The sequence below is a fragment of the Acinetobacter sp. ANC_7511 genome, from assembly GCF_056779975.1.
In genome coordinates this window covers 57672-115342 of record NZ_JBWYIY010000008.1, presented here as the reverse complement: position 1 = coordinate 115342, position 57671 = coordinate 57672, and the positions used below count along the sequence as shown (strand labels likewise).

55 protein-coding genes and 1 riboswitch (2 of these 56 cut by a window edge) are annotated in these 57671 nt (G+C 38.8%); of the genes, 24 read left to right on the top strand and 31 right to left on the bottom strand.

Translation table 11 applies throughout. The features are described 5' to 3' along the window. The 10 genes from AC1M9L_RS07110 to acnD form a co-directional block, all read right to left on the bottom strand. On the bottom strand, positions 1-237 hold the 5' portion of the coding sequence (locus AC1M9L_RS07110) for a zinc ribbon domain-containing protein YjdM (protein WP_035269853.1). Its footprint begins 102 nt before the window's first position; the window shows 237 of its 339 coding nt (coding positions 1-237); its start codon is at positions 235-237; its stop codon lies off the left edge, out of view. A 142-nt stretch (positions 238-379) separates the two neighbouring features. Beyond that, positions 380-760 carry a ribonuclease E inhibitor RraB gene (locus AC1M9L_RS07105; protein WP_035269856.1) on the bottom strand — a complete coding sequence of 127 codons (381 nt, stop codon included), beginning with the start codon at positions 758-760 and terminating at the stop codon, positions 380-382. Positions 761-926: 166 nt separating this feature from the next. Then, positions 927-1592 (bottom strand): RluA family pseudouridine synthase, encoded by a 666-nt coding sequence (locus AC1M9L_RS07100; RefSeq protein WP_481591735.1) that lies wholly within the window; start codon positions 1590-1592, stop codon positions 927-929. Positions 1593-2125: 533 nt separating this feature from the next. Further along, a complete protein-coding gene (locus tag AC1M9L_RS07095; protein ID WP_481591759.1) occupies positions 2126-2380 on the bottom strand; it encodes a hypothetical protein in 255 nt (84 codons plus the stop codon). Positions 2381-2458: 78 nt separating this feature from the next. Beyond that, positions 2459-3190 (bottom strand): hypothetical protein, encoded by a 732-nt coding sequence (locus AC1M9L_RS07090; protein WP_481591734.1) that lies wholly within the window; start codon positions 3188-3190, stop codon positions 2459-2461. A gap of 109 nt (positions 3191-3299) precedes the next feature. Continuing rightward, complete coding sequence (locus tag AC1M9L_RS07085) at positions 3300-3881, bottom strand: DUF4126 domain-containing protein (protein ID WP_481591733.1); 582 nt, start codon at positions 3879-3881, stop codon at positions 3300-3302. A 118-nt stretch (positions 3882-3999) separates the two neighbouring features. Then, positions 4000-4206: a zinc ribbon-containing protein gene (locus AC1M9L_RS07080; protein WP_481591758.1), complete on the bottom strand. Its 207-nt coding sequence runs from the start codon at positions 4204-4206 to the stop codon at positions 4000-4002. Positions 4207-4236: 30 nt separating this feature from the next. Further along, a complete protein-coding gene (locus tag AC1M9L_RS07075) occupies positions 4237-5130 on the bottom strand; it encodes an AbiTii domain-containing protein (protein WP_481591732.1) in 894 nt (297 codons plus the stop codon). 60 nt (positions 5131-5190) lie between these two features. Beyond that, positions 5191-5475 carry a hypothetical protein gene (locus AC1M9L_RS07070; RefSeq protein WP_481591731.1) on the bottom strand — a complete coding sequence of 95 codons (285 nt, stop codon included), beginning with the start codon at positions 5473-5475 and terminating at the stop codon, positions 5191-5193. 67 nt (positions 5476-5542) lie between these two features. Further along, entirely contained in the window at positions 5543-8161 is a 2619-nt protein-coding gene (gene acnD, locus AC1M9L_RS07065; RefSeq protein WP_481591730.1) for a Fe/S-dependent 2-methylisocitrate dehydratase AcnD, read from the bottom strand. 272 nt (positions 8162-8433) lie between these two features. Between acnD and ygfZ the strand changes: the two genes are divergently transcribed. After that, the gene (ygfZ, locus tag AC1M9L_RS07060) at positions 8434-9156 is read left to right on the top strand and encodes a CAF17-like 4Fe-4S cluster assembly/insertion protein YgfZ (RefSeq protein ID WP_481591729.1); all 723 of its coding nucleotides are present in this window, start codon (positions 8434-8436) and stop codon (positions 9154-9156) included. A 148-nt stretch (positions 9157-9304) separates the two neighbouring features. Continuing rightward, the gene (locus tag AC1M9L_RS07055; RefSeq protein WP_481591728.1) at positions 9305-10489 is read left to right on the top strand and encodes a TPM domain-containing protein; all 1185 of its coding nucleotides are present in this window, start codon (positions 9305-9307) and stop codon (positions 10487-10489) included. A gap of 44 nt (positions 10490-10533) precedes the next feature. Here AC1M9L_RS07055 and AC1M9L_RS07050 read toward each other — a convergent pair whose 3' ends face one another. The 3 genes from AC1M9L_RS07050 to AC1M9L_RS07040 all read right to left on the bottom strand — a co-directional run bounded on the left by AC1M9L_RS07050 (position 10534) and on the right by AC1M9L_RS07040 (position 12720). Next, on the bottom strand, positions 10534-11715 hold the full coding sequence (locus AC1M9L_RS07050; RefSeq protein ID WP_481591727.1) for an MFS transporter: 1182 nt from the start codon (positions 11713-11715) through the stop codon (positions 10534-10536). Positions 11716-11742: 27 nt separating this feature from the next. Then, entirely contained in the window at positions 11743-12306 is a 564-nt protein-coding gene (locus AC1M9L_RS07045; RefSeq protein ID WP_481591726.1) for a TetR/AcrR family transcriptional regulator, read from the bottom strand. 168 nt (positions 12307-12474) lie between these two features. After that, on the bottom strand, positions 12475-12720 hold the full coding sequence (locus tag AC1M9L_RS07040) for a hypothetical protein (RefSeq protein WP_092767507.1): 246 nt from the start codon (positions 12718-12720) through the stop codon (positions 12475-12477). Positions 12721-13010: 290 nt separating this feature from the next. Here AC1M9L_RS07040 and AC1M9L_RS07035 point away from each other — a divergent pair, with 290 nt between their 5' ends. After that, positions 13011-13811, top strand: coding sequence for a tetratricopeptide repeat protein (locus AC1M9L_RS07035; RefSeq protein WP_481591725.1), 801 nt, complete (start codon positions 13011-13013; stop codon positions 13809-13811). 108 nt (positions 13812-13919) lie between these two features. Here the strand turns inward: AC1M9L_RS07035 and AC1M9L_RS07030 are convergent, their stop codons facing one another. Both AC1M9L_RS07030 and AC1M9L_RS07025 read right to left on the bottom strand, forming a co-directional pair. Further along, positions 13920-14843, bottom strand: coding sequence for an AEC family transporter (locus AC1M9L_RS07030; RefSeq protein ID WP_481591724.1), 924 nt, complete (start codon positions 14841-14843; stop codon positions 13920-13922). 97 nt (positions 14844-14940) lie between these two features. Then, positions 14941-16059, bottom strand: a complete 1119-nt coding sequence (locus AC1M9L_RS07025) for an NADH:flavin oxidoreductase/NADH oxidase (protein WP_481591723.1) — start codon at positions 16057-16059, stop codon at positions 14941-14943. A gap of 247 nt (positions 16060-16306) precedes the next feature. Here AC1M9L_RS07025 and mutM point away from each other — a divergent pair, with 247 nt between their 5' ends. Continuing rightward, positions 16307-17161, top strand: a complete 855-nt coding sequence (gene mutM / locus AC1M9L_RS07020; protein WP_481591722.1) for a bifunctional DNA-formamidopyrimidine glycosylase/DNA-(apurinic or apyrimidinic site) lyase — start codon at positions 16307-16309, stop codon at positions 17159-17161. Continuing rightward, the gene (locus AC1M9L_RS07015; RefSeq protein WP_180028291.1) at positions 17158-17442 is read left to right on the top strand and encodes a peptidylprolyl isomerase; all 285 of its coding nucleotides are present in this window, start codon (positions 17158-17160) and stop codon (positions 17440-17442) included. The genes mutM and AC1M9L_RS07015 overlap by 4 nt, the downstream gene beginning before the upstream one ends. 172 nt (positions 17443-17614) lie before the next feature. Here the strand turns inward: AC1M9L_RS07015 and mscL are convergent, their stop codons facing one another. After that, positions 17615-18049, bottom strand: coding sequence for a large conductance mechanosensitive channel protein MscL (mscL, locus tag AC1M9L_RS07010; protein ID WP_035270698.1), 435 nt, complete (start codon positions 18047-18049; stop codon positions 17615-17617). A 233-nt stretch (positions 18050-18282) separates the two neighbouring features. Next, positions 18283-20115 (bottom strand): translational GTPase TypA, encoded by a 1833-nt coding sequence (typA, locus tag AC1M9L_RS07005; protein WP_035270590.1) that lies wholly within the window; start codon positions 20113-20115, stop codon positions 18283-18285. A 178-nt stretch (positions 20116-20293) separates the two neighbouring features. Between typA and AC1M9L_RS07000 the strand changes: the two genes are divergently transcribed. The 3 genes from AC1M9L_RS07000 to AC1M9L_RS06990 all read left to right on the top strand — a co-directional run bounded on the left by AC1M9L_RS07000 (position 20294) and on the right by AC1M9L_RS06990 (position 24210). Next, the gene (locus AC1M9L_RS07000; protein ID WP_035270592.1) at positions 20294-21658 is read left to right on the top strand and encodes a uracil-xanthine permease family protein; all 1365 of its coding nucleotides are present in this window, start codon (positions 20294-20296) and stop codon (positions 21656-21658) included. 61 nt (positions 21659-21719) lie between these two features. Then, positions 21720-22745: a methyltransferase gene (locus AC1M9L_RS06995; RefSeq protein ID WP_481591721.1), complete on the top strand. Its 1026-nt coding sequence runs from the start codon at positions 21720-21722 to the stop codon at positions 22743-22745. A 10-nt stretch (positions 22746-22755) separates the two neighbouring features. Next, entirely contained in the window at positions 22756-24210 is a 1455-nt protein-coding gene (locus AC1M9L_RS06990; RefSeq protein ID WP_180028290.1) for an amino acid permease, read from the top strand. Positions 24211-24260: 50 nt separating this feature from the next. On the opposite strand, the gene AC1M9L_RS06985 is transcribed toward AC1M9L_RS06990, so the two are convergent. Then, positions 24261-24719 carry an OmpA family protein gene (locus AC1M9L_RS06985; protein ID WP_481591720.1) on the bottom strand — a complete coding sequence of 153 codons (459 nt, stop codon included), beginning with the start codon at positions 24717-24719 and terminating at the stop codon, positions 24261-24263. Positions 24720-24828: 109 nt separating this feature from the next. Beyond that, the gene (gene omp38, locus AC1M9L_RS06980; protein ID WP_481591719.1) at positions 24829-25884 is read right to left on the bottom strand and encodes an outer membrane protein Omp38; all 1056 of its coding nucleotides are present in this window, start codon (positions 25882-25884) and stop codon (positions 24829-24831) included. Between the two features lie 372 nt (positions 25885-26256). Here omp38 and AC1M9L_RS06975 point away from each other — a divergent pair, with 372 nt between their 5' ends. After that, complete coding sequence (locus AC1M9L_RS06975) at positions 26257-26787, top strand: GspH/FimT family pseudopilin (RefSeq protein ID WP_481591718.1); 531 nt, start codon at positions 26257-26259, stop codon at positions 26785-26787. Between the two features lie 101 nt (positions 26788-26888). Continuing rightward, a complete protein-coding gene (locus AC1M9L_RS06970) occupies positions 26889-28064 on the top strand; it encodes a thiolase family protein (protein WP_481591717.1) in 1176 nt (391 codons plus the stop codon). A gap of 110 nt (positions 28065-28174) precedes the next feature. Here AC1M9L_RS06970 and AC1M9L_RS06965 read toward each other — a convergent pair whose 3' ends face one another. From AC1M9L_RS06965 to AC1M9L_RS06935, 7 genes are all read right to left on the bottom strand, one after another. Further along, on the bottom strand, positions 28175-29161 hold the full coding sequence (locus tag AC1M9L_RS06965; protein WP_481591716.1) for a diaminopimelate dehydrogenase: 987 nt from the start codon (positions 29159-29161) through the stop codon (positions 28175-28177). A 401-nt stretch (positions 29162-29562) separates the two neighbouring features. Continuing rightward, positions 29563-30048 carry a DUF934 domain-containing protein gene (locus AC1M9L_RS06960; protein WP_481591715.1) on the bottom strand — a complete coding sequence of 162 codons (486 nt, stop codon included), beginning with the start codon at positions 30046-30048 and terminating at the stop codon, positions 29563-29565. Then, positions 30041-31684, bottom strand: coding sequence for a nitrite/sulfite reductase (locus tag AC1M9L_RS06955; RefSeq protein WP_481591714.1), 1644 nt, complete (start codon positions 31682-31684; stop codon positions 30041-30043). Before AC1M9L_RS06955 ends, AC1M9L_RS06960 begins: the two co-directional genes overlap by 8 nt. 230 nt (positions 31685-31914) lie before the next feature. Then, the gene (locus AC1M9L_RS06950) at positions 31915-32427 is read right to left on the bottom strand and encodes a DUF1543 domain-containing protein (protein WP_481591713.1); all 513 of its coding nucleotides are present in this window, start codon (positions 32425-32427) and stop codon (positions 31915-31917) included. Further along, entirely contained in the window at positions 32406-32684 is a 279-nt protein-coding gene (locus tag AC1M9L_RS06945; protein WP_481591712.1) for a hypothetical protein, read from the bottom strand. The genes AC1M9L_RS06950 and AC1M9L_RS06945 overlap by 22 nt, the downstream gene beginning before the upstream one ends. A 295-nt stretch (positions 32685-32979) precedes the next feature. Beyond that, the gene (gene trpB, locus AC1M9L_RS06940) at positions 32980-34224 is read right to left on the bottom strand and encodes a tryptophan synthase subunit beta (protein WP_035265544.1); all 1245 of its coding nucleotides are present in this window, start codon (positions 34222-34224) and stop codon (positions 32980-32982) included. After that, positions 34205-34849, bottom strand: coding sequence for a phosphoribosylanthranilate isomerase (locus tag AC1M9L_RS06935; RefSeq protein WP_481591711.1), 645 nt, complete (start codon positions 34847-34849; stop codon positions 34205-34207). Before AC1M9L_RS06935 ends, trpB begins: the two co-directional genes overlap by 20 nt. A 142-nt stretch (positions 34850-34991) precedes the next feature. Continuing rightward, positions 34992-35207: riboswitch (cobalamin riboswitch) on the top strand. 37 nt (positions 35208-35244) lie between these two features. On the opposite strand from AC1M9L_RS06935, the gene AC1M9L_RS06930 reads away from it, so the two are divergent. The 7 genes from AC1M9L_RS06930 to AC1M9L_RS06900 all read left to right on the top strand — a co-directional run bounded on the left by AC1M9L_RS06930 (position 35245) and on the right by AC1M9L_RS06900 (position 42843). Then, complete coding sequence (locus AC1M9L_RS06930; RefSeq protein WP_481591710.1) at positions 35245-37083, top strand: TonB-dependent receptor plug domain-containing protein; 1839 nt, start codon at positions 35245-35247, stop codon at positions 37081-37083. Between the two features lie 96 nt (positions 37084-37179). Beyond that, complete coding sequence (locus AC1M9L_RS06925) at positions 37180-37764, top strand: cob(I)yrinic acid a,c-diamide adenosyltransferase (protein ID WP_481591709.1); 585 nt, start codon at positions 37180-37182, stop codon at positions 37762-37764. A gap of 139 nt (positions 37765-37903) precedes the next feature. Next, positions 37904-38617, top strand: coding sequence for a glycerophosphodiester phosphodiesterase (locus AC1M9L_RS06920; protein ID WP_180028285.1), 714 nt, complete (start codon positions 37904-37906; stop codon positions 38615-38617). A gap of 230 nt (positions 38618-38847) precedes the next feature. Then, entirely contained in the window at positions 38848-40014 is a 1167-nt protein-coding gene (locus AC1M9L_RS06915) for an acyl-CoA desaturase (RefSeq protein ID WP_035265557.1), read from the top strand. A gap of 148 nt (positions 40015-40162) precedes the next feature. Further along, positions 40163-41608: a protein adenylyltransferase SelO gene (locus AC1M9L_RS06910; protein WP_481591708.1), complete on the top strand. Its 1446-nt coding sequence runs from the start codon at positions 40163-40165 to the stop codon at positions 41606-41608. A gap of 69 nt (positions 41609-41677) precedes the next feature. Further along, complete coding sequence (locus AC1M9L_RS06905; protein WP_481591707.1) at positions 41678-42046, top strand: MmcQ/YjbR family DNA-binding protein; 369 nt, start codon at positions 41678-41680, stop codon at positions 42044-42046. Positions 42047-42168: 122 nt separating this feature from the next. After that, positions 42169-42843: a DUF6988 family protein gene (locus AC1M9L_RS06900; RefSeq protein WP_481591706.1), complete on the top strand. Its 675-nt coding sequence runs from the start codon at positions 42169-42171 to the stop codon at positions 42841-42843. A 146-nt stretch (positions 42844-42989) separates the two neighbouring features. On the opposite strand, the gene AC1M9L_RS06895 is transcribed toward AC1M9L_RS06900, so the two are convergent. Both AC1M9L_RS06895 and baeS read right to left on the bottom strand, forming a co-directional pair. Further along, positions 42990-43676, bottom strand: a complete 687-nt coding sequence (locus tag AC1M9L_RS06895) for a response regulator (RefSeq protein ID WP_092767563.1) — start codon at positions 43674-43676, stop codon at positions 42990-42992. Positions 43677-43694: 18 nt separating this feature from the next. Next, a complete protein-coding gene (baeS, locus tag AC1M9L_RS06890; protein ID WP_035265564.1) occupies positions 43695-45356 on the bottom strand; it encodes a sensor histidine kinase efflux regulator BaeS in 1662 nt (553 codons plus the stop codon). A gap of 133 nt (positions 45357-45489) precedes the next feature. Here baeS and AC1M9L_RS06885 point away from each other — a divergent pair, with 133 nt between their 5' ends. The 4 genes from AC1M9L_RS06885 (at position 45490) to AC1M9L_RS06870 (ending at position 50837) form a co-directional block, all read left to right on the top strand. Then, positions 45490-46113, top strand: a complete 624-nt coding sequence (locus AC1M9L_RS06885; protein WP_481591705.1) for a hypothetical protein — start codon at positions 45490-45492, stop codon at positions 46111-46113. Positions 46114-46423: 310 nt separating this feature from the next. Further along, complete coding sequence (locus tag AC1M9L_RS06880; protein ID WP_180028280.1) at positions 46424-48226, top strand: acyl-CoA dehydrogenase C-terminal domain-containing protein; 1803 nt, start codon at positions 46424-46426, stop codon at positions 48224-48226. 170 nt (positions 48227-48396) lie between these two features. Then, positions 48397-50178 carry an acyl-CoA dehydrogenase C-terminal domain-containing protein gene (locus tag AC1M9L_RS06875; RefSeq protein ID WP_092767569.1) on the top strand — a complete coding sequence of 594 codons (1782 nt, stop codon included), beginning with the start codon at positions 48397-48399 and terminating at the stop codon, positions 50176-50178. Between the two features lie 161 nt (positions 50179-50339). Next, positions 50340-50837: a phosphate-starvation-inducible protein PsiE gene (locus tag AC1M9L_RS06870; protein WP_481591704.1), complete on the top strand. Its 498-nt coding sequence runs from the start codon at positions 50340-50342 to the stop codon at positions 50835-50837. A 33-nt stretch (positions 50838-50870) separates the two neighbouring features. Here the strand turns inward: AC1M9L_RS06870 and AC1M9L_RS06865 are convergent, their stop codons facing one another. Then, a complete protein-coding gene (locus tag AC1M9L_RS06865; RefSeq protein ID WP_481591703.1) occupies positions 50871-51338 on the bottom strand; it encodes an RcnB family protein in 468 nt (155 codons plus the stop codon). Positions 51339-51537: 199 nt separating this feature from the next. Between AC1M9L_RS06865 and AC1M9L_RS06860 the strand changes: the two genes are divergently transcribed. Continuing rightward, positions 51538-51984 (top strand): hypothetical protein, encoded by a 447-nt coding sequence (locus tag AC1M9L_RS06860; RefSeq protein ID WP_092767573.1) that lies wholly within the window; start codon positions 51538-51540, stop codon positions 51982-51984. 31 nt (positions 51985-52015) lie between these two features. Here AC1M9L_RS06860 and AC1M9L_RS06855 read toward each other — a convergent pair whose 3' ends face one another. Both AC1M9L_RS06855 and znuD read right to left on the bottom strand, forming a co-directional pair. After that, complete coding sequence (locus tag AC1M9L_RS06855) at positions 52016-53479, bottom strand: phospholipase D family protein (RefSeq protein ID WP_481591702.1); 1464 nt, start codon at positions 53477-53479, stop codon at positions 52016-52018. 87 nt (positions 53480-53566) lie between these two features. Beyond that, entirely contained in the window at positions 53567-55651 is a 2085-nt protein-coding gene (znuD, locus tag AC1M9L_RS06850) for a zinc piracy TonB-dependent receptor ZnuD (RefSeq protein WP_481591701.1), read from the bottom strand. Between the two features lie 180 nt (positions 55652-55831). On the opposite strand from znuD, the gene AC1M9L_RS06845 reads away from it, so the two are divergent. Continuing rightward, positions 55832-56602 carry a DUF4184 family protein gene (locus AC1M9L_RS06845; RefSeq protein ID WP_481591700.1) on the top strand — a complete coding sequence of 257 codons (771 nt, stop codon included), beginning with the start codon at positions 55832-55834 and terminating at the stop codon, positions 56600-56602. A gap of 147 nt (positions 56603-56749) precedes the next feature. Continuing rightward, positions 56750-57671, top strand: partial view of an aspartate--tRNA ligase gene (aspS, locus tag AC1M9L_RS06840; RefSeq protein WP_035265578.1) — the 5' portion only. 863 nt of this gene lie beyond the right edge of the window; only the first 922 of its 1785 coding nucleotides appear in the window; the start codon lies at positions 56750-56752; its stop codon lies beyond the right edge, outside the window.

The following is a 57671-nucleotide window of genomic DNA, read 5'->3' as shown; positions in this document are numbered from 1 at the left end:
ACTTTTTGCTTTAGTACCGACTTTGATTACGGATGATGAACCTTTAATTTTTAAATCTTTGATAACCGTTACGGTATCGCCATCTGCAAGAAGATTGCCATTTGCATCTTTGATCTGAACCACTTCTTCGAGTGTCTCTCCTTCTTTCCATTCATGTGAACATTCTGGGCAGATCAAGAGGTCCCCATCTTCATAAGTATATTCAGAGGAACATTTTGGGCAATTTGGCAAAGACATAAAAAATCCAAAAAAATTAAAAAAATTTTGCTCAATATACCACTTTCATCTAGCGAATAGAAAAAAAACCTTACATTTTATAAGGTTTAAATAAAAAACCTAAGTTCAATCACTTAGGTTCTTTTATTGGCTCTAGCCTTGTTTAGCTTTGAAACTCATCTTCTATATCTTCATCATCATATACATATGCCATACATCCCCATCCATCGTACTCACCGTCATAGTCATTGGCTATTTTGGTAAACCACTCTTCTAAATCCACAATATCTGAGTATTCTGGCTCCATATACACATAAATCGTGATAATCCATTCTGCGGATTCAGACTCTTCATCAATAAATAAACTGATCTTTTGTTCTTCCTGAAGCAAGAACAAGGCACATTTTTCAGCTTTGTCTTTAGAGCTAAAAGCAATTGAGTACTCAATCTCATGCGGCTCGCTTAAATCATCTCCATCCTGGAACATTTGCCACAGTACATCGCCATTATCATCATTAGGAAATTGTTCTAAATCACGGCTCATACATTCATCCTTATTGTGGTTATTGCGTATACAATATCCTAGAGTAGCCTATATTTATTTCATTTTGGAGAAGAATTCATTAGAAATTGTTCTTAAACTTATATGATCGTAATTGTTAAATTTTTGTTAGGCACTCACATTACATATTCTGCTTGAAGCGTTTCATTCAAAATGGAACTTCACTCACAATTTTAATTTCAATACCACTCAACGGTTGTTGAAACTCTAAATAACTTGCATGCAAAGCCATACGCCCTAAATTACTGAGTTTAGGGTTTGGATGATAGAGTTTATCACCTGTGATCGGATGACCTATAGCTTGCATATGTACGCGTAATTGATGAGAACGCCCCGTAATTGGCGTCAACAACACACGACTAACATCTAAATGCGCATCATAAGCGACCAATTCAAACAGTGTTAAGGCTTGTTTTCCCAGTTCAAAATGAACGATTTGTCTCGGTCTGTTTTCCCAATCCGTAATTAAAGGCAAGTCTACTTGTCCCTGTTGTGCAATTTTACCTTGCACCAATGCCACATAATTTTTTCTCATGGTGCGCGCTTGGAACATTTTGCTCACAGCCACTTCAGCATCACGATGTTTTGCAAACATCAAAATTCCAGAGGTTGCCATATCTAAACGATGGGTAATTTTTGCATTTGGATATTGAGCTATCACTCTTAAATACGCACTGTCATGATGCTCAGGCAAGCGTCCTGGCACAGACAATAGTCCTGCTGGTTTATCAATGACCACCAAATCATCATCTTCATAGACGATGTTAAGTGGACCTTGAGGTGGCATATATACAAAATTATCGTCTAAAGGCATGTGAACAAAGCATTTCTTTGGGATGCGGAAAAATAGCAACTGATCAACACAGTGTCAATTTATAAGATGAGCGATTTGAGAATTGAGAATTGAGAATTGAGAATTGAGAATTGAGAATTGAGAATTGAGAATTGAGAATTATAATTTTTTTTAAGAGAATTTTGAGGGTGTCAGGGAAAACATGTTGTTTACTTCAACTATTATAACTTTGTAAGTTATAACCCTATTGCCTATAAACTTCTGATTTATAGCGTCCTAAGCCGAATCAAGACCTTTTGGGTAAGTACTACACGCACGTTGTACACAACTGGTAGCAATCTACTCTTTTCGATCCCGTCACACCCTTGAGAGATATAATAGCGAGACTGCGTCGGGATTAATTTCCTAAGATTAACGAATTTCAGCATCAAATAAAAAAATATTTCATGTCAACTTATAAATATAATATTTTTTCCCAAATAGGCTCATTGATACACTTTTTTTAGCGTTTTTGAGCTAAATATTGCAATTAAAATTCAAGCTGACCTTCCATTTTAGAGAGTTGCTTGAATCCAAGATGCAATGCTCCACCACAACATCATGGCAAACATGCCACACATAAGATTAGCGAGTACTTTCTGTAGTTGAGATAATTCAGATTTGTAAATTTTGAGGTTAATCACATACGCAACGATGCCCAGTACCGCTCCTACTGCGCCACCAATGAGTAACAGTAAAATTGGCCAGCCTGCCATCAAATGAACTTTAACATCTAAAGACGTTTTTTTATTTTCAGCTATGCTGCTCATTTCCATGTGATTCTTCCTCTTGCAATCATTTTTACTTCAAATGTTCATGCAAAGTTCGCACCAACCTTATTAAAAAAACTATTCAAAATTGAGCTCATCAAAGTCCTTGATTTTGGATAGATAGATTGGTGAATAATTCACTTTGGACCAGGTATGCTTAAATTTTTCCTGAAGACCCCGATCCGCCAAATTGATATTTTGTGAATGCTTTTTTTGATGACTGAGAAAATTAATACTTACTCTATAATCAGTATATGGGCCATGATTACTAGAAAGATCATAACCAATCAAACGCATATCCTGCTGCTCTAAACGAAACTTATAACTCCAATAGCCATAACGACCGTGTCCATAATGGATCCCCAGAATATTCTTGCGGATATCAACACTGAGTTCTGGCGGAAAATAAACACCTCCCTCTTCATTTTCCGATGAAAATGCAGTCAGATTCTGCATCAGTTTTTGATATGTGAATTGATTCTGTAATAGCACCAGAATGCCACGTCGGTTACGATCTAGCTTGCCCTGATCAGGATGGTTCACCCACCCTTTGGGATCAATTTTTTTTACAATCAGTACGGCATCCTTTTGACCATCCTGATTCAAATCACCTTCTACAGCATCGAACAGAAAGTATTTATCTGGAATAAAAGCCTTAAATTTTTTTGCCTGCTGTTGAAGTTTGATTTCTTCTGGGCTTAGTGTTTTCTGCTGTGGAGTGTTCGCCCATAACGGTACTGAAGCAATCGAACATGCCATAAGTATCGCGACTGATATACCATGACGCTTTAATATTTTTAGCACAGGCATCAGCTGAGCTCCTTTATGATTTTTATAATGTTTTTAGCCAGTATAATTTTTAGATGAATTGGAATGGTAATCGTGATTCAACATATTTTTATGATGTTCCATTGAGATTTTACAGGGGACTTTCGGCATTCTTTACCATGCGTCTTTTCTGACGAATCCAGCGTACTGCCCAAACCACACCAATTAGTAAAACGATCACCACCAATACGGGTATAAAGAATGACAATACGGAAATCACTAATGCGCTGACCCACTCACCTGTCGATACCACAGGATTTGCTACGCCACCCGTGGTTGCGGTCGATACGCCCCGTGCTGCCACTGTCCCAAGTTGCACTGCTCCTGCTGTTCCACCACCGACGATGATTGCGGCAGCCCAACTTGCAAATTGCGACATTTCACCAGAGCTTACCGCCATGGTCGTCAATGTTCCAGCCACCATCGCGGCAGGTGTTGCAATGGTGTCGAGTAAGTTGTCTACCCATGGGATGTAATAAGCACCTATTTCACACAGTGTGGCAAAGCCGAGTGCAATACAGACCGATGGCATCGCCAACCATTCAAAGCCTTTGATGGGTTCAAAAATGCCCATAATAGCGGCAATACTCATCACCAATAAGGGAACAAATACGCGGAAGCCACATGCAGCACTCAATCCTATACCAAGACATAAACCGAGTATTGTTTCCATAGCAAACCTTTTTATTTATATGTTTTTAATTTTCTTAAGGTAACAAAAAAGCCCTATGGTGTAATAGGGCTTTTGTTTAAAACAGTGGTGTCTGTTTTAGTGTGTTTGCTTGAGCGAATTATTTTTTAAATTGATTGCTTAAGCATTTGGTACACGGTGGTAAACGATCAGTACCAATTTCTAAGTAAGCACGATGCCCACATTGAACGCAAAAATAGAAACCTGTTCCCGGTTTAGAGCCAGCTGTAACCATTTTTGTTCTCCGAATTGTTTTAGAAATGGTGAAATCACTATAACGGAGAATGAATGGCTTTTTATTGTCCATTTCGACAAATGATGATGGCATTTTTGCAAGTTATAAATATCCTGAAAGCATAGGTATGTAAGTTGCTAAAAAAGCTAATACTGTGACATGATTAGATGCAAAAGACATTAGCTCCTTATAATTATCATTATATTTTTCTTTCCCTACAGAATTACCTAAAGATTCAATTCGCTTTTCAAGCTCTGTGACAATTTGATCATCCAGATTAGAACTTTTAACCTTTGTCAAAAGCTCTAAAAATTCTTGAGGGATTTTGTTATAAATATTTTGATTGATCGCACTTTGATGATTACCCGAAGCTAAATTTTGAACATTACCTGCAATGTGAATATTAAAAACTTGAGCAACTTTATCCTGAGGAATTGAATTTGAATTAATTTCTAAATCTCCAGCATCTTTATCTAACATTTCAATCTCTAATACAAAATTTAAAATTTTAGTTTTTATAGTATCTATTATTCCAACTAATGCAGAAGACGAAATGATTTTCCAAGCTTGTATACAATTATACCCTTGGTACATTTGCATACCATATTTTGCGATAATTAGTGGATTCCAAGGTTGAGATAATTCACTTTTACTATTTGCTAAATCTTCTAGTTCTGCTATTGGTCGATTTAAAGTCAAAATTGATAAATTATGTTGCAACTTTTTAGGCAAATTGAATATTGGAATATCCGCATTCCTTAGGCCTGAATTAAATGGCCCAACAAAGTGGCCTTTCGAGTTTAATTTTTCTAAAATTCTATAAGCAGGCAACTCTTCTTCTTTTACATTTGAGTAGCCATTTAACTCATTTTCAATCCAAATTTTGAAATCTTCATTACCTAGTCTATAGGCAAGAATCTTACACTTTCTCAACAAATCTGAAACTTTCACATTTGTATTAACTGCATCATTTTGAATTTCTCGCAACAAAGACATAAACGCCTATCCCACTAATATCTTTAGATACTTAAATCATTAATAAAAAATATGCCTTATCTAAAAGAATTCAACTTTAACTTTTTTAAATTCACGCAGTGCTCTATTTCCATTTTTATCCGTCAAATTAATTAAGTGTTCATCTTTACTTAAAAGCTCATATGCTTCACTCAAAGTATTCACTTCAACTTTATTAACAGCCTTATTTGTTGGGTTAATTGAATAAGAGCTGTTTTTGCGATTCAGAACGTATTTATTATTAGTATTCTTCTTAGCTTCAAATACTTTTCCTTTAGCAAGACCACGCGTTCCAATTGCATATAATCTTTTAACTAATCTAGACATGAATCAAATCCAATATAAAAAGAGCCCATAAAATATGGACTCTTTAAATTTAAAAATCAAATAGTTATTAACTTAAATTCCCTTCTAAGAAATCCTGTGCAAAGCGTTGCAATACCCCACCCGCTTCATACACAGACACTTCTTCTTCGGTATCCAAACGACACGTAACAGGCACTTCAATCGTTTGATTTTTACCTTCCGCCGTTGAGCGCTCAATAACTAAAGTCAAAGTCGAACGAGGTGCAATATTACCAATCACGCTATAAAGTTCAGTACCATCCAAACCTAAAGTTTTACGGTCAGTCCCTGCTTTAAACTCAAGTGGTAATACACCCATACCCACCAAGTTGGTGCGGTGGATACGCTCAAAACCTTCCGCCACAATTGCTTCTACACCTGCAAGGCGTACACCTTTCGCAGCCCAGTCACGACTAGAACCTTGACCGTAGTCTTTACCTGCAACAATGATCAAAGGCTGTTTACGGTTCATGTAGGTTTCAATCGCTTCCCACATACGCATCACTTCGCCTTCAGGCTCAACACGCGCTTTAGAACCTTGCTTGATTGTACCGTCCGAACGTACCACCATTTCATTATACAATTTTGGATTGGCAAAGGTCGCACGTTGTGCCGTTAAATGGTCACCACGGTGCGTTGCGTATGAGTTAAAGTCTTCCTCAGGCACGCCCATTTTATGTAGATATTCACCTGCTGCCGAATCCATCATAATCGCATTCGATGGTGATAAATGGTCTGTGGTGATGTTATCGCCTAAAATCGCAAGCGGACGCATATTGGCTAAAGTACGTGGTGCTGCAAGTGCGCCTTCCCAATATGGCGGACGGCGGATATAAGTACTTTGCGGACGCCAGTCATACAATGGGCTTGCAGCTTGAACTTTCTCACCCAAATCAAACATTGGAATATACACTTTCTTAAATTGCTCAGGTTTAACCGCAACTTTCACCAATGCATCAATTTCTTCATCAGATGGCCAAATGTCTTTGAGGTAAATTGGGTTGCCATCTTTATCATGACCTAAAGCATCCGTTTCAATGTCAAAACGAATTGTACCTGCAATCGCATATGCAACTACGAGCGGAGGCGATGCCAAGAATGCTTGTTTTGCATACGGGTGGATACGACCATCGAAGTTACGGTTACCTGATAAAACAGCCGTTGCGTAGAGGTCACGGTCGATAATTTCTTGCTGGATTTTTGGATCTAGCGCACCTGACATCCCGTTACAAGTCGTACATGCATACGCCACGATACCAAAACCAAGTTTTTCTAAATCACCGAGTACACCTGCTTCTTCTAAATACAATGCTGCGGCTTTAGAACCCGGTGCAAAAGATGATTTCACCCACGGCTTACGCACTAAGCCTAGTTCATTCGCTTTACGAGCAAGCAAGCCAGCTGCAACCGTATTACGTGGGTTAGAGGTATTGGTACATGATGTAATAGCAGCGATGATGATTGCACCATCAGGCATTAAGCCTTCTGCTTCTTGCGCACGAGCAGCGTCTAAATTACCTGCAATACCTTTGGCTTTTAAATCGCTTGTTGATACACGCGCATGTGGGTTTGATGGCCCTGCAATATTACGAGTTACGGTTGATAAATCAAAACGAAGTACACGTGGGTACTCAGCTTTGGTCATATCACTTGCCCAAAGACCAATTTCTTTGGCATAGCTTTCAACAAGTTTCACTTGTTCAGGCTCACGACCTGTCAGCGTTAAATAATCAATGGTGTTTTGGTCGATATAGAACATCGCAGCCGTTGCACCATATTCAGGGGTCATATTCGAGATCGTTGCACGGTCACCAATCGACATGGTGTCTGCACCTTCACCAAAGAACTCTAAATAAGCACCAACGACTCGCTCTTTACGCAAGAACTCTGTTAAAGCCAATACGATATCAGTTGCCGTAATGCCCGGCTTACGCTGACCAACAAGCTCTACACCAATAATGTCAGGTAAACGCATCCAAGATGCACGACCAAGCATGACATTTTCAGCTTCTAAACCACCGACACCAATCGAGATCACGCCCAAAGCATCCGTATGCGGTGTATGAGAGTCTGTTCCCACACACGTATCAGGGAAAGCCACGCCACCACGGTTTTGAATCACTGGAGACATTTTCTCCAAGTTGATTTGATGCATGATGCCATTACCCGCAGGGATGACATCAACATTTTCAAAGGCAGTTTTGGTCCATTCAATAAAATGGAAACGGTCTTCATTACGGCGATCTTCTACTGCACGGTTTTTCTCAAATGCATCAGGATCAAAACCACCGTACTCGACTGCGAGTGAGTGATCGACAATCAATTGCGTTGGTACCACGGGATTGACTTTAGATGGGTCTCCACCTTGATCGGCAATCGCATCACGCAAACCTGCAAGGTCCACCAATGCTGTTTGACCTAAAATATCGTGGCAGACCACACGTGCTGGATACCAAGGGAAATCATGGTCTTGTTTGTTAAAGATTAACTCTTTAAGAGACTGCTCTAAAATTGCAGGATCGCAACGGCGTACCAATTGCTCTGCAAGCACTTTAGAAGTATATGGGAGTTTTGCGTATGCGCCTGGCTGAATATCTTCAACGGCTTGACGCACATCATAATATTCGAGCTGGGTACCTTGCAGTGGTTTACGGTAGTAGTTATTCATCGCGTTCCTGCCTTGCCTTGAGCATCTTTTTTCTAAACTTTCTAAACATTTTGTTGTTGATGAGACTTCATCGTTTGTGATGGCATAGTACACTGCTGAAAGTCCATTTCCCAAATCTTATATATTTCATTTACTTAGGTACAAAAAACAGGGTTTTTGAAATATTTTGTTTCAAATAACGCAGATAAATAAGCAGTTATGTGCTTTTTTTTGAAAAATAGTGGAAAATTGGGATAATTCTTTAGTATTAGATTCAGATTCGAGCATAGAAAATGAACAATTTATCTTTCTCCTCATTTACGCTTAATGGCGTGGATGCTCAAAAATTTTTACAAGGTCAAGTGACGTTGCATGTTGAACGCCTTGAGGAAAATATCACGCGCTACACAGCAATTTGTGATTTAAAAGGTCGAATTCACTTTGGTTTATGGTTAACAAAGCTGAATCCTGAAAGCTTTGTCATTGTAACCACTCAAGATCAAGCTGAAGAATTTTCCAAACACATTAAAAAATTCGGTGCTTTTTCCAAAATGAAACTTGAAGAAGCTAGTCAGGTCTATCCTACGCTTCAAGGTGACACCACAACGTTCTCAGCAGAAGTAACAGATATTGCCGCTTGGAAAGTTCAGGCTATTCAACATGGTCAAGCTTACATTGATCAAGCCATTGAACACGTGTTCCAACCCCAAGAACTTCGTTTACATCAACGTGAAGGCGTTCACTATGACAAGGGTTGTTACTTGGGTCAGGAAGTGATTGCACGTTTATGGTTTAAAGCTAAACCGAAAGCGTGGTTACATTTAATTCAGGGTACAGGTGCTGTACCTGCAGAAGCTGAACAACTCGATAAAAGTGTACAAGTCGTCAATAGTGCGCCTTTCGAAAACGGTTATATCGCTTTGGTGGTAGCACGTCCTGAAGCATTAGCAGAGTTAGACGTGACTGTTTTAGATTTGCCTGAATATTTAAATGGTGATGTGGCTAGACCACAGTAAAGTTCATTCTCAAATTACAAGCCAGAATATCAATTATTCTGGCTTTTTTTATGCACTCCCTTAAAATGTCAGCATAGTAAAAATATATATAACAAATAATGTATTACTCTTTTCCTTTACGCTTTAACATTTTTATTTTTTTATTTATGTGCTTAGTCTAATTGCCCCAACACTAAGCTATGCTGGAATTGATGCTCGATTATTAGAGCAGCTAAAAAAAGAAAATGTGGTAGATATAACAAATACGCTGAGTACATCTGAAATCATTGAACTTATAGAGCAAAATGAACAGCTTTATCAAGAAAGTAATGTAGATTTTAAAATTCTCATGATTCCAAACACTAATGGTGAATCTATTGAGCAATATGCACTTGATGTTTTTAATACACTTAAAATTGGCAACGAAAAACTCGATAATGGTTTATTACTCTTAGTTTCAAAATACGATCGTAAAATGCGCTTCGAAGTTGGTTATGGTTTAGAGGGTGACTTCACTGATATAGAGGCAGCACACCTAATTAGAAATACGTTAGCACCTAACTTTAAAAATCATAATTATTTTAGTGGATTTTCACATCTTCAAAGAAAACTTATAGCCAATTTATCCTTAGAAAATTCATCATCAAATAAAATTAAATTTGAGTCCTTAGTCGATTCGAAAACAGAAAACAATATAATCAATTTGGGTAAACCTTCTAAATTCGTGACTAATTACTGGATTTTTGCGCTATGGAATTTTTTAGTGTGTGCTATGTTAATCATTTATTTATCACCTATTTATGACTATCTATTAAGAGGTAAAGAATATTTTCAGGGTTATAAAAAACTTTTGATCGGTATTTTGCCCATCCATTTATTAATTTGTTGGTTTTTAACTGCATTAAATATTCTCGTTCTTTTCTTCAGTACGCTCTTACTGTTGGTGACATTATCGTATATTCACCATAAATATGACCTACACAGTAAGTGGAAAATTATTTCAATTAAAGAAAAAATTCTATTATTGGCTATTTGTTTTGCTTTCGCTGCGACTTTTGCAAAAAAGGTGGATAAGTTATCAATCGGATCTGTCTTTGTTGTATTTTTTTACTTAAGTGTGCCATTGTTCTTCTTGTGGCTTCTAACAATTTTGATTGTGAGACAAAATAAATCCCTCTATCCAAGGTTCTATGCTGACTGGTTTAAGAGTGAGGAATCCACGACTAATACCAATAACTCATCGGATTCATCAAGCTCTTCTTCAAGCCATAGTTCTTCATCTAGTACCAACTCATCTTCATCACGAGATTCAGGCGGTAGCTCAGGCGGTGGTGGTGCTTCTGGCTCATGGTAAATTTACATTTATTCAAAAAAACCTCCATTTAGGAGGTTTTTTTATTAACTAATAGGCTGAGGATTTGGAACATATTTCCGGTAAATGATCAGGTTTAATATGACCAATACCGCACAACACCAGTACATAAATTCAAAGCTCCATTGTGCAATAACCAATCCCATTACAACTGAACCAACTGCCAGACCAATATCAAAACAAATAAAGAATGTTGATATTGCATGCCCCATCCGATGTTTATCTACGGTTTGAATGGTGAGCGTTTGCAAACAAGGAAATACTGAACCATATCCAATTCCAATAAAAATTGCAGATAACCACAACATCCACTGATTATTGACTAGTGTTACGACCACAAGTCCAATCGCAAAAAATATAAAAGAAGGAACGATAACAGCACGCGGACCTTGACGATCATAAATTTTACCAACCCAAGGTCTTACAATTAACATCGAAACCGCAAACAATATAAAAAATACACTGGTATACGCCAGCAGCTGTTTGCTCTCACTGTAAACCGTAATAAAACTGGTAATACTCGAGTAAGCAAAAGCTGTAAGTAAAGCAACACCACTTACAGCAAAAACTTTAGGCTCAAGAAAATCATCTAGCTTAAAACCTTTTTTATTCATTTTATTTTGCTGAGGTATCTGATTCGCTGGAATATTTAATAGCCAGCAAAAAATTAGACCTAAACTGATGAGCACCGCGAGAGCACCGAATAAAATTTGGAAGCTATAAAATTGAATCATGGTAAGCGCAATTAATGGTCCAAATACCACACCTAGGTTAGTGGACATCACATAATAACCCATGCCTTCACCTTTACGATGCTCAGGAATAAAGTCATTCGCGACTGGAACAGCCACAGTGGTCAACACACTAAACCATATCCCATGTAAAAATCGTATAAGCAACAATGACCACATGTTATCAATGAATAAATAAGCAAATGCAAAGACCGCAAAAAACGTGCTCGATCCACGCATAGTGAGTCGCTTACCCATTTTTTGAATGATCATGCCTGAAAATGGTCGTACTGCTATTGATGAGGCGAGAAAAAGCGTTAACGCTAATCCTGCTTCTTCAACTGATCCCGCTAAATCCTTCACAATGTAAATCGGAAGGACAGCCAACATGGCAAAGTAGTAAATAAAAACAAATAAATTATTTAATACACACAAGATAAATGAACGATTCCAAAGTCGTTCGGTGGTTACACTCATGAAAATCTACTCTTGTCGCATTAATGTTTAGGCGTGAGGACGTAATGGATCTAAACTCAGTTTGACCAATTGACGGATATAGTGCTCATCAGGCAAATGATTAAAAAAAATAATTTGGTAATGAATAGGACCATACAGTCGATCAAGTACCAAATCATAGTGATCATGTTCAATCAGCTCCCCCGCCTCAATCGCCTGTTGGATCAGTTGGTGCAGTTGAACTCGTTTAGGTAATAAATATTGCTTGAAGAATGTTGCAGCCAATTCACGATGATTCGCCATAACCACCAACATCGCTCGTCCTACTGGATGATCTAAAGCCTTAGCCAAACGAAGCAATTGTTGATTAAGATTTTGTTCAAGGTCGAGCTCTGGCTCAAACTCAAAAATTGAGAGTGTGAGCTCTTTAAAGGTATCCAGAACCAATTCAGATTTATGTGACCACCATCGATAAATAGTCGACTTTCCCACCCCAGCACGTGAAGCAATGTCTTCTACTGTCAGTTGGTGATATTCCACTTCATTCAAAGCCTGTTTGACTGAAGCTAAAATACATGATCGGCGTCGTGCACTTTTGTCATCGATTGTCATGAAATCCTCACAAATAAAACGATACGTTTCGTATCGTTTTATAATAGAGTTTTTTTATTGATAAAGATATGAAAATAAGACCAAGGCGTTAGATGGAATAGATTTTAACTGTCAATCGATTGAGAGATGACTCATAAAAAACCTCCTATATCGCTAGGAGGTTTTTTTCTAAAAGCCATGAAATAATTTATTCATATCCTTCACCACATAATCTTTAAAATGAAATGCTCTCGCGTGTTTAGCATCAAACTTTACGGTTAAATCACCTTTTTGGAATACATACACTCGATTCTCCTGACTCACCAAATACTGCTCGCCAAGTTTCAATAAGAGCGCATCTATCTTTTGTTCATCTGGGATTGAATCATCTTGAAAAACTTTATCGTAATTACGTTTAATGCCTTTTATAAACATCGTTGAACACCTCATTGCACAATGCGTATTTAAGCAAAACCATCGAAGAACTACTAGTGGATTAAAATTTTGGTTAAATCCATATATTCAAGGCTGAACAACATAAATCCAGTGTCGTTTATATGCTTATACTGCAATACACACACTTTATTCACAAAGCGAAGCTAAATTTGAAGGATGTATACATATTCTATATTTACATTCACATAATTCGGACTATGATGAAATGGTGTAAAACTCTATTTACATCAAATAAATAGGGTTGCTTTTAAGATAGGTATAAAACAATTATGAAAAAAATATTATGTGGTGCTTTACTCGCTGTTGCCACCTCATTTAGCTTCGCTGCCGTACCAGTCGATCCTGCATTCAGCAAAGTACAGGAACTGATTCAAGCAAAGAATTACAATGCGGCCTACCAAGAACTTGAACGCTTATCAAAAGCAGGGAATCCTCAAGCGACTTATAACTTGGCATATCTCACTCAAGCTGGTCAAGGAACCAAACAAGACAACAAAAAAGCAGTACAACTTTATGAACAAGCTGGCACTGCAGGCTATCCTTTAGCCAATTATGTATTGGCGCAAAACTATGCCACTGGCGGCTTGGGGCTGACCAAAAATGAAAAAAAATCTCGTGAATACTTAGATAAAGCTGCAGCTCAAGGTTTTGAAGATGCGATTGTTGAATCTGCTGTTCTACTGTTCTCTGAAGGTAAAGAACAATCTGATAAGCTCGCTTTGCAAAAACTTGATCCTTTAATTAAGAAAGGAAGTTATCCAGCCATTCATGCTCGTGCTTTATACGATATTTCATTAGGCTTCAAAACCAAAACTGAAGCGCCTGTGAAAAAAGGTTTAGCGAGCATTCAAGATTTAGGTAAAAAGGGATACATCCCTGCGCTTATGGCCATTGGTAACATGTTCGTAAACGGAAATATCGTTCCGCAAAACCTACCTGAGGCAAAAAAAATATTTAGTGCTTTAGCAGATGAAAATATTCCTCAAGCCAAAGAAAATCTAGCGATCGTGAACAAACTGATTGCTGAGAATGCAAAAAAACCTGCAGCAAATACGAAAGCTAAATCATAAGCATTAATTTAAATTTTAAACCGCTGCTCAAATACAAAAACCCTATCACGAGATAGGGTTTTCTTATATGAAAACGATATTTATGATTACATTTTAGGTTTTACTCAATTACCACCATAAAATAATTAATCCAGCAGTCACAATAAATCCAATTACTGTACTCATCAATAAAGGTGTAATTGCACGATCATTGAGCCCATATGCTTGTCCCAACATTCCAAATAATGCAGGTGTAGGTAAAGCTGCAATCAATGTCCCTACATACACGATATCCATTGGTGCTTGAGCAATAAATCGTAGAGTCAAATACATGAGTATTGGAAAAATAAAGTTGGACGATAGAACAATATAAAGACTCTGCTGATTGACATATTTTAGGGTTAAACCTGCGATGCTTCCGCCAATCACAAATAACGCCAAAGGAGATGCCGTCTGACCAATCATTAAGAAAACTTGATCTATATAATGCGGCAGTTTAACCTGAAAAACCGCGCACACAATTCCGATTACCACACCAATAAACAATGGATTTTTACATAGGATTATAAAGTTATTTTTTAATGTATTGAGTAGTGCTTGCTGATTTTGAGCTTGCAATCCCGCAATAAATAAAGCTGCTGGAACAAGAAAAACACTTTCGATAATTACGATTAAAGAAGTAAAGGCAAGCGCGATATGACCAATCAATAGACTTAAAATGGCTGTACCAAGTAATCCAGTATTAGACATTGAAGCTCCAATCGAGAGAATGGCAGCATCACTTAAATTGTTTTTAAAATGCTTTACCAAAATCCATAAAGCGATTGCAAATACAAAGGCGGTCACCACAATATAACTGTAAAAAAGTTCAGGTTGCCATATCGCATCAAGATCTTTTGATGAAAGCGCTTGTAAAAATAGAGCAGGTAAAGCGACTCGAATGACGAATGTACCAACAATAGAGACTTGTTCCTTGCTAAGTAAATTCAGTTTAACCGAGGCATATCCCGAAAAAAGCAGTAAAAAAATCGGAATAATGACCGATAAAACCATGACTTAGCATCCCTAGCTATTGTATGAGTTAGTCAAATTATCATACAACAGCCGTAATTACCCAGGATGACTTTTTAAGTATACCTTTATGCCTATTTTATCTATCAGCATATGGCTTAAATAATGATTTCACATCATGCGGTTGGCATCGTAAATATTGCGGACTAATTTCAACCTCTGCTTTTAATTGAGCAGCAGCATGCCATGGCCATCTTGGATTAAATAGTATTGCCCTTGCGAGCCCGATTGCATCAGCTTTGCCTTGTTGTAAGACATCTTCCGCCTGTTGAGGTTCAGTGATCAGCCCAACAGCAATCACTGGAATGTCTACATGTTTCTTGATTGCTTCCGCTAATGGAACTTGGTAATTAGGACCAATCTGAATATTTTGATCGACATGTAATCCCCCAGATGATGCATGGATATAAACTGCACCAAGCTTTTCTAATGCCTTTGATAACCCAATTGAGTCATCAATATTCCATCCCTTTTCTTGCTCCATCCAGTCTGTTGCAGACAAACGAACACCGATTGGATAGTTGTCTGGAACAGCATTTTTGATCGCCTGAAAAACCTCTAAAGTTAGACGAATGCGATTCTCAAAACTTCCACCATATTCATCTGTTCTTCGATTAGATAAAGGGGACATAAATTGATGTAATAGATAACCATGAGCCGCGTGGACTTCGATGAGATCAAAACCTGCATCTACAGATCTGACTGCTGCAGTTGCAAAGTCATCGATAATTTTTTTGATTTCCTCGATACTTAATTCATGAGGAGCCTGATCATCTGGATTAAATGGTAAATCACTTGCAGATACCGTTTGCCAGCCATGTTCATGATTCGATGAGAATTGACCACGTCCCAACCATGGTTTATCAGTTGAAGCTTTACGTCCCGCGTGCGCTAACTGAATGGCGATTGGCGTTGGAGCAATCGATTTTACCTTATCAATCAATGCTTTTAATTGTGCACGTTGTAAATCATTCCACAACCCTAAATCTGCAAAACTGATACGACCTACAGCTTGTACCGCAGTTGCTTCAATAATATATAATCCAGCACCCGACAATGCATAACTCGCCCATTGTTGTTCATGCCAAAAACTATGCTCCCCTGCTTCATTCGCAGAATACTGACACATGGGAGCAATAATAATTCTATTTTTGAGTGATAAATTTCCGAATTGAATTGGCTCAAATAATTTTGCCACACTGAATCTCCCTGATTTTAAATTGATTTATTTGTAGCAGTGTACAACGCATTTACGTGATAAATCATCTAAGTTCATTTCATCATTGAATGCTTTAAAAAACATTTTAAAACTTAACCATGAAGGCACTAGATGGATTGTGTATCATATTCTGTTCAAGCGTAATATCTTGTAGTTCACTCGATGCTGCTTGCAATATCCTCATTTAACCCAATATTTTTCTACTCGCCCATTTAACAGAGTTTCCATGCCTGAATTACCTGAAGTTGAAACCACTAAAACCAGCTTGCTCCCTTTGCTGAATCAAAAAGTACTTTCTGTTCAAGTCAATAATTCAAGTCTGAGATGGCCTATACCAAATGATGTAAATCAATTGGTCGGTCAACGACTGATAGGGCTAACACGTCGATCCAAATATATTTTGGCACAATTTGAAAATGTGACCATGTTATGGCACTTGGGAATGTCAGGAAGCTTTCGTTTGTGTGATTCACGTGATGCGTTGAGAAAGCATGATCATTTCATCATACAATTCGATGATATCCAATTACGCTACCACGATCCTCGTCGTTTTGGTTGCATTTTATGGCTAGATGATCATGCTCAAACCAAACTTTTAGATACGCTTGGCCCTGAACCTTTAAGTGAAGCTTTCAATGCGGACTATCTAGAGCAGAAATTTAAAAATAAGAGTGTTGCAGTCAAAGTTGCAATTATGGATAACCACATTGTTGTGGGTGTTGGAAATATTTATGCAACTGAAAGTCTGTTTAATTTGGGCATTCACCCTGCACAACCCGCTTCAAGTCTTACACGGCTACAAATTGAAAAATTTGTCATTGAAATCAAACGAATTCTTAAACAAGCAATTGATTTAGGCGGATCTACTTTACGTGATTACACCAATGCCATGGGCGAAAATGGCTATTTTCAACAAACGCTATTGGCTTATGGGCGCGCTGGTGAAATGTGCATCAACTGTGAAACAACTTTAGAAAATATTAAACTCGGGCAACGTGCTTCTGTTTTTTGCCCTGAGTGTCAACCGATTAAGCGACCTCAAGCCTCAAAGAATCCTGTATCAAAGGTAAAATCCAAATGAAATCAGCAATTGTTCGGCATATTTTAGTCAAAGATAAAGACCTGTGTATCCAACTTAAACAAAAGCTTAAAGACGGTGCTGATTTTGCTAAAATTGCTAAGCAACACTCAACTTGTCCCTCAGGAAAAAAAGGAGGGGAATTAGGTGAGGTTAAGAAAGGACAATTGGTTGGTCCTATCGATAAGGCAGTTTTTAGTTTGGCTGAACGTGAATTACATGGACCAATTAAGAGTCAATTCGGCTGGCATTTACTCGAAATTAAATTTCGTATGGATTTTTAAACTTCCTGGATTTCCCTCTCCTTTTAGGAGATGAGAAGCATCGCTTCGCAAGGGAGAGCTAAGAATCAATACCTCCCGGCCTCCCTTTGACAAAGGGGGATTTCGGGCGATTTTAAAAAAATGATGAGATATAAAAAACGGCGCATTTAGCGCCGTTTTCATTGTAAAAGCATTAACCTTTACGTTTTAATTCGTCACGAATTTCACGAAGTAATTCGATATCTTCTGGGGTAGCTTCAGGTGCTGGAGCTTCCTCTTCTTGCTTACGACGCATTTTATTCATCAATTTCACTAACCAGAATACCACCCATGCAAGCAGGATGAAGTTGATGAGAATCGTCAAGAAATTACCGTAAGCCAAAACATTTAAACCTGCTTCTTGAGCAGCAGCAAGCGTTGTAAGGTTATTTGGATTATCGCCCAATACAACAAACCAGTTTGAATAATCTACATCACCGCCTAAGATCCAACTGATAATTGGCATGATGACATCTTTAACCATTGAATCGATGATTTTACCAAACGCCCCACCAATGATCACGCCGACTGCCAGATCCATTACATTGCCTTTTACGGCAAATTCTTTAAACTCTTTAATAATGCTCATTTTTTCTCCAAAATTTTTCTATGCATTAATGTGACATAATATACATTATTCTTAATGATATTTCCGTCTAAACTCGTTGGTTTTCCACCAAAATCATAAGTATCTCTGTTTAAATAAACAAGATCTTGTCCAAATCAACTACAACAATTCAACAACTTTTATTTCATATCTTAAATGATGTAGTCAAGATATAAAAAAACCGCTCTTTTGAGCGGTTTTTTTATTTAAATCAATTAAGATTTATTACGTTTACGTTCGTTTTCAGTCAACCAACGCTTACGAATACGAATTGATTTAGGTGTAACTTCAACAAGCTCATCATCTTGAATAAATTCAAGTGCTTGTTCTAACGTATATTCAATCGCAGGAACAAGTGTTAATGCATCATCAGTACCTGATGCACGAACGTTTGTTAATTGTTTCGCTTTAGTTGGGTTTACAACCATATCGTCAGAACGAGAGTTAATACCAATGATCATACCTTCGTAAACTTCTAACTGAGGTTTAGCGAATAGACGACCACGGTCTTGTAAACTGAACAATGCATAGCCCAAGCATGTACCTTGAACCATAGAAATCAACACACCGTTTTGACGTTTTGCAACAGAACCTTGTTTCATTGGTCCATAGTGCGAGAAACTTGAGGTCATGATACCAGTACCTGAAGTCATGGTCATGAATTCTGAACGGAAACCAATCAAGCCACGTGAAGGTACAGTTGCTTCAATACGAATACGACCTTTACCGTCGACTTCCATATTGGTCATTTCACCTTTACGGTTACCCATTTGTTCCATCACAGCACCTTGATGCTGTTCTTCTACGTCAAATGTTACGTTTTCGTATGGCTCTTGCATTTCGCCGTCAATCTCTTTCAAGATTACTTGCGGACGAGATACACCCATCTCGAAGCCTTCACGACGCATGTTTTCGATCAATACCGAAAGGTGAAGTTCACCGCGGCCCGACACTTTAAAACGGTCAGGACTGTCAGTATCTTCTACACGAAGTGCTACGTTGTGAATCAATTCGCGGTCAAGACGTTCACGGATGTTACGTGAGGTCACAAACTTACCTTCTTTACCGGCGAATGGTGAGTTGTTAACTTGGAATGTCATCGATACTGTAGGCTCATCTACAGAAAGCGGTGGCAATGCTTCAACATGTTTAGGATCACAAATCGTGTCAGAGATATGAAGTTCGTCCATACCTGTTACACATACGATGTCACCTGCAGAAGCAGATTCAACGTCGATACGCTCTAAACCATGGTAACCCATGATTTTTAAGATACGACCGTTACGTGTTTTACCATCTTTGTCGATTACCGTTACAGGTGTGTTCAATTTCACTGAACCACGTTGGATACGACCAACACCAATAACACCAACGAAGCTGTTATAGTCAAGTGAAGACACTTGCATTTGGAATGGACCATCAACATCCACTGCTGGCGGCTCAACGATGTCTACGATTGTTTGGAACAACGGAGTCATGTCTTCAGCCAATTCTTCTGGTGAAGGACCTGCTACACCACGAAGACCAGAAGCATAAACCACAGGGAAGTCTAACTGTTCGTCAGTACCACCAAGGTTATCAAATAAATCGAATACTTGATCGATTACCCAGTCAGGACGCGCATTAGGCTTGTCAACTTTGTTGATAATTACGATTGGTTTCAAACCACGTGCGAACGCTTTTTGCGTTACGAAACGAGTTTGTGGCATTGGACCTTCTTGTGAGTCTACCAAAAGAAGTACACAGTCAACCATCGACATTACACGTTCAACTTCACCACCGAAGTCGGCGTGTCCCGGGGTATCCACGATATTGATACGGTATTCAGTATCAGTACGTTTATCTAACCATTTGATTGCAGTGTTTTTTGCAAGAATGGTAATACCACGTTCACTTTCAATAGCGCCTGAATCCATGACACGCTCGATCTCACCCGCGCGTTCACCCAAAGCACCTGATTGTTGTAAAAGTTTGTCGACAAGAGTCGTTTTACCATGGTCGACGTGTGCGATGATGGCAATATTACGGAGAGTTTTAATATCTGACATGTAAATTCGATACGCTTTAAATTTGAGGGCAAATTATACAGAAAAATCCTAAACTTTTATAGTGACTGTTTCTTTACAATTTCATTTTTTTTTGACGAATGGTTATGTTTCGGTTTTGTAAACGCATGTAACTCGATTAGAATGTCGGCACTTTCGCTTAATCTAGATGGTATAGACCATGTCTGCTCCCGACCAATCTCAAGAACCGAAACTCGATCTTGTTTATGGTTTAGACGATAAACCAAAACCGTTCATCGCTTTTCTCGCTGCCATTCAGCATTTACTTGCCATTATTGTTCCGATTGTTACTCCTGGTCTATTGATCTGTTTGGCTTTAGGTGTTTCTAAAGAAGATACAAACATGATCCTCTCCATGTCATTGGTGATTTCAGGTATTGCGACATTCTTACAAAGTAAAAAGGTTGGTCCTTTCGGTGCAGGCTTACTAATTGTTCAAGGTACAAGTTTTAACTTTATCGGTCCTATTATTGGGATTGGCTCAGCAATGGTTGCCGCGGGAACTCCAGTTGAAACTGTTATGGGTTCAATTTTTGGTGTCGTGATTGCAGGCTCATTCATTGAAATGGGAGTTTCACGCATATTACCATGGGTGAAAAAACTCATTACTCCACTTGTGACTGGTATTGTTGTACTTCTCATTGGCTTAACCTTGATTAAAGAAGGTTTAATCTCAATGGGTGGTGGTTACCAAGCGATGGGGAATAACACTTTTGCCAATACAGACAATCTCATTATGTCTTGTACTGTTTTGGCATTAATCATTCTCTTAAACCGCTTAAATGTTACATGGGTTAAGAGTAGTGCGATATTAATTGCACTGATCGTAGGTTATGCGCTAGCAGGCTTCATGGGCCATTTAGATTTTTCTGGCTTAGAAAATGCACCTTTGGTTCAAATCCCTACACCAATGCACTTTGGCTTAGACTTCTCTTGGAGTTTATTTATACCAATGGCATTTATTTATCTGGTTACTTCATTAGAAGCGATTGGTGATATCACCGCGACTTCTAAGTTATCTAATCAACCTGTTGATGGTCCGAAATGGATGGAGCGCATTAAAGGTGGTGTACTCGTCAACGGTGCAAACTCCTTACTCGCTGGTTTATTTAATACTTTCCCGAGTTCTGTTTTTGCTCAAAACAACGGAGTAATCCAATTAACTGGTGTAGCTAGTCGCCACGTGGGTATATGGATCGCCGCTCTATTAGTTATTTTGGGTTTACTACCAGCAGTGGCTGCCATCATCCAAGCTGTTCCTCAAGCTGTACTGGGGGGCGCTGTCATGGTGATGTTTGGGGCTGTTGCAGCATCAGGGATTAATATCCTTTCTGGTATTCAGCTTGACCGCCGTGCATTGCTTATTATTGCAATTTCACTTGCTCTTGGTTTAGGTGTTGCTCAAGTTCCACAGATTCTTGAACATATGCCTGAACTCATTCGTAATATATTTAGCTCTGGTGTAGCAACTGGCGGCATTGCAGCCTTGATCTTGAACTTCGTTCTACCTGAAGCAAAGAAATAATTTAGATTGAATCAAAGACTGCCCAGCATTGTCTGGGCTCTTTTATTCTGTGGAGAAATATATGGTTCCTCAAAGTGAAGTTGTTATTCGTCAACATAACTTTCTGAAAGGTCGAATATTATTAGTCAATGCACCAACTGATGACTTAAGCACTCAGCTCGATAAAAACATTCAGGCTTCAGTATGGACATGGAATTATAACGACTTTCTATTTTTCCAAAATCAAAATATTCCTGTTCATTTTGGGACGGATATCCCTGAAGCAGAATATGATCAAGTTATTGTTTTTGTGCCTAAAGCCAAAGAGCTTTTGAATTACTTACTACACAGTGTGGTATTAAAACTCGGTCTTGGTGCATCAATTTTTCTTGTCGGTGAAAAGAAAGGTGGCGTTGAACGAGCAGCAAAACAACTCGTTCCATTTGGCAAATGTGTCAAACTTGATAGCGCTCGTCATTGTCAAATGTGGCAATTAATTATCGATCAGACTCCTACGCCTCGAACTTTAGAAAATTGGGCTCAACAATATACAATTCCAACACCGAATGGCGAATTACAGATTTATGCTTTACCTGGTGTATTTAGTCAAAATAAACTTGATATTGGTACAGCTGTATTTCTCCCCTACCTCAATCGAGTGAGTTCAGGTAAAATCGCTGACTTCGGTTGTGGTGCTGGCATTATCAGTGCATATTTAGCCAAATTGAATCCCAAAAATCGTATTTTTGCGCTTGATGTGGATGCTTTTGCGCTCGCCTCCACCCGCCTAACATTTGAAAAAAATAATTTGTCACCAGAACAGCTCGAAATCAAAGCTGTGACTGGCATTGAAGATGCGCCACTATTTTTACATGCCATCGTCAGTAACCCTCCTTTCCACCAGGGTATATACACTGATTACAATGCGAGTGAGAATCTTTGTAAGACATCACGTCGCCATCTAAAATCTGGTGGTGAACTTTGGATCGTGGCAAATCGTTTTTTAAACTACCCAACTCTCATTGAGCAAAATTTTGGTCAATGTGAAACTTTGACTGATCAACAAGGCTTTAAAGTACTGTTTGCAAGTACTCAAAAGAAATCATAAGGAACTTTCGATGAGCGAAACCGGTCAACTTAAGCGAAAGCTTGGAGCACGCCATCTTAATATGATCGCCATTGGTGGTTCTATCGGTACAGGACTATTCCTAGCTTCGGGTGCAACAATTGCCAATGCTGGCCCTGGTGGTGCATTACTTGCCTATTGTTTAATTGGCGTAATGATTTACTTCCTCATGACCAGCTTAGGCGAACTCGCAACACATAATCCAACATCAGGTGCTTTCTTCACCTATGGCACCAAATATGTCGAAGGTGGATTTGGATTCGCACTAGGCTGGAACTATTGGTACAACTGGGCGATAACCGTCGCATTTGAACTTGTTGCAGTTCAATTCATCATGAAATTTTGGTTTCCTGATATCCCAGGTTTCTATTGGAGTGCCATTTTCCTTGCTATCGTTTTTGGTATTAATGCCTTAACAGTCAAAGGTTTTGGTGAGTCTGAGTTCTTTTTCTCACTCATTAAAGTTCTTGCCATAATTGCATTTATCATCATTGGAATTTTCATGATTGCCAAAATCATGATGACACCCAATGTTGCAACTTTCGCAAATTGGTCAAAGGGTGAAGCGCCATTTGTAGGTGGTTTGTCAGCATTAATTGGTGTCGCGATGATCGCAGGATTCTCATTTCAAGGTACTGAAATGGTTGGTGTTGCCGCTGGCGAGTCGAAAGATCCGAAGAAAACCATTCCTATTGCGATTAAACAGATCTTCTGGCGTATTCTCTTATTCTATATCGTTTGTATTTTTATTATCGGTACATTGATTGCGTATGATGATCCTCGTCTAATGCAAGCTGCTTCAGATGAGAATATTGCATTATCACCTTTTACTTTACTCTATGAACAAGCAGGCTTTGCTTTCGCTGCAAGTGTCATGAATGCAGTCATTCTTACGGCTATCCTTTCTGCCGGAAATTCAGGAATGTACTCTTCCACACGAATGCTGTTTGATATGGCAAAAAATGGAAGTGCACCCAAAGTTTTCTCCAAACTTGATGGTCGCGGTGTACCAATGAATGCACTTTATGCTACGACAGCAATCGCAGCATTATGCTTCTTGACGACATTTATTGGTGAAGAGGAAGTATTTAATTGGCTTCTGAATATGTCTGGTATGTGTGGCTTTATCGTATGGCTTGGTATCGCAATCTCTCATTACCGATTCAGGAAAGGCTATTTGGCTCAAGGATATAAGTTAGAAGATTTAGCATATCGTGCAAAATTTTTCCCTTTTGCACCGTGGTTCGCTTTTGTTTTGTGTGCAATCGTGGTGTTAGGTCAAAATTATCAAGCCGTACTTGATGGGGAGTGGATCGCAGTAGTCTCCACATATATTGGGATCTTCTTATTCTTAGCAATATGGTTAGTTTATAAGTTTAAGTACAAAACCAAGTTGATTGAATATCAAGATATGGATGTAAAACCGATTCAAGTCGAACAAGACTAATAAAAAAACAGCTCAAATTGAGCTGTTTTTTTTATTATTAGATTCTGATCTTATTGTATTTTTAAGGTTAAATTCACTCGACGATTCAATGCTCGACCCTCTTCTGTCGTGTTATCAGCGATTGGCTGATTTGGGCCATAACCTTGAGTCGAAATTTGTTTAGGATCAACATTATATTGCATCACCAATTCATTACGGACAGCATTTGCTCGCTCAAGTGATACTTTTTGATTCGCTGCTATAGACCCTCTATTATCTGTATGCCCATCCACTTGAAGTATAAAACTTTTATTCTGCGCCAAAACTTTTGAAGCTACTGTTAAATAAGGTTGATACCGAACATCAATTTGACGGGAATTGTGATTAAAGTAGAGCGGCAAACCTTGTTTTAATTCATTTAATATCTTTTGATCCAAGTCTTGTACACCAGTAGTTGATTGCATCTTTGTCGTTGTGCAAGCCGTCAAAGTTAAAGCAATGCATAAGCTTGCTATTAAACTATATTTCATCTTTATTCTCATTGTGTTGTTCATTATATTTTGTGAAATATATCACATTATTTAAAAAAGAGTTAAAAAAAACAGCTCCGAAGAGCTGTTCTTAATAATCAATTAAAGATTATTGTGCTGCTTGAGGTTGAGCAACTACTGTACGGCTACCAGAAATCGTAGCGAATACACGACGGTTCATCGCACGACCTTCTTTAGTTGCGTTGTCAGCAATTGGTTGATCCCAAGCGAAACCTTGAGTCGCTAAACGAGAAGCGTCAATGTTGTATTCGCTTACAAGAGCAGATTTCACAGAGTTAGCACGAGCTAAAGATAAACGTTCGTTCAACGCACGTGGACCAGTATTATCAGTGTGACCTTCAATACGAGCAGTTGCATTTGGATATTCGTTTAATTTTTCTGCTACTTTAGCAATTTCAGGCTTGTACTGATCTTTGATGTTAGACTTGTTCGTATCGAAGAATACGCGAAGTTCCATGTTAAGATCTTCAGTCAACTCTTGTGGAGCTGGTTGAACTGGAGCTGGAGCTGGTTGAACTGGAGCAACTTCTACTACTTCAGCAGCAGGCTTCAAGTGACCGCCTAAAACTACGTTAAGACCAGCAAGTGCTGTGTAGTTCCAGAAATCTTCGTCGATGTTATAAGTTGCACGAGCTTCTGTACGAAGAGATAGAGCATCATTTAAGCGCCAGAAAGCACCCACACCCGCATTACCTAAAGTACCTTCGTCGTCTTTAAGACCATTCATGCCTTCATATTCATACTTGTAATGACCAGCACCCAAAAGAACATATGGCTTGATCTTGCTATCATAGTTCTTAGTAATCAAATCAGAAGTAGCGTAAAAGTTACCATTGATTTGAGTTTGCTTATATTCAGCATCAGCTGTAGGAGCGAAATCAATATCACCTTTTACTTGGTTATATTCAGCTTCAAAACCCAACCATGGAGTGAGCTCAATACCTAACGCAGCACCAACAAATAAATCGTCTTGCAGTTCAGGACCACTTGTATTTTGAGTGCCAGTTAAATGATCGACACCATTGTTATGTTTAGTGTCTTGGAATGTGTAACCCACTAATAGTGGAGTAACAGTTACACCAGCATTAGCAGCAGCGAATGGAGCAGCAACAAGCATAGCAAGTGCGATACGACTCAATTTCATGGATATCCTCCAGAGATAACAATTGTTTTTCAAGCTCAGCCTAAAATAATTATGGCTTCCTGAGATAGGCTTTTTTATACCCCAGTATTTTTTTTAAGCTACTCATGTTGAATCATACAAACACTTAAAGTGAATTCCAAGTGTTTGATTACTTTAATCAAGTAAATTATTGACAAAATTACTTACAATTTCCGTTGTAATTCGGTAATTTTTTACTCAATTTATCTGCATGAATAACTTATCTTTTCATTTTTGGTATATTAACAGCATTCAAAGGTGATAGTAATCATTTTTTAGCACTTCAGCTTATAATATAACTTCACCAAGATTATCTATAAATTCAAATAATTAACAAATACTAGAAGCTTTAAAATGTATTCCTATTGTAAATCTCTTGCTTTTACCCTTTTAGAACTCATTTTCACGATCGTCATTATTAGTATTCTTGTGATGTTAGCACTCCCTCATTATCATGAATTTCGTGAAAATCAAGAAAGGGCGCAAATTCTTAGCACGGTACGGCAGGCCATCAGCCAAGCTAAAGCCAATGCTGTAAGTTACCGAAGCCCTGTGATTATCTGTGCTTCTCAAGAGTTAAAATCGTGTACGAACAGTCAATGGCATAAAGGGTTTATCATCTTTCTAGATCAGAATCACAATCAACAATTCGATCCTCACGAAAAGCTTATTCAAGCAACTTCGACAGATTACCAATATGGTGATTTCAGTTGGAAAGGTGGTGTTACCAGCAAGAATACGATCACCTTCCAACCAGACTCTGGTTTACCACGTGGATCAATGGGACATTTTAAATACTGTGCACATTCAAATAAATCAAATCTAATCGTTAGACTTTCAATGATGGGACAGACTCGTCTTGAAGAAACTAAGACATGTGAATGACAACTTATCAGTCACATTTTACACACTATAGCCAATATTAATTGGCCTGATATTACATATACTCAAGCTGTAAAACAAAGCTAAATAAACTGGAGAGAATAATGACTGATATCGTCATCCTTAATGGTGCACGTACAGCAATGGGCGGCTTTCAGGGAAGTTTATCAAGTGTGACTGCACCAGAACTGGGTGCAGTGACCATTAAAGAGGCTATCTCACGCTCGGGTTTGCTGCCAGCAGACATTGAAGAAGTCATTATGGGTTGCGTTTTGCCTGCAGGTTTAAAACAAGGCCCTGCTCGCCAAGCCATGCGCAAAGCTGGACTACCTGACTCGACAGGTGCAGTGACAATCAATAAATTATGTGGGTCAGGCATGAAAGCTGTGATGCAAGCAGCTGATATGATTAAAGCTGGTTCAGCAAATTTTGTGGTTGCAGGTGGTATGGAGTCTATGACCAACGCTCCTTACGTCTTACCTAAAGCACGTGGTGGTTACCGCATGGGTCATGGTGAAATCAAAGATCATATGTTCTTCGATGGTTTAGAAGATGCTGAAACTGGTCGTTTGATGGGCTCATTTGCTCAAGATATGGCCAACACTAAAGGCTATACCCGTGAGCAAATGGATGACTTTGCAATACGTTCATTAAGACGCGCTCAAACTGCGATTACTGAAGGTTACTTCAATGATGAAATCGTTCCTGTGACTGTTTCAACTCGTAAAGGAGATGTCATTGTAGATAAAGATGAGCAACCTTTTAACGCAAACATCGATAAAATCCCAACTCTACGTCCTGCTTTTGCTAAAGATGGTACGATCACTGCTGCCAATGCCAGCTCGATCTCTGATGGTGCTTCAGCCTTGGTTATCAGCTCATCTGAGCAAGCACATGCAAAGGGTTTAAATCCTTTAGCCAAAATTGTGGCATATGCTTCTAATTCACAACATCCGTCTGAATTTACGATTGCACCAGTCGGTGCAATCCAAAAGGTTCTCGATAAAACAGGTTGGAATGTCGCAGAAGTCGACCTTTGGGAAATCAACGAAGCTTTTGCAATGGTCACGATGTGTCCTATTGATGAGTTCAAACTCGACCCTGAAAAAGTAAATATCAACGGCGGAGCATGTGCTTTAGGACATCCAGTAGGATCTACAGGTTCACGGATTATTTTAACGTTAATCCATGCACTTAAACGCACAAGTGGTAAACGTGGTATTGCTGCGCTTTGTATCGGTGGTGGCGAAGCAACTGCAGTAGCGATTGAGTTAATCTAAATCTCCCCCCTAACCCCTCCTTGACTAAAGGAGGGGAAATCAAAAAGCCTCTACTTAGCTAGAGGCTTTTTTATAATCTCAATTCAAAGCATAACTTTGAATTATTAGACTTAAAGAATTTCTTTACGAAGTTGCTCTGGAGATTTCATTGACAATAAGCCTGGTGCAACGTCAAATGCAGTTTTCGCGCCATATTGACCCATTTGATTCATGCGGTAGCATGCACGTGCATAAGCCACAAGTACACTTGCAGTAAACTCAGGATTGCTATCTAATTTCAACGAAAACTCCATTACTTGAGTCTGCTCTGCACTACTATGACCACTGCGAATGACAAATCCGCCGTGGGGCATACGATTATGCTCGTTACGAAGCGTTTCTTCATCAATGAAGTTCACAGTCGTGTTGTAATCTGCAAAATAGTCTGGCATGGTCACAATCGCTTGCTTTACGGCTTCAGCGTCAGCACCATTTTCAAGCACAACATAACATTCACGAGTATGTTTTTCTTTAGTGGTTAATACAGGACGTGAACCACTACGAACTTTATCAATCGCATCTTGTGATGGAATAGTATATTGAACACCTGCTTTAACACCCGCCACACGGCGAATCGCATCTGAGTGACCTTGACTCAAACCCTTACCCCAGAAAGTATAGGTTTCACCATCTGGTAATAATGCCTCACCAAATAAACGATTAATTGAGAACATGCCTGGATCCCATCCAATCGAAATCATTGCCGTTTTTTTGTTAGCAAGTGCAGGCTCATTCACTGCTTCAAAAAACTCAGGAATACGTGCATGCGTATCAAAACTATCTACTGTGTTGAATTTACTTGCCAATTCTGGTGTTTGTTTTGGAAGATCATCTTTAGATCCACCACATAAGATCAACACATCAATTTTGTCTTGAAGGTCATTTAAGTCATCCATATGAAAAACTTTCGTGTCACTAAAGCAAGGAGACACTGATTCAGGTGCACGGCGTGTAAAAATTCCCACAAGCTCTAAATCTGGGTTCTTGTGAATTGACGTTTCAACGCCACGACCGAGGTTGCCATAACCGACAATACCAATACGAATCAAATTTTGCATAACAACTGCTTCACTATTTAAATGATGGCAAGATCACTAGACTGAGTACTAAACATATACCGCAAAACAGTCTGATTGAATGGAGAAAAACCCGCACCAAAAATGATCAAATGAATACTAACATACTACAATAAACTGCACTTTTTTGGAGCAAATTTATCATTTAAATCAGTGTTAATCGATCAATTGAATCATATAAAAAACCGCTGCACTAAAGGCTTTGTCGCTATATATTTCTGAATGAATTAAAAAATTCTGCTCTAAATAGACATTTGATTAAACTTTGACCTTCTATGTGTCATTTTGAATAGCGCTTAGGCTGAACTATGAATACCTAAATCTTGTTTCCATTAAATAAAAAAAGCTGAACCTAAGTTCAGCTTTTTTATCACTTAATAAAATTAAGCACCCGTTTGATAATTTGGTTTTGGTACAGCAGTCGACGCTTGATAAGGTTGAGTAAAGTCGTTTAAACCTGCCACTGCTTCTGCAATGTCTTTACCTTCTTTAATCACGAAAGTATCGAAACCTGCACGCTTCATGTAGTTCAACACGTCTTTGAATACATCACCTGTTGCACGAAGTTCGCCTTGGAAGCCTTGGCGACGTAACAATGCGGCAAATGAATACCCACGACCATCATTAAAACCTGCAAACTCAATAAAAATTGCATCAAGCTGATCAAGTGGGAATTCATTATTTTCAGGTGAAGCATCTACGGTTAGGTAAAGTGCTTTTTTACCTGAAACATTGGCAAGCTGGTCTAACTGCTCCACCGTTAAAACCACATCACCTTGTGGCAATACGCCATCTTCACCAATCAGTTGATAAGTATTGTCTGCAATCGTGCCATCCTTAGAGAGCACTTGTAGTGCGGTATTAAGCATATGCACGCTCCTTAAATGGTTGAATTCCTACACGACGGTAAGTATCAATGAACTCCTCACCTTCTTGACGTAAATCAAGATAAGTGTTCAAAATTTCTTCCACCACATCTGGTACTTTTTCAGCAGCAAATGATGGTCCTAAGATGTCACCGATTGAGGCATCATGGTCTGCATTACCACCCAATGTAATTTGGTAGAATTCTGCGCCTTTCTTGTCGACACCTAAAATACCAATATTACCCACATGGTGATGACCACAGGCATTCATACAACCTGAGATGTTCAAGTCTAATTTACCTAAGTTGTAAATCGTATCTAAATCATCAAAACGGCGTGAAATCGCTTCAGAAATTGGAATGGATTTCGCATTTGCCAACGAACAGAAATCACCACCTGGACAGCAGATAATGTCAGTTAAGAAACCAATGTGCGCGCGAGCCAAGTTATTCTTTTCAAGAATCGTCCAAAGCTCAAATAAATCTTTTTGCGGTACATCGACAAGGGCAATGTTTTGCTCATGCGTGGTACGCAATTCACCAAAAGTGTACTTATCTGCAAGATCAGCAATCAAGTTCATTTCTTCAGTGGTCACGTCACCCGGTGCAACGCCTGCACGTTTCAATGAAATTGTTACGATGCGGTAACCTTTAACTTTGTGTGCATTGGTATTGATGTTAAACCATTGTTTGAATTTCGGATGTGCAGCAAACAGTGCTGAGAAGTCTTCATCTGCATAATCTTGGTACGCAAATGGTGTGAAGTTCTGGTCCATTTTCGCCAGAGTGTCTGCATCAACTTTTAAAGTTTTAATCGTATGTGCAAATTCAGCTTCAACTTTTTCAGCAAAAACCTCAGGTGTTAAAGCTTTTACCAAGATTTTGATACGAGCTTTATATTTGTTATCACGACGACCGTGTAAGTTATACACACGAAGCACTGCTTCTAAGTAAGCAATAAGGTCTTCACGTGGCAACCACTCTTTGATCACAGCACCAATGATCGGTGTACGACCTAAACCACCGCCAACCATGATTTTATAGCCCATTTCACCCGCCTCATTGCGAACGATATACACTCCGATATCATGAAATGCTGTTGCAGCGCGGTCGATTTCAGCAAGTGCAGAAACTGCGATCTTGAACTTACGTGGCAAGAATGCAAATTCTGGATGGAAAGTTGACCACTGACGAATCAATTCGCATGTCGGTCTTGGATCTTCAATTTCACCAGCAACGACACCTGCATATTGGTCTGTTGTTGTATTACGAATACAGTTACCAGATGTTTGAATCGCATGCATTTGAACTGATGCCAACTCTTGCAACATGTCTGGCACATTTTCTAATGCTGGCCAGTTAAATTGAAAGTTTTGACGAGTAGAAACGTGTGCATAACCACGGTCATACGCTTTAGCGAGTTCAGCAATTTTACGAAGCTGTTTAGAGTTCATCAAACCATAAGGTACAGCGACGCGAAGCATCGGCGCATAACGCTGAACATATAATCCATTTTGTAAACGTAATGGACGATATTCATCTTCAGTAAGCTTTCCAGCTAAATAACGTTCCGTTTGATCACGGAATTGTGCAACACGTTCATTGATCAGTTGCTGATCGAAATCAGTATATAAATACATGGCGTACAGCTAGTAGTTTAATTTTAACGAAGCACAGCATAGCTTTTATTCATCTATCAATAAAATGCGTTTTTTACATATTTAATAGCGGTTTTATTGATATGTAATCACTCAAATCACTGATATATTGACAAGCTCTGGATTCTAGCACTTATTCCACATAAAGATTTTATTTGGCTTTTCTTAGCACATAAATTCATATAGATAGTAAATTTGTTCTTTATTAAAAATTATCCGATCGTGATGTATGTATTTTCCCAGTACCCTTCTTTAAATTGACCCTCAATCAATTGCACATAACGACCATGCACATGATCAATGGCAATACAATCATCAACGTCCAAAACCCGATCTGTATGCTGTTTTTGCCAATCTTTTCCAAAGAATGATTTTCCACGCTCTTTAGCCGATGCAGTATTTAAAGCTGGTACTAATACATAACGATGTAACTCTCCGAACTCATTAACGTGGTACCCACCTAAATTAATCAACCAGAGTTTCATTTCGTTTTCATTAGGAGCTGCATCAGTAAAATGGATTTGGAATTGCTGCTCATTATATTCCACTCCATTTACCTTCGCCCAAGCATCAATATGTAAGCCTTTCTGCTCACCAAACCAAGCATTTTTGAGTTGAGGATAGACTTCTTCTAGTGAATCCCCAACAGCCAAAACCACATCATGCACTTCAGTATTGGCACGTGCATGACGACCACCGAGCATTACAAGAAATAGGCTTGGCATGGTTGATTTCCTTTGGCTTTGACAAGACCATTAATCATACCTGAATTTGGATTTGCCACTACTGAAAAGAATGGATTGGCTGTGTTACTGATTTTTATACAGGTTTTAAAGATTAACCTGACCAATTCAACGATATTGGATACGTGGTGGCGACATGGATGTCCCCCGTTGAGCAGTATTACAAGAATGTAATATCTGCTCAACAGAAAGCCTTCGGTTACTTGGGCTTTTCCAAAGTAACGTAAAAGTAAGTCCATGAAATAGCTCTTCAAATCTGAATCTCAAATAGATTCACACTCCAAACTGCCTTACTTTTTTTCGGTAAAAGTAACAAAATCATTTTGTATTTCTGATGATACTTGCCTGTATCACAGAAATACAGACGACATCCATGTCGCCGATCCAAAAATCAAATTTTAGGAAAATGTTTTAGCTTTTCTAGAGCGCATAAAAAAAATCGCATCCAATGGCTTAAATGCGATTTTCTAAATAGCACCTCTCCCCTTACGAAGCAGTGCTTCTCATTCCAAAGGGAGAGACTTAAAGGGTGAATTACATTTCTACCATTTCCACGCCATCAATGCGTGCAACTGTCATTAAGTCTTTATCACCACGACCTGAAACCGTCGCAATAATAATTTGATCTTTAGACATCGTTGGAGCCAACTTAGTCACATATGCCATCGCATGCGAACTTTCAAGTGCAGGAATAATACCTTCAATCTTAGTTAAGTCACGGAAGCCTTGTAATGCTTCATTGTCATTAATTGGAACATACTCAACACGCTTCATATCTTTTAAGAAGCTATGCTCTGGGCCTACACCAGGATAATCCAAACCTGCTGAAATTGAGTGTGTTTCAATAATCTGACCTTGTGCATCCGACATCAGATAAGTACGGTTACCATGCAGCACACCAACATGACCAGCATTTAATGGAGCAGAGTGTTTACCAGTTTCAATACCGTAACCAGCAGCTTCAACACCGTACATTTTCACATCTTGATCATTCAGGAATGGATAGAACAAGCCCATCGCATTTGAACCACCACCGACACACGCCACGAGGGCATCAGGTAAGCGACCGGCTTGTTCCTGAATTTGACGACGTGCTTCACGACCAATGATCGATTGGAAATCACGTACCAATTGAGGATATGGATGTGGACCTGCAACTGTACCAATCACATAATAAGTAGAATCGACATTTGTTACCCAATCACGCATGGCTTCATTCATGGCATCTTTTAATGTTTTAGAGCCACTTTCGACAGGAACAACAGTCGCGCCCAATAAACGCATACGATATACATTCATCGCTTGGCGTTTCACATCATCTGCACCCATGTATACAACACATTCAAGCCCTAAACGCGCTGCGATGGTCGCTGTTGCCACACCATGTTGACCTGCACCAGTCTCAGCAATAATACGTTTTTTGCCTGATAACTTTGCCAGCAAAGCCTGACCAATCGTGTTATTTACTTTATGGGAGCCAGTATGGTTCAAGTCTTCTCGTTTTAGATAGATTTGTGCACCACCCAACTCCTTTGACCATCGCTCAGCATAATAAAGCGGACTTGGACGACCTACATAAAAAGCGAGGTCACGGTCGAATTCTGCCAAAAACTGTTCGTCATTTTTCATTCGGAAATACAGTTGCTCTAGATCTTCTAGTGCAGCCATTAGAGTTTCTGACACAAAACGTCCGCCATGGATACCGAAATGCCCTTTTGCATCAGGGTATTGGGTATAGTCAATCACTTGATCTTGTTGATTAACGGTTTGCTGATCCACGTTGGACTCCTTGCATAAAGCGTTCTACGAGTTGTTGGTCTTTTATACCTTTTGCGGACTCTACACCGCCGCTCACATCCACAGCATATGCTTGTGTTGTAAGAATTGCTTGCTCGATATTGTCAGGGTTTAGTCCTCCTGCCAAGATCAATGGAATATTTAATTTTGGAAATGTTGTCCAATCAAAGCTGTGGCCTGTTCCGCCCTTTAAATCTGGATGCCATGCATCCAACAACACAGCACTCGCACCAAACTTTTGATATTTATTGATTTCTTCAACGATATCCAGTTCTGGTTTTACTTGAATTGCTTTATACCAGCGGCGACCCACTGCTTGAGCAATTTGTTTGCACTGTTCTGGACTTTCATCGCCATGAAACTGCAAAATATCTAAAGGGACTTTTTTAAGTATGTTTTGGATCTCTTCGGCTGAACTATTAACAAATAATCCAACTGATTGCACATAAGCAGGAATCGCTTGAACCAACAGTGATGCTTGCTCAACATCTACGTGTCTTGGACTTGGTGGAAAAAACACAAATCCTATGGCATCCGCACCAGCTTGCACAACAGCTTGGACATCTTCTAATCGGGTAATTCCGCATATTTTTGCACGAGTTCGCATCTATTCTAGCTCTAATCCACCCTCATCATAGCCGATCTATCATTTTTGGGCGCTTCATTGTAAAGCAATTTTTTCATCTTGCGTAAAGTTCACTCAGAATATTCGGTGTGAAGATTGTTTAAATGAGAAGCGCTCTTTATACTGCGCTCAAATTGCAACAAGTCAAAGCAATCGCTTTAGGGAAGTTGGTGAAAATCCAACACTGCCCCCGCAACGGTAAAAAATGAAAAGCATTTCTCAATAGATTTCTGATTTTTAGAGATCTACACCACTGCATGTCATATGTGGGAAGGTGGAAATGTAAGTAATCCAGTTACTACATTTGAGTCCGGATACCTGCTTGTTGTGTTCTTCCACTCAATCATTCACGGGGAAGTGAATGTATGGAGCACGTTATGTCTATTCAATGTCAACCAACAGCTTTGGTTGGTGCAATCGCTATTGCGATGGGTTTTACTACATCAGTTTTTGCTCAAGAACAAACAACTTCTAATGCAACTTTAGAAACTATTGTAATCACAGCTACTCGCTCAGAAGAAAAGCTTGAAAACGTACCTGCACGTATTTCAATTATCCAGCCACAGATTCTCGAACAGTCACCAATTAAAGCTCTGCCAGACCTACTTAAAACAGATCCTAGCATTAACGTGGTTCAATCTGGCGGTTACGGTCAACAAACTTCAAGTTTTTTACGAGGCACGAATTCAAATCAAACTCTAGTGCTACGTGACGGCGTCCGCTTAAATACAGCGACAACTGGTGCTGCCTCGATTCCATTTTTAGACACCACCGATCTTAAACAAATTGAAGTTCTAAAAGGTCCAGCATCTGTACTTTATGGAACTGATGCAATTGGAGGGGTGGTTCAATTTGTCACGCGCACACCAGAAAAAACTACAGCTTTTATTACAGGTGAAATTGGTGAAAATAACACCTATAAATCGATTGTTGGCGCAGATTTAGCTGAAAATGGCATCTATGCACAAGTTCGAGGTCAAATATTAGAAACTGACGGTACGCCAGTATTTAATATGAATGATAAACGTAACTATAGCTTTGATCAAAAAGGTTATAGTGCCAAGTTTGGTATAGATCAAAAACGTTATGCTGCATCTTTAGATTTCAGTCAGAACTCAGGAAATGGGGAATACAACAACTGGGGTACATTCTCAAGTCAAGATTTTGAAAATGAAATCATAAATGCAAAGGGACGCATTAACCCAACTGATCAGCTTGAAGTTCATGCACGTTTATCCCAATTTAAAGATGATTTGGAGCAAGTAACTTCTAATAGTTTTGTACACAGTACGACTCAAGAGGCTGAGCTTTATAGCAAATGGAATTTTGTACCAGCCCAAAATATTCTAGTTGGTGTGACCCAACGTAATACTGAAGCTAAAACCGATGCATTAAACGAAGATATTAATTCAACAGGTTACTATATTCAGCATCAATATCAAGCCGATGGCTTGAGTACGCAAGCTGGCATCCGCTTAGAAGACAATGAAAAGTTTGGTTCACACACAGTCATGCAGGGTGCACTCAGATACCAATTGCTTCCTACAACAAGTATTTACACCAATATTGGCACTGCATTTAAAGCACCTACATTAAATGATCTATATGCCTATGGTGGTAATGAACAACTTAAGCCAGAAGAAAGCATTTCTTATGAAATTGGTATTGATCAAAAACTCCCACTTAATATTTCATTGGGTGCTTCTGCTTTCTATACCAAAGTTGATAATCTAATTAATTCAATCTGCGTCAGTACTTGTGATGGCGATTGGGTGAATACGTTCCCAACTTACCAAAACCAAAACGTTGATAAAGCACAAATGACAGGCGGTGAATTGACAGCACAGTGGACAAATGATCAGTACTTTATCAATGCAGGCTATACATATATCAAAACTGAAGATACTGAAAAAAATACTGAGTTATTACGTCGTCCTCGTCAATCAGTTACTGTTTCAGCAGGTTTACAAAATGCAAATTATGGTTTAAGTGCTTCGCTCGTTGCCAAATCAAAAGCAAAGGATTTTAGCCAAGATATTCCAGGATATGCTCGAGTAGACTTAAATGCATTCTGGAACCTTAACCCGCATGTAAAACTGTTTACCAATATTGAAAACGTTGGTGATGTGAACTATAAAACTGTTCACAGTGCTGGTGAGCAATATTATGTCAATGGTGGACGTTTAGCTTCTGCTGGTGTGACATTCAGATACTAAGCATTCTTTGACTCATAAATACTTTTGAGAATCATGTCATGCCTATGGCATGATTCTTTTCATATCTAGCACTTAAAAAAATTTAAAGGAAACCTCATGGGTCACCGTTTAAGTAAAATTTATACCCGCACGGGAGATACGGGCACTACCGGACTAGGCGATGGTTCACGTGTACCTAAAGATGATTTACGTATCGATGCGTTAGGTGATGTCGATGAACTCAATGCGACCATTGGTGTATTACGTTCGTACATTGCTTTAAGTAGCATTGAAGACAAAGCTCAATGGGATAAATCACTCAGTCTGATTCAACATTGGTTATTTGATTTAGGCGGCGAAGTCTGCATTCCTGGATTTAACTTGGTTCAACCAGTATGTATTGAATTTTTAGAAAATGATATTGATCGTATGAACGAAGCATTACCCATGCTAAAAGACTTTATTTTGCCAGCTGGTACATTAGTCTGCAGTTTTGCTCATCAAGCACGTGCTGTCTGCCGTAGAGCTGAACGTAGCGTGATGTCTGTTCATCAACGTGATCAAAATATCCAAGCCACATCATTACAACTTTTGAACCGCTTATCTGATTGGTTATTCGTCGCATCTCGTACCTTACAACGTGCTGAAGGTGGCTCAGAAGTGCTTTGGCAAAAGAATATCAATGAGACAATTGAGCCCTGACCTTAAAAGTGTAAAAAAGGTCTTCATGTTGATTGCCCCATCCACTTAAAATGCTTTTTTGATCAAAATTTTGATTTAAAATCGTCATATTTCATTCATGATTTAGCACTAAAATCACCCTGAAATTTCAGGGTGTTTTATGAAAATAATTGGTCATCGTGGTGCGCGTGGGGAAGCACCTGAAAACACCCTCGGTGGATTTCAATATATTCAAGATATTGGTATCCGCGCTGTAGAATTTGACGTTCGTCAACTCAAAGATAATGCGCTGATCGTGATGCATGATGATGACTTTATTCGTACTACAGGCCAAGCTAAACATTTATACGAATGTGATGAGCAAGATTTAGCGCAGTATAATCATGCCGTAACGTGGTCTGAATGGAATAAAGTCGAAGCTACACCGCTACTCGACCAAACCCTCAAAATTATTCATAATTTTAATCATATTGAAGTTGAGGTCAAAGCTGTTGAATCGATGAAGGCCGCAGAAAAGATTGTCGAAGCCTTAGATCAACAATTAATAGGCTTTGAAGATTCCGCCATTATCACCAGTTTCGATCCTAAAATTCATCAAGCCCTTCAACAGCAAAAATCAAGGTTTAAGCGTGGATTACTGGTTGAAACCGATATAAAGCATGCAGCCATTGATCAAGCTTTGAAATTTGAATGTTGTCAAATTGGTTGGATGAACGAACTTGCTACAAATGAGATCATTGCCTCCACACTTTCCGCAAATTTAAATATTAGTATTTGGACAGTCAATCATATAGATCGTGCTAAACAGCTTAAGGATTTAGGAGTTCAAGGCTTAATTACTGATTATCCCAAGTTAATGATGTCTCACCTATAATACTTTCAAATTCAAAAACTTATTTGATTATTTTTTCTAATTTATTTTTTGGAATTCGTCCAAAGTCGAATTTATACAATGATGTATTCTGTTACGGTTTAAACAATACAACTGTACAATAATGCTAGTGAACACATGTTCGCCCATGTTAGTATTAACGAGTCTAACCTCACAAATTTGTGAGTGGATTTAGTTTTAACCTATTAAAGGTTCTAGGAGTGCTGTTGGAGATGAATGCTCCCCTACCCAAAGCCCCAATCAACTGGATTGCAGTATTTGCATTGGTGTTTTTACCTATTGTCGCCGTTATTGCGATTCCACTTTATGCTTATCATCATGATTTCTCGCTTGCTGCGTGGATCAGTATGTTTGCGCTGTTGGGTCTGAGCAGTCTTGGCATTACCGCAGGTTATCACCGCTTATGGGCACATCGTGCTTATGAAGCGACTGTACCACTCAAAATCATTTTAATGATTATGGGAACCTTTGCTGTACAAAACAGCATTTTGTATTGGGCCTCAGGTCACCGTACCCATCATCGTCATGTTGATGATGTAGAAAAAGATCCCTACTCAATTAACAATGGCTTCTGGTACGCGCACATCGGTTGGATGCTACGCAACTATCCAGCAGCTGAAGCAAATTACAAAAACGCCCCTGATTTATTGGCTGACAAAATTGTCATGTTCCAAGATAAATATTACATCCCTCTCGTGATTGTCGTTCATGCCGCTATTCTTCTTCCTATTGGATGGGCAGTTGGTGATGTCTGGGGAGTATTATTGTTGGGTGGTTTAATGCGCTTAATTTTAAGCCATCATGTGACTTTCTTTATCAACTCGCTATGCCATATGTGGGGCAAACGTCCGTACACAGATGAAAATACTGCACGTGACAACTTTGTTCTTGCTATTGCGACTTGGGGTGAGGGTTATCATAACTACCATCATATCTTCCAATACGACTATCGCAATGGCGTAAAATGGTGGCAGTACGACCCAACTAAATGGTTGATCTGGACGTGTTCAAAACTAGGGCTCGCAAAAAACTTACGACGTATTCCAAGTTTTAATATTAAAAAAGCTGAGCTTGCAATGAAGTTTAAATATGCCCAACAAGATCTCGCTGTTTACGGCCATAACGTGAATGATGATATCGTGACAGTTAAAACAAAAATTGCTCAAGAATATGAAGCATTTACGCAAACTTTAAATGATTGGGCGAAGCTTAAAGAGCAAGAAATTAATGCCAAAAAAGCAGCTGTTGCTGAAAAAATTCACTTAATGGATAGCAAACTGAAAGTTGAATTCCAATTGGTTGAACAACGTTTATCTCATCATAGAGAGACATTGAACTTATTGGTTCGTAATTTAAAGAAATCACCAGTATCTGAATAACTCATTCAAGAGACTCTTCAGTTACTCCAAAGCTCCGTTGATCGGGGCTTTTTTTATTTTTTCGATACCATTTCCAATGTAGCAGTCACAGTTTTATGTATCGAATTTTGCTATAGTCAAAGTTGTTCATCACATTTTGAAAAATTATATGCAGTTCAATTCTCGCTATAACACACTACCCGCTCGACTGTATCATCATCAACAACCTCTTCCGCTAAAAGGGGCTAAACCTGGTCATTTTAACGAAGCACTTGCAGATGAGTTACTGTGGACTCAAGAAGATAAGATGAACTGGGTAGAAATCTGTAGCGGGCAAAAAACTTTTGCTGAGTTTGAACCTTTGGCGATGGTATACGCGGGTCACCAATTTGGACAATGGGCTGGACAGCTTGGTGACGGTCGCGGTTTACTCATTGCTCAAATCCTGGATCAAAATAACAACACGGTCGATTTACATCTTAAAGGTGCTGGCTCTACCCCCTATTCTCGGAGAGGCGATGGTCGTGCAGTGTTACGTTCCGTTATTCGTGAATATTTGGCTGGACACGCCCTCAATGCCCTAGGTGTTCAATCCAGTAATGCGATTGGTTTTGTATCATCAGATCAAGGTGTACAACGAGAAAAACTTGAACGTGGCGCGATGATGTTGCGTACGTGTGATACACATATTCGCTTAGGTCACTTTGAGTGGATTAATCAATTTCAGCCAGATCTACTGCAAGAATTTACACAAAAGTGCATTGAATGGCACTACCCTGAATGTTTGGAGACAGAACAACCTGTTCTTTCTTTTGCAACTCAAGTCATTCAACGTACTGCGATCATGATCGCCAAGTGGCAACTGATTGGTTTTGCGCACGGGGTCATGAATACTGACAACCTGAATATTACCGGCTCAACTTTAGATTTCGGACCTTATGGTTTTATGGAGCGTTTCCGTCCTAATTGGATCAACAATCATTCTGATTACCAAGGACGCTATACGTATCAGAACCAACCGAGTATCGGGCACTGGAATTTATGGACTTGGTTAAATAGTCTCATTCATCTTTGTCCAGAAAATTATGATCGAGAGCAATGGAAACAAGACTTGTCTTACTGTTTAGAGCACTATGAACCAACGTTCCTGGAACACTATAAACTTGGTTTAAGTCAAAAAATGGGATTACCAAGTTTTCATAAAGATAGCTTTGATTGTGGTATGGCTTTTCTACATATTTTACAAACAGAACAACTTGATTACACCCAAAGTTTTATTCGTTTACAGAATAAAGCGTATGAACAAATCAAAGATGATTGCCTTGATCGTATCGCATTTGAGCGGTTTCTTCACCAATATCTCTCAATACGGGAAAATCAAGACACTGACGATCTCGATCAAGCGATGTTAACAGCCAATCCACACTACGTTCTACGAAACCATATGGCACAGAAAGCAATTGAACTTGCTGAACGTGATGATTTCTCTGAAGTTGATCGCTTGTTCAAACTTCTTCAAACACCATACACCAAACAAGAACATCTTGAACAACCAGAAGACTTAGGCCCTTTAGCTAGCGACGTCCCTGAAATTCAAGTCAGTTGTTCATCATAAGTTATTCACAAACCTCTCTCATTCTGTGGATAATTTAATCATTATCCACAATACCCATTCGTTTTTACTATGCATTTACATCAATTGGCAGCATCACAAGCTTTAAAACTTCCTGAAGTCACTGTCAGTCAACCGTTTGGTGAGGGATGTGATGTTTATAAAATTATGGATAAAGTCTTTTTGCTCGCATTTCATTTACAAGGCAAAGCTGCGATTAATTTAAAAGTCGAACCAGATCGTGGACATATGTTAAAAGATATTTATCCTTATATTCGATCTGGATGGCACATGAATAAACGACACTGGGTTTCAATCTATGATGAATCTGAATTGGATGAAGAGCTTATCAAAGATTTGATCTCCAACTCCTATAATCTTGTGGTATCGAACCTTAAAAAAGCCGAACAAAAGCATATCGCTTTACTCAGAGTCATTTGAATAAAGTTAAAAATTGCTTTTCTATAACAATAATTACGCTAAATTAATAAATAGTAGTAATACGAAAAACTTATTCTATATTTGGGTTATATCATTACAACTCTATGAGTACGATATTCATTATGGATATAGAACAACTTTTTGGATTATCAACTCAGATGATCTTAGAGCTAAAACAAGAAATTATTAATAGTGACATTATCGATTGTGGGCCGCGTTTGGACTTAGTTAAACAATGTATTTACATCTCATTTGAGCATGGGCTTGGAGTAAGTGGTTTATTATCTTCAAATCTACCAACACAAGCTATGATTCTACTTAGATCACAATTTGAAGCTGTAGTCAGAGCATATTGGTTATTATTTCTTGCAAGTAATCATCAAATATCAAAATTGCAATTTAGTTACACATTTGAAGAGCAATTTGAATTCGACACATGTCCAATGATTTCTGAAATGCTTGATAAGCTTGGTGCTTCAAACTTACCTGCTCAGCCAATAATTCAGACCCTTTGTGATTTCAAAAAATATCATTTGAAGCAACTTAACTCCATAGTACATACTGGAAAACAGTCATTTACTAGAGATGTTATGGGATATGAAGAGGAGATGCTGATCACCTTGATGCGCCAATCAAATAACTTAATAACCGTAGCTGCACAGATAATGTTAAAGCACACAGTTCCTGATAAACAAAAATATATTAGTGTTTTGATCGAAAAATATAGATATTGCTTTTATATGGTTGATGATGTTGATCCTATAGTAAAAGCTAGAGTCGAAGCTTACTTTAAATAAAAATACGATAGCCACCTCTAATAAGCTCATATCCTAACAAAGTTACATGAAAGTTGCATATGAAATGGCCAATTGTAGAGACCCTAACCAAAACCAACGCACCAAAAAAAAGCGAACTTCTAGATTCGCTTTTTTATCACAAAGAATCAATCTTCAGGATATTCGAAACGATATCCCACCCCATAAACAGCTTGAACCCATTCATGGCGATTACCTGTTTCCGCGGCATCCGAGATTTTACGGCGCAAGTTTTTGATATGGCTATCAATCACACGATCTGCCACTTCAAAACTGTCTGGGTTGATATGATCCAATAATTGCGCACGAGAGTACACCTGACCTACGTGTTCTAAAAATAATTCAAGAAGTCGAAATTCTGTAGGTGTCAAATTTAAAGATTTGTTTTGATACCAAATTCGTTGTTGACCTTTGTCCATACGGAATAAATTATTTTCTTCAGGTTCTGCTTTACGATCTAAACGTCGCAACACTGCTTGAACACGAGCAACTAACTCTTTAGGGCTAAATGGTTTACAAACATAATCATCCGCCCCCATATTCAAACCAAGTACACGATCAATCTCTTCCGTTCGTGCTGTCACCATGATAATAGGCAAATCAGACTGCTCACGGACTTTACGGGTGATCGTGAGACCATCCATACGAGGTACCATCAAATCTAAAACCATTAGACTTGGTTTACGTTGTAAAAAGCTATCATAAGCCTCTTGACCATCGTGAAACATACTGACTTCAAAGCCAGCTGCTTCAAGATAATCTCGCACCAATTGAGCAAGTTCTACTTCATCTTCAACCAGCATCACATGTTTCATATGTCACCCTTCTTCAATTTAAAACGATTTCTTTGGAAATGTGAGGATGCAGCGCAATCCACCCAATGGTGAGTGGTCAAACTTCAAGGAGCCCTTCATGCCTTGTGCAATTTTGCACGATAATGCTAGACCTAATCCAGTTCCGCCAGTACTACGTGTTCTAGAATCATCCGCTCGATAGAAACGCTCACCTAAATGAGCCAATTGCTCATCAGTAAGACCTAATGGGCTATCGTCAACAATCACCGACCAAGTCTTATCGTTTTCGATCGTATGCACATGAATTCTTCCACCGGCTTCCGTATAGCGAATAGTATTACCGAGTAAGTTGACCATAATTTGTTTAAAACGATCTACATCTAATTGTAATTTCGTTCCATGCCCCTCTGCGCTAATCGTGAGATCGGCTTGTTCAAATTTAGGTTTGAAATTTTCAATCTCATTTAACACGACACTCCAAGGGTCAATTTCATTGAAATCAAAATTGAGTTGTTGTGCTTCAGCTTGTGCTAACGCAGCCAAATCTTGTGTTAATTTTTTCAGACTCGAAACTTGTGCCAACATTGAAGCAAAATGTTCAGGCGTTGGTTTACGTATTCCATCTTGCATTGCTTCAATTTGTGCTTGCAAAACAGCCAGCGGCGTTTTTAACTCATGCGAAGTGTCTGCAACCCACTGCTTTCTAGAATTTTCATGCTGATCTAGAATCACAGCTAACTGATTAATTTCAGTCGAAAGATCGCCAAGCTCATCGTTACGATTTACTTTCACCTGATGCTGAAAATTCCCTTTGGTTAATTCTCGTGTTGCATTTAATAAGCGTTGAATTGGCTTTCTAAAATAAGTTGCTAATAATAAGGCAGCAACCAAACTCGAAATAAATGTCAGAATATATATTAAAAATAAATAACGCTTTTGATTGCTAAAGAAATTAATACTTAAAGCATCATCTTGATCTAAAACAGGTCTTAGCCCGAGATACCCCACAATATTTCCATCAACTGTGATCGGTCGATACGACACCATATTCTCTGATGGTTCACCCAAGATAAACTGTTGTTTTGCATCATATAAGGAAAGTCTAGAACTTAAACCCAAGTGATCAGACATAGATATAAATAGTTTCTTGCCCTGCTGGTATTCAGAAGTTCTCAAACTAGAAAGCTTATTTTCATGTGATTTATCAGAACTGTTCGTGGTTCTTGTCTGATTCTGATTTGAACTTAATGGGAAACGCAATCCTTCAAATGGCTGAAATGCAGAAGGTAAATTTTCTTCTAAGACTTTCAGCTCTTCTGGACTAATAGTTTGCGTTCTTTGTGACTCAATTTCGCTAATTAATGTATGCTCTTTGAAATAACGCTGTTGCAATGCAATATCATATTGGCGACGTAACCACCAACGTGATAGTCGATCATAATCATCGGGTGCAGCTTCACCTTCAATTTGTAAAATCTGAGCTTGAACGGCATTGCCCCAATCTTGATAAACAGAGAATACGCCCGCTAAATTATCGATCAGATGATCAAGCTTTTGCATTTCTACATCAGCTACATATTTGGTGAAGTTTTTTTGCATCGTCCAATGCAGCACACTTAAGCTAACCGTCGTAATGAGCAATGTCGTTAACAGTACTGTAAAAAATAAGCGTAGTGCGATTGGTACTCGACGTATATTCAAATTGAACTCACATTATTTCTTCGTTTTTCAGTATTGTATCTAACACTGATTCAAAAAACTCTCCATTGTTTCTTCATCTTTATTATTTAATCTTTACCTATACCGAATCCAAACAACTTTGGGGATAAACATAATGAAAGCGATGAACAAAATTGTATTGGTGACCACTGGTTTAATCAGTATGGGCGCACTTACTGCATGTCAAACAACAACTCAAGCACAAGAAGTTAAAAAGGGTCACTATGATAAAAAACATCATCATAAAGAACGTTTAACACCTGAACAACGCGAGCAATTCAAACAAGCGCGTGCTGACCGTAAAGCGATGATGCAGCAAATTCGTCAAGCATGCGACGGCAAAGCTGTAGGTCAAACTGTTCAAATCAAAACTGATAAACAAAATATTGATGGTACTTGTCATATCCGTTTCGTAGCGGATCGTGCTGATATGAAAAAAATGCATGAGCAAGCACGTGCCCAATTTAAAGCTGAAAAGCCAACTTCGGTCCAAGCTAACCGTTCACAAAAAGGTGAACCTCTCACAGATGCCAAACGTGCTGAGCTTGTTCAAAAATTTGATCAACGTTTGATGCAACAGCAAGTTAGTCAAAATGCAAAACTTCAAGCATGCAATGGGCAAACTGATGGTAAAAAAGTTCAAATCAAAGTGGGTGAACAGACTATCAACGGTGTATGTAAAGTTTATTTCAAACCAAATCAACCACTCGTTAAACCAGACTTAAAAAAATCCGCATAATTCAATTCAACTCACTACTAAGTGATTGAATATTAAAAAGGCGCATGTTGCGCCTTTTTTTATGTCATAACTTATTACGTTTTTGACTATTCTGTTCACATATAATTCACGAAAAAACTTTATACTCTAAACACTTAGCCAAAATTAATATTTTTTCTTTGACTTTACAGTCACACAGAATATGGCTATAAAACTTGTACCAAGCAATAACTTATTGCACGATGTAATAGAACAAAATAGGTGTCGTAGATGACACGACATTTTTTATTAGGATTATAAATCTGGTTTAACCAGTATTGAGGAACCCGATATGCCACAATACAAAGCGCCCTTACGTGATATGCAATTCGTTTTGCATGAATTATTAAATGCTGAAGAACACTTTTCAAAACTCCCTGCATTCCAAGAAAACGTAAGCCGTGAGTTGGTTGATCAATATTTAGAAGCTGCTGCAGATTTCTGTGAAAACGAATTATCTCCACTCAACCAAGTAGGTGACCGCGAAGGTTGTACTTGGAATGATGGTGTAGTTACTACTCCAACAGGCTTCAAAGAAGCATATAAAAAATATGTAGAATTAGGATTCCCATCTTTAGCTGCTGAAGAACAATATGGTGGTCAAGGCTTACCAAACTCTTTAGGCATTATCATTTCTGAAATGATCGGCTCTTCGAACTGGGCATGGGGTATGTACCCAGGTCTATCTCATGGTGCAGTTCGTACAATTGAGCACCATGGTACGGAAGAGCAAAAAAATACTTACTTACCAAAACTGATTTCAGGTGAGTGGACAGGTACCATGTGTTTAACAGAATCTCATGCGGGTTCTGACCTTGGTATTATCCGCACAAAAGCTGAACCTAATGCAGATGGTAGCTTTGCGATTTCAGGTGAGAAAATCTTTATTTCCGCTGGTGAGCATGACATGGCGGACAACATTGTTCACATCGTTCTTGCGCGTTTACCAGGTGCTCCGAAGGGAACTAAAGGGATCTCATTATTCATCGTACCTAAGTTTAACTTAACTGCTGATGGTGAAGTTGGCGAGCGCAACGCTGTTCGTTGTGGTTCGATTGAACATAAAATGGGTATCCATGGTAACGCAACATGTGTGATCAATTTTGATCGTGCAACAGGTTACTTGATTGGCCCTGAAAACCGTGGTCTGAATGCAATGTTCACCTTCATGAACACTGCACGTATTGGTACAGCTGTACAAGGTTTGTCTGCTGCTGAATCATCTTTCCAAGGTGCTTTGGCATATGCGAAAGATCGTTTAGCAATGCGTTCACTTTCTGGTCCTAAAGCACCTGAAAAAGAAGCAGATCCTATTATTGTGCATCCAGCAGTTCGCAACTTAATCTTAACGCAAAAAGCATTTGCTGAAGGTGGTCGAGCTCTAGTGTACTACCTTGCTCACTATGCTGATATCGTTGAGAAAGGCGCGACTGAAGAAGAACGTAAATTTGCAGATAATATTCTGTCATTATTAACGCCAATTGCTAAAGCATTCTTAACTGAAGTTGGTTATGAAGCTGCAAACAAAGGCGTACAAGTATTTGGTGGTCACGGCTTCATTTCAGAGCATGGTATGGAGCAAATTGTTCGTGATACACGTATTGCTTGCTTATATGAAGGTACCACTGAAATTCAGGCACTTGATTTGTTAGGTCGTAAAGTACTGCAAACTCAAGGTGCGATGTTGAAAGATTTCACCAAAATCATTCACAAATTCGCTGAAGCAAACAAAGATAATGCAGACTTGAAAGAGTTTGTTGAACCTTTGGCTGCACTCAACAAAGAATGGGGCGATTTAACTATGCAGATCGGTATGCGCGCGATGCAAAACCCTGATGAAGTCGGTGCTGCTGCAGTAGATTACCTATACTTCTCTGGTTATGTAACGCTAGCATTCTTATGGGCTCGCATGGCTCAAGTTGCTCAACAACAACTTGCAGCAGGTTCAACTGAAGTTGACTTCTACAATGCGAAAATCACAACAGCTCGCTTCTACTTCAAGAAGATCCTTCCACGCGTTCGCTCACATGTTGACGTAATTGCAGGTGGATTAGAACCATTAATGACTTTGGATGCTGAACATTTTGCATTCTAATGATCCATATTAAATATGTGTAAAAGAAAAAGGACAGTCATAGATTTGGCCGTCCTTTTTCTTTATAAATAAATTCGAGATATTAACCTTTAGTCGTCTAACAAGTCCTAATATGCTTCGATAGACTGCTAAGAACTAAAGATATTTAAACAAAAAAAAGGTGAACGAAAATGCCAATCTATAATGCGCCTCTTACAGATATGAAGTTCATTTTGAATGATGTATTTCAAGCTGAACAATTTTGGCAATCAAATGAGAATTTAGCTCATATTGATGCTGCGACAGCTGAAGCTATTTTAGAAGAGATGGCTAAATTCGCTCAAAACGTAACCCTTCCCCTAAATCGCACAGGTGATGAAGAAGGCGCAACTTATAATAATGGATCTGTTACCACACCAGCGGGCTTTAAAGAAGCGTTCCAACAATATGCAGAAGGTGGTTGGATTGGCTTAGGTGCTGACGAAGAATGGGGCGGTCAAGGCATGCCAAAAATGCTGACTGTGCTTGCAGATGAAATGCTTTTTGCAACCAACCCATCATTTATGCTTTACCCACTTCTTTCTGTGGGTGCGGGTATGGCATTAAATAGCTATGCTTCTCAAGAACAAAAAGAAACCTATCTTCCTAAAATCTATTCAGGTGAATGGTCAGGTACGATGTGTCTCACAGAACCTCACGCAGGTACTGATTTAGGCATTATTAAAACTAAGGCTGAACGTAATGAAGATGGTACTTACAACATCACAGGTACTAAAATTTTTATTACCGGTGGTGACCATGATTTAGCTGAAAATATTATTCACCTTGTATTAGCAAAAACGCCTGATGCTCCTGCTGGTTCACGCGGTATTTCTCTGTTCATTGTACCTAAATTCTTAGTGAATGAAGATGGTACCTTGGGTGATCGTAACCCTGTAGGCCCTGGTTCTATTGAACACAAAATGGGGATCAAAGCCTCTGCAACATGTGTGATGAACTTTGACGGTGCAAAAGGCTATTTAGTCGGTAAAGAAAACGAAGGTCTTGCTGCAATGTTCGTGATGATGAACTATGAACGTTTGTCCATGGGTATCCAAGGTTTAGGCGCTTCTGAATTTGCTTATCAAAATGCTGCTCAATATGCCACTGATCGTTTACAAGGTCGTAGTGCAACAGGTGTGAAATCTCCGAATAAACCTGCTGATAGTATTCTTGTACACGGTGATGTACGTCGTATGCTCTTAAATGCTCGTGCGAACAATGAAGCTTCACGTGCATTTGCAGTATATGTAGGTCAACAACTTGACATTACAAAGTTCTCGACAGATCCAGAAGCAGTTGCAAAAGCAAATAATCGTGTTGCTTTGCTCACACCAATCGCAAAAGCATATTTAACAGACACTGCTTTCAATGCGACACTAGATGCCCAAATGGTCTTTGGTGGTCACGGCTATATTCGTGAATGGGGTATGGAACAATGTATCCGTGATCTTCGTATCTCACAAATTTATGAAGGAACGAACGGCGTTCAATCACAAGATCTAATTGGACGTAAAACGATTAAATGTAATGGACAATTCATCGCAGAATATATCGAAGAAATTCGTGACTTTGCAAATGCATTAGATGCGGACTTAAATTACATCAAAGATGCCACTCTTGATGCTGCAACTGAACTTGAATCGATTACTCAAGTTGTTCTTGAACGTGCTGCGGAAAATCCTGATTATGCGAATGCTGCTGCGGTTGATTATTTACATGCGGTAGGCTTACTCAGCTTTACCTATATGTTTGCTAAAATTGCTAAAGCTGCGAGTGAAAAATCAGGTGAGTTCTATGAGAACAAATTATCTTTGGTGAACTACTACATCCAACGCGTTTTACCTGAATTAAATACACGTTTAGCTCGCATCAAAGCTAGCTCTGAAATCGTGATGGGATTTAGCGAAGATTACTTCACAAATCAATCATAAGTTTTATCTTAAAAAAGCCTGATTCTTCAGGCTTTTTTTTACCTGAAATTTGCTTATTTTCAAAGCAACTCATAATAGTCTTCCCTGCTTAGACATAAGATGAGCATGAATTTTGCATCACTCCAATGAAACCATCAGGTTTTTTCAAAGGAGGAGATGTCATGATTAAAAAAGATATTAGCGTAGAAAAAATCGAATCCTTATTAGATCGTTTTGGAAATCTAGCAGTTGAGAGCTTCCACTATATTGCGCTCTTTATTATTGGCTGCATGGTAATTTGGTCTGCAGGACATACCGTGATTGATATTCTTACGGTAAAACAATATGCAACGATTGATGACATTCTGTTGTTATTTATCTATTTAGAGCTAGGTGCGATGGTAGGTATTTATTTTAAGACCAATCATATGCCCGTCAGATTTCTGATCTATATCGCCATCACTGCCCTGACACGTCTGTTAATTTCAGATATTCAACATGACCATAAAGCTGATATTGATTTAGTCATTATTACAGGATCAATTTTAATCCTAGCATTCGCTATATTGGTCGTGCGTTTTGCTTCTTGGAATTTTCCATCAGTGATCCGAGATAAACACCAAGATAAACCTTTACCACTTGGAAAAACACCACGCCCTGAAGATGATGAGTTGGCTTAGATAAAGATGGCTTAGACAAATTGGATTAAGCATCTAACGATCATTTGGCATCTGGATATATCGACCATTTTGGTATATCCAATGCATTCCAACTTGTGGTGCAGGAAGACCATAACGACGCCAATCTGAAATCAGCATATACTGACTCATTTCAATAGTACCACCCTGCCCATTTACGAAACTTGACTGCTTGCTAGAATATGTCGTCGTGGTCGGTAAAGACTGTTGATAGATCACTGTAATTCCATTCTGCTGCGGATACGCTGGATAAGGAGGATATGGTCGCTGTAATTGAGGTCTATTCTGAGCAAAACGTGGTTGTTGCAATGGGACTGGCTTACTTAGACGATCTGCATTACCAGTATATATTGGAGTCAGTGTTGGTTTTACAGGTCGAACCTTAGAACCTTGGTAATTAGCCCAACTATCTGCAAAAGTATGACTCGTTATTAAAAGAATCACTGAACCCAATAGAGTCTTAACCAATAATGTATTGTTCATCTCTATTACCTCTTTCCAAATGTAAGATTACTTTTGTTTTCAACACTCATTCTAAAGCTTAAATATAGATCAATCATGTAGAAATCTTGAACATTATTTAAAATTTTAAATTTAATACTTTAGACCTTTTATTTATCTGCATGAGTCTGTTTGTAAATCTGCTAGACTAACCATTTTTAACTTTGCGAGATTATCCACCGTGCCTGAAATGAGTTTTGATCGCCTGCACCAATTTTTTTGTAAAGTTCCGAGTGTCCAAGAAAACTATATCGATTCTTATGGCACTGATGGTGAACATGCATGGTGGTTTAAATTTCAAATCAATATCGACCATGCCTTAGCTTGGCAAACGGTTCAAGAACTTGGTCATGTATTAAATTACATTTCTAAAAATGAACGCCTACCCACTCAGTTTTTACCAGTGTCTCCTCCACCCTATATGAATGGTGAGGCGAAACAATTCTTATCTTGGGTGATTCAGTGTAATCATCCTGATTTTACGCCAGATGTGGTTTGTGATTGGTTAGAAGCACGTTTACCTCAACCTGTTGAGGATGAGTCTAAGTGGAAAATCAAAACCGATATTAAAGAACTCGATCAAATTGATGATAAGGAACTCGATAAATTAGTTCCGCCGAATCCATAAATGAAAAAATCCCTCTTCTGAGGGATTTTTTTTAGAAGGTTGAAAGACCACTCCATTCCATAAATCGATAAATGGCATATTTCATTTTTGAATCTTCTGCATATTCTGAGTAATCAACACTCATTTGCTTACCCTCTAAATTCATCCAAGCAGTATCAAAATACTGTACTGCATCTTTAAAAACTTGCTGATTTGAAGAGCCAATAACACGTAAATCGGTTTCTAAATTATAATTTTTCAAATTACGAGCAGTAAAATTAGCCGACCCCAAAATCAGTTCAACCTGATTTGAACTACGCTTAATAATCATTTTTGAATGGCACTGCTCACCTTGTGTATTACACCAGCGTACGTCTATTCCAGCTTTATAGAGCTCTGTCGCGACAGGACGATTTGGAATACCATTTTTAGTACGTCCAAATGCATCTTTGTTCGGGTCTAGTAAAACACGAACTTCAACACCGCGTTGGTGAGCTTCAATTAAGGCTTCAATAATTTTTCGCTCTGATAAATAGAACATTGCCAAATCTATTTTTGCATCAGCACCTTGAGCAGATTCAATCAGTTTCAGCAGTTCATCATATATTGCCTTTTCTGTCAGCACTTGCACTTGGGGCAACAGTTTATCTTCTGGTACATCTCCCACAATAACCATTGGAATATTTGCTTTAGAAAATAAAGCCACTGATTGTTCAGTTTTTAAAATATCGACAGCTGTATGCCCTTCGACCACAAGTGCTACATTGGAATGGCGTGAGCTTCCATCATGTGGGTTCATCGAAGTCACTAGTGTTTTCCATCCCTCGGATGTATCCACTACGATGGTTTTACGATGGTTCGCTTTAAAATTAAAAAGATTTAAATAACTTCGAATAGTAATTTTTTCTTCCCCGAAAGGATTATTTAACCAACCTTTCTCAGCATTATTTCCTAAACTCTGACAACAAAAATACCAAATGCCCGACCACAGTGGATTTGATGCGCGTAATGGTGATAAATCTGTTTCTATGACATCAATTCCTGCTTGCCTGAGTTGTCGATAGTGCTCTGGGATTATTCCACCATAAACTGAATTTATAGGATCAGTGATTAATTTAATTTCAATATTCGGTGTTAGACGCTTTTTTTGAATGAGTGCTTGGGTCAGTTCTTGTGTTAAGGCGCGATGTTGATTTTGAGACTGACCAGTTTCAGGATTGAACAGAAACATATCTAACACAATTGTAGTTTGCGCTTGCTCAATAAGATTGAGAATTTCATCAAAAATCTGATGCTGCTGTCGCTGACCCTCCGTATCTATATAAGTTTGGTCTGCTAGGAATTTCACATTTGCATGCCGTAATTTACCGGAATAATTAAGCCCTTCTGGTAATGGTTTATAAATATGATATAGCGCTGAGGCTAAATAGCCGATGGTCAGCATACCGAGAATCAGACCAACATAACGTCGGTTTGACCAATTTAATTTTTGGTGAATTCGTTTAAATAGACGCATAACAAAAAACCTAGTCCGATACTTTCAGACTAGGTTTTAATTTACGTTTTTTCAAGCATTAAACTGTTTTTAACACGTTGAATTAAATTAGAACCCGTATTCAACGCCGACGGTAAAATTACGTCCAATTTGTGGAATATTCGACAAAAATGAATTGTGCGAATAAACCTGATCATCCAATAAGTTATTTGCTTTTAAATAAACCCGATAATCGTTGCGATTGTTTAACTGCCCAGCATAAGACACACCAACATTGACCATGTTATAGCCTTGGGTTTCGGTCTCATGTATTGGTGCAATCTTATCTTGTCTAAACACATGATAGTATTCTGCCAGACCAGACCATCCATCCGCAAAATTGGTTTCCACCTTTGTACCAAGTCGTCCAGCAGGAATACGTGGAGCATTGTCTCCCTCTATCTTGCCTCGAACGTAATCACCAAACAAGCTTAGCTTATACTGATCATTAATCGCGTATCCAACCTCACCCTCAAGCCCATAGAATCTTGCTTCATCACCCTGATATTGCAATAAACGTGTATTGGTTTCAGAATCTTGATCTACAAAACGTCCATAAATATAGTTATCAAACCAATTGTGATAAGCATGAACATGGTAATCCAATTTGTCATTTTCATAATGAAAACCAAGCTCTAAATTATTTGATTTTTCAATTGAAAGATTTGAATTACCTACTTCATAACTATTCGTCGCGTAATGCATTCCATTCGCATAAAGTTCCTGCGCAAGTGGTAAACGTTGTTGATGAGATCCCACTAGAGATACCTTATAGTTTGGTGCAAACTGCCAATTTGCAGCTGCAGATGCTGAAAAGGCTGTATCTGAAAAATCTTGTTGGTCTGATTCAACTTTGATTTTTTGATGATCAGCACGTGCACCAAGCTCAACATGAACATCACCAAATTGCTTATGTTCTAAAGCAAATAAACTATATTTTTGAGTTTTTGTATCAGGCATAAATGCTTCGTGTACATGATCACCATGTTGCTCACCTGTGAGCGCAATCTTTTGCTGACTATACTGCGCTCCTAAAACACCATCCCACCCCATAACAGATTGGTGAACTAATTCTAAACGACCATCAAAAGCATCGCTTTTAAAATTGCTTATAACAGAATGACCCTCAATCTCATCATGCTCATAGTCAGTATAACTTGCATGCGCACGAAGCTTATCAAAGCCTGCAAAAGGCTGATCTAATTCGGTTCGCAAGTCAAAACGCTCAGATTTCAAGTCTACCCAAGGTCCAGCATGATGATCTCCGTCACCATCATCTGCTGGATGACAGTGAATATGATCAGCACCCTGCAAATGACAATCAGCGTGGATATGTCCCGGCAAACCATATTTATCTTGTCGATTACTATATGACAGCCCCACAAAACCTCGATCATGGATCCATGAGCCGCCGACATTAACTGTTTGACCTTCTGAGAAGGTATTTTCTACACGTTTAGCACTTTCACGATGAGGCTCTGTCTCACCCTCATGATGATGTTCAGTGAAGTAACCTTTGAAAGGGATATAATCATTGGCTTTATGCTTCGTGCCTTCAACACGAAGTGCAAAATTTTCACCTATAGCTGCTGTTACACCTGCACTCGCAAGTTTTTCATCACTCCCAGAGTTGTAGCGGACGCCCACTTGCCCCTCTAGACCATTAGCTGGCATTTGTGTCGGTATTTTTTGATCAGTCACATTGACTAAACCACCCACAGTACCAGCTGAGTAAAGCAATGTTGAAGGTCCTCGGATAACTTCCACTTGCTTCGCCAAAATAGGATCAACCGTTACGGCATGGTCAGGAGAAAGTGTTGATACATCTGCAGTTTCAGAAGCATGCTGTAAAACTTTTACACGCGGTCCATCTTGGCCACGAATCACTGGACGACTTGCACCTGTTCCATATTGATTAGAATAAACACCCAATTCATCGGCTAATGCATCACCTATGGTTGTTGGTCTTTCGGATAATTTTTTTTGATCAATCACATGATCCGCTACAGCGAAGTCAGCAGCTGTTTGAACCAATGGATGTGCGGTAGAAGAAATTGTATCTAATTGAACATTTTTTTGTTTTTGATCAGCATGTGCTGCGGATGCTATCACTGCTAAGACGGAGGCAGTGATGATATTTTTATGAAAGTTCATACGACAAGCTCAAAATTCGAGAATTTACAATTGTTGTTATAATATAACATTTCAACCAAACTTCAATCATATTTCATTCATTTACTCCAAATTAATTAGCTTCATATAATTAAACCAATGGGTTACATATCAATGTTAATCTATAAAATTCGGATAGCATTTTTTTGATATATTTCAGCAATGCCCTTTACAATTTCACATGCTGTACTCGCACCAATTTTGCATAAAGCATCGAAAGGAACACTTCCTATTTCTGCTCTAGCAATTGGTTGCATGGTCCCTGACTTATTTCGTCTTTTTACAGACGAACATATCCAAATCACACATCAATGGACCGCATTGCTATATCCCAATTTATTGGTGGGAATGGCATTCTGTCTATTGTGGTATGCACTATTACGACCTACTTTTTTTAGATGGATTGGTATTTACAATCCCTTAAAACTCTCGAACTTTAGATCTGTCTTTCAATTCTTGGTGCTGATTAATATTTCATTAATCTTGGGTATCAGCAGTCATATCCTTTGGGATGGTTTAACTCATGTTGATTACAGAACCTTTGCTTTTCATGACCTATTAGCTAAGCAAATCAATCTTTTCGGACAACACTACCCCCTCCATCGAATTTTACAGGTCGGTACCTCTATTATCGTTTTGCCCTTTATTTTTTGGTTTGCAAAACAGTATTTTTGTACTTACCGTCAACCATTCAGAGTAACTCGTTCTATCACTATTTTTGCTGTGGTATCCGTGCTAATTTCAATATTAGGTGGAGTATTTGGATTTATTCATTTCAACTCTAATTACAATACAGCTATTTTAAATGACCTATATGGTTACATTGGCTTCTCAATTAATTATTTCTTTAGAGGCTTTCTATTGACGTTTGCGATTTGTACGCTTGTTTTTCAAATCTTAGATCAATTGGAATTATTCGAAGGATCATCTTAATTTTAAATTTGCATTAAATAATAGGGCTTTCATAATCTTCTCCTTGTGACTGTAGTCTCAAAGAGGCATAATTCATCTTTCGAATAAAGGCGATACGCTGTTTACGTATACGCTTTCATTAACCCATATAGTTGGATTTTTAACGCTATGATGCGAACTCATTACTGCGGTTCATTAACCGAAGCTCAAATTGATCAAACCGTTACACTTTGCGGATGGGTACACCGTCGCCGTGACCACGGTGGTGTAATTTTCCTTGATATGCGTGACCGTGATGGTCTAGTTCAAGTGGTTATTGATCCTGATACACCAGAAGCTTTCGAAACAGCTGATAAGGCTCGTTCTGAATTTGTATTAAAAATTACTGGTCGCGTTCGCCGTCGTTATGCTGGTACTGAAAATGCCAACATGGTGAGCGGTCAAATCGAAGTATTAGGTAAAGAAATTGAAGTTCTAGCAGCGTCTGAAACTCCACCATTTCCATTAAATGATGATAATACTAATATTTCAGAAGAAATTCGTTTGAAGTATCGTTTCTTGGACATTCGCCGTCCAGAAATGTTAGAACGTTTACGTTTCCGTTCTAAGCTTACAAACCTTATTCGTAACTATTTCGAAGAAAATGGATTCTTAGACGTTGAAACACCTATTTTGACACGTGCGACTCCTGAAGGTGCGCGTGACTATTTAGTGCCAAGCCGTGTATCTAACGGTAGCTTCTATGCACTTCCACAATCACCACAATTGTTCAAACAGTTGTTAATGGTGGGTGGTATTGATCGTTATTACCAAATTGCTAAATGTTTCCGTGACGAAGACTTACGTGCTGACCGTCAGCCTGAATTTACACAAATCGACGTTGAGACATCGTTCATGAGTGACGATGACATCATGGATTTAATGGAACGTTTAACAGTTAAGATGTTTAAAGAACTTCTTAATGTTCAATTTGATAAGTTCCCACGTATGACCTATGCAGATGCAATGCGCGACTATGCATCTGACAAGCCTGACTTACGTATTCCACTTAAACTCGTTGACGTTGCAGATTTGATGCAAGACGTAGAGT

Coding starts and splice junctions, on each gene's coding strand:
- AC1M9L_RS07105 (WP_035269856.1), bottom strand. CDS start 760: ATGAGCCGTGATTTAGAACAATTTCCTAATGATGATAATGGCGATGTA.
- AC1M9L_RS07100 (WP_481591735.1), bottom strand. CDS start 1,592: ATGCCTTTAGACGATAATTTTGTATATATGCCACCTCAAGGTCCACTT.
- AC1M9L_RS07095 (WP_481591759.1), bottom strand. CDS start 2,380: ATGAGCAGCATAGCTGAAAATAAAAAAACGTCTTTAGATGTTAAAGTT.
- AC1M9L_RS07090 (WP_481591734.1), bottom strand. CDS start 3,190: ATGCCTGTGCTAAAAATATTAAAGCGTCATGGTATATCAGTCGCGATA.
- AC1M9L_RS07085 (WP_481591733.1), bottom strand. CDS start 3,881: ATGGAAACAATACTCGGTTTATGTCTTGGTATAGGATTGAGTGCTGCA.
- AC1M9L_RS07080 (WP_481591758.1), bottom strand. CDS start 4,206: ATGGACAATAAAAAGCCATTCATTCTCCGTTATAGTGATTTCACCATT.
- AC1M9L_RS07075 (WP_481591732.1), bottom strand. CDS start 5,130: ATGTCTTTGTTGCGAGAAATTCAAAATGATGCAGTTAATACAAATGTG.
- AC1M9L_RS07070 (WP_481591731.1), bottom strand. CDS start 5,475: ATGTCTAGATTAGTTAAAAGATTATATGCAATTGGAACGCGTGGTCTT.
- acnD (WP_481591730.1), bottom strand. CDS start 8,161: ATGAATAACTACTACCGTAAACCACTGCAAGGTACCCAGCTCGAATAT.
- ygfZ (WP_481591729.1), top strand. CDS start 8,434: ATGAACAATTTATCTTTCTCCTCATTTACGCTTAATGGCGTGGATGCT.
- AC1M9L_RS07050 (WP_481591727.1), bottom strand. CDS start 11,715: ATGAGTGTAACCACCGAACGACTTTGGAATCGTTCATTTATCTTGTGT.
- AC1M9L_RS07045 (WP_481591726.1), bottom strand. CDS start 12,306: ATGACAATCGATGACAAAAGTGCACGACGCCGATCATGTATTTTAGCT.
- AC1M9L_RS07040 (WP_092767507.1), bottom strand. CDS start 12,720: ATGTTTATAAAAGGCATTAAACGTAATTACGATAAAGTTTTTCAAGAT.
- AC1M9L_RS07035 (WP_481591725.1), top strand. CDS start 13,011: ATGAAAAAAATATTATGTGGTGCTTTACTCGCTGTTGCCACCTCATTT.
- AC1M9L_RS07030 (WP_481591724.1), bottom strand. CDS start 14,843: ATGGTTTTATCGGTCATTATTCCGATTTTTTTACTGCTTTTTTCGGGA.
- mutM (WP_481591722.1), top strand. CDS start 16,307: ATGCCTGAATTACCTGAAGTTGAAACCACTAAAACCAGCTTGCTCCCT.
- AC1M9L_RS07015 (WP_180028291.1), top strand. CDS start 17,158: ATGAAATCAGCAATTGTTCGGCATATTTTAGTCAAAGATAAAGACCTG.
- mscL (WP_035270698.1), bottom strand. CDS start 18,049: ATGAGCATTATTAAAGAGTTTAAAGAATTTGCCGTAAAAGGCAATGTA.
- typA (WP_035270590.1), bottom strand. CDS start 20,115: ATGTCAGATATTAAAACTCTCCGTAATATTGCCATCATCGCACACGTC.
- AC1M9L_RS07000 (WP_035270592.1), top strand. CDS start 20,294: ATGTCTGCTCCCGACCAATCTCAAGAACCGAAACTCGATCTTGTTTAT.
- AC1M9L_RS06995 (WP_481591721.1), top strand. CDS start 21,720: ATGGTTCCTCAAAGTGAAGTTGTTATTCGTCAACATAACTTTCTGAAA.
- AC1M9L_RS06990 (WP_180028290.1), top strand. CDS start 22,756: ATGAGCGAAACCGGTCAACTTAAGCGAAAGCTTGGAGCACGCCATCTT.
- AC1M9L_RS06985 (WP_481591720.1), bottom strand. CDS start 24,719: ATGAAATATAGTTTAATAGCAAGCTTATGCATTGCTTTAACTTTGACG.
- omp38 (WP_481591719.1), bottom strand. CDS start 25,884: ATGAAATTGAGTCGTATCGCACTTGCTATGCTTGTTGCTGCTCCATTC.
- AC1M9L_RS06975 (WP_481591718.1), top strand. CDS start 26,257: ATGTATTCCTATTGTAAATCTCTTGCTTTTACCCTTTTAGAACTCATT.
- AC1M9L_RS06970 (WP_481591717.1), top strand. CDS start 26,889: ATGACTGATATCGTCATCCTTAATGGTGCACGTACAGCAATGGGCGGC.
- AC1M9L_RS06965 (WP_481591716.1), bottom strand. CDS start 29,161: ATGCAAAATTTGATTCGTATTGGTATTGTCGGTTATGGCAACCTCGGT.
- AC1M9L_RS06960 (WP_481591715.1), bottom strand. CDS start 30,048: ATGCTTAATACCGCACTACAAGTGCTCTCTAAGGATGGCACGATTGCA.
- AC1M9L_RS06955 (WP_481591714.1), bottom strand. CDS start 31,684: ATGTATTTATATACTGATTTCGATCAGCAACTGATCAATGAACGTGTT.
- AC1M9L_RS06950 (WP_481591713.1), bottom strand. CDS start 32,427: ATGCCAAGCCTATTTCTTGTAATGCTCGGTGGTCGTCATGCACGTGCC.
- AC1M9L_RS06945 (WP_481591712.1), bottom strand. CDS start 32,684: ATGGACTTACTTTTACGTTACTTTGGAAAAGCCCAAGTAACCGAAGGC.
- AC1M9L_RS06935 (WP_481591711.1), bottom strand. CDS start 34,849: ATGCGAACTCGTGCAAAAATATGCGGAATTACCCGATTAGAAGATGTC.
- AC1M9L_RS06930 (WP_481591710.1), top strand. CDS start 35,245: ATGTCTATTCAATGTCAACCAACAGCTTTGGTTGGTGCAATCGCTATT.
- AC1M9L_RS06925 (WP_481591709.1), top strand. CDS start 37,180: ATGGGTCACCGTTTAAGTAAAATTTATACCCGCACGGGAGATACGGGC.
- AC1M9L_RS06920 (WP_180028285.1), top strand. CDS start 37,904: ATGAAAATAATTGGTCATCGTGGTGCGCGTGGGGAAGCACCTGAAAAC.
- AC1M9L_RS06915 (WP_035265557.1), top strand. CDS start 38,848: ATGAATGCTCCCCTACCCAAAGCCCCAATCAACTGGATTGCAGTATTT.
- AC1M9L_RS06910 (WP_481591708.1), top strand. CDS start 40,163: ATGCAGTTCAATTCTCGCTATAACACACTACCCGCTCGACTGTATCAT.
- AC1M9L_RS06905 (WP_481591707.1), top strand. CDS start 41,678: ATGCATTTACATCAATTGGCAGCATCACAAGCTTTAAAACTTCCTGAA.
- AC1M9L_RS06900 (WP_481591706.1), top strand. CDS start 42,169: ATGGATATAGAACAACTTTTTGGATTATCAACTCAGATGATCTTAGAG.
- AC1M9L_RS06895 (WP_092767563.1), bottom strand. CDS start 43,676: ATGAAACATGTGATGCTGGTTGAAGATGAAGTAGAACTTGCTCAATTG.
- AC1M9L_RS06885 (WP_481591705.1), top strand. CDS start 45,490: ATGAAAGCGATGAACAAAATTGTATTGGTGACCACTGGTTTAATCAGT.
- AC1M9L_RS06880 (WP_180028280.1), top strand. CDS start 46,424: ATGCCACAATACAAAGCGCCCTTACGTGATATGCAATTCGTTTTGCAT.
- AC1M9L_RS06875 (WP_092767569.1), top strand. CDS start 48,397: ATGCCAATCTATAATGCGCCTCTTACAGATATGAAGTTCATTTTGAAT.
- AC1M9L_RS06870 (WP_481591704.1), top strand. CDS start 50,340: ATGATTAAAAAAGATATTAGCGTAGAAAAAATCGAATCCTTATTAGAT.
- AC1M9L_RS06865 (WP_481591703.1), bottom strand. CDS start 51,338: ATGAACAATACATTATTGGTTAAGACTCTATTGGGTTCAGTGATTCTT.
- AC1M9L_RS06855 (WP_481591702.1), bottom strand. CDS start 53,479: ATGCGTCTATTTAAACGAATTCACCAAAAATTAAATTGGTCAAACCGA.
- znuD (WP_481591701.1), bottom strand. CDS start 55,651: ATGAACTTTCATAAAAATATCATCACTGCCTCCGTCTTAGCAGTGATA.
- AC1M9L_RS06845 (WP_481591700.1), top strand. CDS start 55,832: ATGCCCTTTACAATTTCACATGCTGTACTCGCACCAATTTTGCATAAA.